Source organism: Telluria sp. Soil_C_11 (assembly GCF_057657395.1).
On sequence record NZ_JBDGIN010000014.1, the window covers coordinates 55,261 to 107,919 of the forward strand.

General features: G+C 66.2%; 50 protein-coding genes (1 of these 50 only partly in view). 25 read left to right on the top strand and 25 right to left on the bottom strand.

The annotated features are described in order from the left end of the window. A protein-coding gene (locus AC3A6M_RS19560) for a CARDB domain-containing protein (protein ID WP_487854395.1) crosses the window boundary here: on the bottom strand, window positions 1–1,041 show its 5' portion. Its footprint begins 1,038 nt before the window's first position; only the first 1,041 of its 2,079 coding nucleotides appear in the window; the start codon lies at window positions 1,039–1,041; the stop codon falls past the left edge of the window. 207 nt (window positions 1,042–1,248) lie between these two features. Between AC3A6M_RS19560 and AC3A6M_RS19565 the strand changes: the two genes are divergently transcribed. From AC3A6M_RS19565 to AC3A6M_RS19580, 4 genes are all read left to right on the top strand, one after another. Further along, entirely contained in the window at window positions 1,249–2,316 is a 1,068-nt protein-coding gene (locus tag AC3A6M_RS19565) for an aldose epimerase family protein (protein ID WP_487854396.1), read from the top strand. Between the two features lie 107 nt (window positions 2,317–2,423). After that, complete coding sequence (locus AC3A6M_RS19570; protein ID WP_487854397.1) at window positions 2,424–4,097, top strand: methyl-accepting chemotaxis protein; 1,674 nt, start codon at window positions 2,424–2,426, stop codon at window positions 4,095–4,097. A 170-nt stretch (window positions 4,098–4,267) separates the two neighbouring features. Beyond that, window positions 4,268–4,963 carry a fumarylacetoacetate hydrolase family protein gene (locus AC3A6M_RS19575; RefSeq protein ID WP_487854398.1) on the top strand — a complete coding sequence of 232 codons (696 nt, stop codon included), beginning with the start codon at window positions 4,268–4,270 and terminating at the stop codon, window positions 4,961–4,963. Beyond that, complete coding sequence (locus AC3A6M_RS19580; protein ID WP_487854399.1) at window positions 4,960–5,094, top strand: hypothetical protein; 135 nt, start codon at window positions 4,960–4,962, stop codon at window positions 5,092–5,094. Before AC3A6M_RS19575 ends, AC3A6M_RS19580 begins: the two co-directional genes overlap by 4 nt. Before the next feature lie 90 nt (window positions 5,095–5,184). Here the strand turns inward: AC3A6M_RS19580 and AC3A6M_RS19585 are convergent, their stop codons facing one another. The 4 genes from AC3A6M_RS19585 to AC3A6M_RS19600 are packed head-to-tail and all read right to left on the bottom strand — an operon-like array spanning window position 5,185 to window position 9,830. Continuing rightward, complete coding sequence (locus AC3A6M_RS19585) at window positions 5,185–6,342, bottom strand: EmrA/EmrK family multidrug efflux transporter periplasmic adaptor subunit (protein WP_487854400.1); 1,158 nt, start codon at window positions 6,340–6,342, stop codon at window positions 5,185–5,187. A 12-nt stretch (window positions 6,343–6,354) separates the two neighbouring features. After that, a complete protein-coding gene (locus AC3A6M_RS19590) occupies window positions 6,355–7,821 on the bottom strand; it encodes an efflux transporter outer membrane subunit (RefSeq protein WP_487854401.1) in 1,467 nt (488 codons plus the stop codon). 18 nt (window positions 7,822–7,839) lie between these two features. After that, window positions 7,840–9,339, bottom strand: coding sequence for an MDR family MFS transporter (locus tag AC3A6M_RS19595; RefSeq protein ID WP_487854444.1), 1,500 nt, complete (start codon window positions 9,337–9,339; stop codon window positions 7,840–7,842). 41 nt (window positions 9,340–9,380) lie between these two features. Continuing rightward, a complete protein-coding gene (locus tag AC3A6M_RS19600) occupies window positions 9,381–9,830 on the bottom strand; it encodes a MarR family winged helix-turn-helix transcriptional regulator (protein ID WP_487854402.1) in 450 nt (149 codons plus the stop codon). Between the two features lie 120 nt (window positions 9,831–9,950). On the opposite strand from AC3A6M_RS19600, the gene AC3A6M_RS19605 reads away from it, so the two are divergent. Together AC3A6M_RS19605 and fdhD are read left to right on the top strand one after the other, a co-directional pair. Further along, window positions 9,951–10,808, top strand: coding sequence for a hypothetical protein (locus AC3A6M_RS19605; protein ID WP_487854403.1), 858 nt, complete (start codon window positions 9,951–9,953; stop codon window positions 10,806–10,808). Window positions 10,809–10,982: 174 nt separating this feature from the next. Beyond that, entirely contained in the window at window positions 10,983–11,801 is an 819-nt protein-coding gene (gene fdhD, locus AC3A6M_RS19610) for a formate dehydrogenase accessory sulfurtransferase FdhD (RefSeq protein ID WP_487854445.1), read from the top strand. Window positions 11,802–11,809: 8 nt separating this feature from the next. Here fdhD and AC3A6M_RS19615 read toward each other — a convergent pair whose 3' ends face one another. Continuing rightward, window positions 11,810–12,868, bottom strand: coding sequence for an asparaginase (locus tag AC3A6M_RS19615; RefSeq protein ID WP_487854404.1), 1,059 nt, complete (start codon window positions 12,866–12,868; stop codon window positions 11,810–11,812). A gap of 275 nt (window positions 12,869–13,143) precedes the next feature. Here AC3A6M_RS19615 and AC3A6M_RS19620 point away from each other — a divergent pair, with 275 nt between their 5' ends. Next, the gene (locus AC3A6M_RS19620) at window positions 13,144–13,515 is read left to right on the top strand and encodes a hypothetical protein (RefSeq protein WP_487854405.1); all 372 of its coding nucleotides are present in this window, start codon (window positions 13,144–13,146) and stop codon (window positions 13,513–13,515) included. A 73-nt stretch (window positions 13,516–13,588) separates the two neighbouring features. Here the strand turns inward: AC3A6M_RS19620 and AC3A6M_RS19625 are convergent, their stop codons facing one another. Together AC3A6M_RS19625 and AC3A6M_RS19630 are read right to left on the bottom strand one after the other, a co-directional pair. Further along, complete coding sequence (locus tag AC3A6M_RS19625) at window positions 13,589–14,542, bottom strand: IS1595 family transposase (RefSeq protein ID WP_487854406.1); 954 nt, start codon at window positions 14,540–14,542, stop codon at window positions 13,589–13,591. A 90-nt stretch (window positions 14,543–14,632) separates the two neighbouring features. After that, window positions 14,633–15,490: a pirin family protein gene (locus AC3A6M_RS19630; protein ID WP_487854407.1), complete on the bottom strand. Its 858-nt coding sequence runs from the start codon at window positions 15,488–15,490 to the stop codon at window positions 14,633–14,635. A 121-nt stretch (window positions 15,491–15,611) separates the two neighbouring features. Here AC3A6M_RS19630 and AC3A6M_RS19635 point away from each other — a divergent pair, with 121 nt between their 5' ends. From AC3A6M_RS19635 to AC3A6M_RS19665, 7 genes are all read left to right on the top strand, one after another. Beyond that, window positions 15,612–16,421, top strand: coding sequence for a M20/M25/M40 family metallo-hydrolase (locus AC3A6M_RS19635; protein WP_487854408.1), 810 nt, complete (start codon window positions 15,612–15,614; stop codon window positions 16,419–16,421). 30 nt (window positions 16,422–16,451) lie between these two features. Continuing rightward, window positions 16,452–17,138 (top strand): peptidase dimerization domain-containing protein, encoded by a 687-nt coding sequence (locus AC3A6M_RS19640; protein WP_487854409.1) that lies wholly within the window; start codon window positions 16,452–16,454, stop codon window positions 17,136–17,138. A 381-nt stretch (window positions 17,139–17,519) separates the two neighbouring features. Next, window positions 17,520–18,614 carry a galactose-1-phosphate uridylyltransferase gene (gene galT, locus AC3A6M_RS19645; protein ID WP_487854410.1) on the top strand — a complete coding sequence of 365 codons (1,095 nt, stop codon included), beginning with the start codon at window positions 17,520–17,522 and terminating at the stop codon, window positions 18,612–18,614. Beyond that, on the top strand, window positions 18,611–19,714 hold the full coding sequence (locus AC3A6M_RS19650) for a M24 family metallopeptidase (protein ID WP_487854411.1): 1,104 nt from the start codon (window positions 18,611–18,613) through the stop codon (window positions 19,712–19,714). Before galT ends, AC3A6M_RS19650 begins: the two co-directional genes overlap by 4 nt. Further along, window positions 19,711–20,811: a galactokinase gene (gene galK, locus AC3A6M_RS19655; RefSeq protein WP_487854412.1), complete on the top strand. Its 1,101-nt coding sequence runs from the start codon at window positions 19,711–19,713 to the stop codon at window positions 20,809–20,811. Before AC3A6M_RS19650 ends, galK begins: the two co-directional genes overlap by 4 nt. After that, window positions 20,798–22,609, top strand: coding sequence for a glycoside hydrolase family 2 protein (locus AC3A6M_RS19660; protein WP_487854413.1), 1,812 nt, complete (start codon window positions 20,798–20,800; stop codon window positions 22,607–22,609). Before galK ends, AC3A6M_RS19660 begins: the two co-directional genes overlap by 14 nt. Window positions 22,610–22,729: 120 nt before the next feature. Then, window positions 22,730–25,342: an NAD(P)-binding protein gene (locus AC3A6M_RS19665; protein WP_487854414.1), complete on the top strand. Its 2,613-nt coding sequence runs from the start codon at window positions 22,730–22,732 to the stop codon at window positions 25,340–25,342. 95 nt (window positions 25,343–25,437) lie between these two features. On the opposite strand, the gene AC3A6M_RS19670 is transcribed toward AC3A6M_RS19665, so the two are convergent. From AC3A6M_RS19670 to AC3A6M_RS19700, 7 genes are all read right to left on the bottom strand, one after another. Further along, on the bottom strand, window positions 25,438–26,064 hold the full coding sequence (locus AC3A6M_RS19670; protein WP_487854415.1) for a hypothetical protein: 627 nt from the start codon (window positions 26,062–26,064) through the stop codon (window positions 25,438–25,440). Window positions 26,065–26,230: 166 nt separating this feature from the next. After that, window positions 26,231–26,632 carry a VanZ family protein gene (locus AC3A6M_RS19675; RefSeq protein ID WP_487854416.1) on the bottom strand — a complete coding sequence of 134 codons (402 nt, stop codon included), beginning with the start codon at window positions 26,630–26,632 and terminating at the stop codon, window positions 26,231–26,233. 160 nt (window positions 26,633–26,792) lie between these two features. Further along, window positions 26,793–27,113 (bottom strand): hypothetical protein, encoded by a 321-nt coding sequence (locus AC3A6M_RS19680; protein ID WP_487854417.1) that lies wholly within the window; start codon window positions 27,111–27,113, stop codon window positions 26,793–26,795. Window positions 27,114–27,629: 516 nt separating this feature from the next. Then, a complete protein-coding gene (locus AC3A6M_RS19685; RefSeq protein WP_487854418.1) occupies window positions 27,630–28,394 on the bottom strand; it encodes an SDR family NAD(P)-dependent oxidoreductase in 765 nt (254 codons plus the stop codon). 60 nt (window positions 28,395–28,454) lie between these two features. Then, window positions 28,455–28,958, bottom strand: coding sequence for a TPM domain-containing protein (locus AC3A6M_RS19690; protein WP_487854419.1), 504 nt, complete (start codon window positions 28,956–28,958; stop codon window positions 28,455–28,457). After that, window positions 28,958–29,830 (bottom strand): TPM domain-containing protein, encoded by an 873-nt coding sequence (locus AC3A6M_RS19695; protein WP_487854420.1) that lies wholly within the window; start codon window positions 29,828–29,830, stop codon window positions 28,958–28,960. Before AC3A6M_RS19695 ends, AC3A6M_RS19690 begins: the two co-directional genes overlap by 1 nt. 13 nt (window positions 29,831–29,843) lie before the next feature. Further along, entirely contained in the window at window positions 29,844–30,422 is a 579-nt protein-coding gene (locus tag AC3A6M_RS19700) for a LemA family protein (protein ID WP_487854446.1), read from the bottom strand. A 201-nt stretch (window positions 30,423–30,623) separates the two neighbouring features. Between AC3A6M_RS19700 and pyrF the strand changes: the two genes are divergently transcribed. Further along, the gene (pyrF, locus tag AC3A6M_RS19705) at window positions 30,624–31,445 is read left to right on the top strand and encodes an orotidine-5'-phosphate decarboxylase (protein ID WP_487854421.1); all 822 of its coding nucleotides are present in this window, start codon (window positions 30,624–30,626) and stop codon (window positions 31,443–31,445) included. Window positions 31,446–31,484: 39 nt separating this feature from the next. Here pyrF and sbcB read toward each other — a convergent pair whose 3' ends face one another. Further along, the gene (gene sbcB, locus AC3A6M_RS19710) at window positions 31,485–32,939 is read right to left on the bottom strand and encodes an exodeoxyribonuclease I (RefSeq protein WP_487854422.1); all 1,455 of its coding nucleotides are present in this window, start codon (window positions 32,937–32,939) and stop codon (window positions 31,485–31,487) included. 84 nt (window positions 32,940–33,023) lie between these two features. Continuing rightward, on the bottom strand, window positions 33,024–33,983 hold the full coding sequence (locus tag AC3A6M_RS19715) for a GGDEF domain-containing protein (protein ID WP_487854423.1): 960 nt from the start codon (window positions 33,981–33,983) through the stop codon (window positions 33,024–33,026). A gap of 97 nt (window positions 33,984–34,080) precedes the next feature. On the opposite strand from AC3A6M_RS19715, the gene AC3A6M_RS19720 reads away from it, so the two are divergent. Next, window positions 34,081–34,887: a helical backbone metal receptor gene (locus AC3A6M_RS19720; RefSeq protein ID WP_487854424.1), complete on the top strand. Its 807-nt coding sequence runs from the start codon at window positions 34,081–34,083 to the stop codon at window positions 34,885–34,887. On the opposite strand, the gene AC3A6M_RS19725 is transcribed toward AC3A6M_RS19720, so the two are convergent. The 5 genes from AC3A6M_RS19725 to AC3A6M_RS19745 all read right to left on the bottom strand — a co-directional run bounded on the left by AC3A6M_RS19725 (window position 34,881) and on the right by AC3A6M_RS19745 (window position 39,154). Next, complete coding sequence (locus tag AC3A6M_RS19725; protein WP_487854425.1) at window positions 34,881–35,264, bottom strand: HPF/RaiA family ribosome-associated protein; 384 nt, start codon at window positions 35,262–35,264, stop codon at window positions 34,881–34,883. The genes AC3A6M_RS19720 and AC3A6M_RS19725 overlap by 7 nt on opposite strands. A 78-nt stretch (window positions 35,265–35,342) precedes the next feature. Then, window positions 35,343–35,993 (bottom strand): DUF1345 domain-containing protein, encoded by a 651-nt coding sequence (locus AC3A6M_RS19730; protein WP_487854426.1) that lies wholly within the window; start codon window positions 35,991–35,993, stop codon window positions 35,343–35,345. Window positions 35,994–36,028: 35 nt separating this feature from the next. After that, complete coding sequence (locus AC3A6M_RS19735) at window positions 36,029–37,288, bottom strand: MFS transporter (RefSeq protein ID WP_487854427.1); 1,260 nt, start codon at window positions 37,286–37,288, stop codon at window positions 36,029–36,031. Between the two features lie 60 nt (window positions 37,289–37,348). Continuing rightward, window positions 37,349–38,086: a class I SAM-dependent methyltransferase gene (locus AC3A6M_RS19740; RefSeq protein ID WP_487854428.1), complete on the bottom strand. Its 738-nt coding sequence runs from the start codon at window positions 38,084–38,086 to the stop codon at window positions 37,349–37,351. Between the two features lie 39 nt (window positions 38,087–38,125). Next, window positions 38,126–39,154: a CDP-6-deoxy-delta-3,4-glucoseen reductase gene (locus AC3A6M_RS19745; protein ID WP_487854429.1), complete on the bottom strand. Its 1,029-nt coding sequence runs from the start codon at window positions 39,152–39,154 to the stop codon at window positions 38,126–38,128. 12 nt (window positions 39,155–39,166) lie between these two features. Here AC3A6M_RS19745 and AC3A6M_RS19750 point away from each other — a divergent pair, with 12 nt between their 5' ends. Beyond that, complete coding sequence (locus AC3A6M_RS19750; protein ID WP_487854430.1) at window positions 39,167–40,054, top strand: NAD-dependent epimerase/dehydratase family protein; 888 nt, start codon at window positions 39,167–39,169, stop codon at window positions 40,052–40,054. Window positions 40,055–40,212: 158 nt separating this feature from the next. Next, window positions 40,213–40,488, top strand: a complete 276-nt coding sequence (locus AC3A6M_RS19755) for a hypothetical protein (RefSeq protein ID WP_487854431.1) — start codon at window positions 40,213–40,215, stop codon at window positions 40,486–40,488. A 37-nt stretch (window positions 40,489–40,525) separates the two neighbouring features. Here the strand turns inward: AC3A6M_RS19755 and AC3A6M_RS19760 are convergent, their stop codons facing one another. From AC3A6M_RS19760 to AC3A6M_RS19770, 3 genes are all read right to left on the bottom strand, one after another. Next, window positions 40,526–41,305, bottom strand: coding sequence for a glycine-rich domain-containing protein (locus AC3A6M_RS19760; protein WP_487854432.1), 780 nt, complete (start codon window positions 41,303–41,305; stop codon window positions 40,526–40,528). Between the two features lie 379 nt (window positions 41,306–41,684). After that, window positions 41,685–43,520 carry a sensor histidine kinase gene (locus AC3A6M_RS19765; RefSeq protein ID WP_487854433.1) on the bottom strand — a complete coding sequence of 612 codons (1,836 nt, stop codon included), beginning with the start codon at window positions 43,518–43,520 and terminating at the stop codon, window positions 41,685–41,687. A 127-nt stretch (window positions 43,521–43,647) separates the two neighbouring features. Then, on the bottom strand, window positions 43,648–45,405 hold the full coding sequence (locus tag AC3A6M_RS19770) for a glutamine--tRNA ligase/YqeY domain fusion protein (RefSeq protein WP_487854434.1): 1,758 nt from the start codon (window positions 45,403–45,405) through the stop codon (window positions 43,648–43,650). Between the two features lie 187 nt (window positions 45,406–45,592). Between AC3A6M_RS19770 and AC3A6M_RS19775 the strand changes: the two genes are divergently transcribed. The 7 genes from AC3A6M_RS19775 to AC3A6M_RS19805 all read left to right on the top strand — a co-directional run bounded on the left by AC3A6M_RS19775 (window position 45,593) and on the right by AC3A6M_RS19805 (window position 52,432). Then, complete coding sequence (locus AC3A6M_RS19775; protein ID WP_487854435.1) at window positions 45,593–45,883, top strand: DnaJ domain-containing protein; 291 nt, start codon at window positions 45,593–45,595, stop codon at window positions 45,881–45,883. 30 nt (window positions 45,884–45,913) lie between these two features. Continuing rightward, on the top strand, window positions 45,914–46,441 hold the full coding sequence (locus tag AC3A6M_RS19780; RefSeq protein WP_487854436.1) for a hypothetical protein: 528 nt from the start codon (window positions 45,914–45,916) through the stop codon (window positions 46,439–46,441). Beyond that, the gene (locus AC3A6M_RS19785; RefSeq protein ID WP_487854437.1) at window positions 46,438–47,220 is read left to right on the top strand and encodes a hypothetical protein; all 783 of its coding nucleotides are present in this window, start codon (window positions 46,438–46,440) and stop codon (window positions 47,218–47,220) included. Before AC3A6M_RS19780 ends, AC3A6M_RS19785 begins: the two co-directional genes overlap by 4 nt. A gap of 17 nt (window positions 47,221–47,237) precedes the next feature. Beyond that, the gene (locus tag AC3A6M_RS19790; protein ID WP_487854438.1) at window positions 47,238–48,122 is read left to right on the top strand and encodes a hypothetical protein; all 885 of its coding nucleotides are present in this window, start codon (window positions 47,238–47,240) and stop codon (window positions 48,120–48,122) included. A gap of 1 nt (window position 48,123) precedes the next feature. Further along, window positions 48,124–49,326: an MFS transporter gene (locus AC3A6M_RS19795; RefSeq protein ID WP_487854439.1), complete on the top strand. Its 1,203-nt coding sequence runs from the start codon at window positions 48,124–48,126 to the stop codon at window positions 49,324–49,326. A gap of 2 nt (window positions 49,327–49,328) precedes the next feature. Next, a complete protein-coding gene (locus AC3A6M_RS19800; protein ID WP_487854440.1) occupies window positions 49,329–50,927 on the top strand; it encodes an RHS repeat-associated core domain-containing protein in 1,599 nt (532 codons plus the stop codon). Between the two features lie 1,112 nt (window positions 50,928–52,039). Next, a complete protein-coding gene (locus AC3A6M_RS19805) occupies window positions 52,040–52,432 on the top strand; it encodes an STY0301 family protein (RefSeq protein ID WP_487854441.1) in 393 nt (130 codons plus the stop codon). The last annotated feature ends 227 nt before the right edge of the window (window positions 52,433–52,659 follow it).

Consider the following 52,659-nt stretch of genomic DNA (forward strand, 5'->3'; position numbering starts at 1 on the left):
GGCGATGGTGTAGACCGGCATCGAGGGGCCGTAGGTCAGGCCGCCGTTGTCGCTGCGCGCGCAGGTGGCGGCGGCGAGCGACTGCGAGCAGTAGTACACCGCGTGCGGGTAGCTTCCCAGCAGCGGCGCGAGTGCCGCCACGTAGGGGCCGCCACCGATCGACTGGTGGTCGACGCCCTGGCCGACGCCGCCGCCCTGGGTCGGGGTCCAGCTGTCGCCGTCGTTATCGGTATAGCAGGACAGGCTGTTCACGACCGGGTTGGCGAGCAGCTGGGATTCGATGCTGTGCCCGAGTTTCGAATCGGTCCACAGGATCGGATCGAGGCCGGTGACCGCGGTACAGTTGGGCAGCCCCGCCGAGCGGGCCTGCCAGGTCGCGGTCGCGGGCTTGACGGTGTCGTTGAAGGCCACCTGCAGGGTCTGGGTATTCGACTGGAACAGCACCTTGCCGCTCTTCCAGTTGGCGCCGATCGAGGGCTCGCCGGCGGTGGTGCCGAGGCCGCTGCCGGCCGGCGGCTGGTAATTCACATAGCTGGGCGGGGTGCCGGTTCCGGGCGCGGCCGGCGCCGGCTTGGCGACCAGCTCGACGCTGGCGGAGATGCTTTCGCCGAGCGGCGCGTAGGGCACGACACGGACCGTGTAGGTGCCCGGCACCGCCGGCAGGATGGCGACCTCGGGATCGGCCTGCGAGGCGGCGGAACCGACCACGTTGCCGCCCTCGTCGAGGATGTACAGATCGAAGTCGGCGACGCCGTTCGGCCACTGCACGCGCACCGCCAGGTCATGGTCGGCGGCATAGGCGGCCGGCACGTCGACGGTCAGGGTGAAGTCGTCGCAGGGCAGGACCGTATTGCAGGTGACGGCGCCGGCCAGGCCGCTGGTGTTGGGCACCAGGAAGGGCCCGGCCGCATAGCTCAGCGTCGCGTTCCGGTCGCTGACCGTGCCGCTGGATGGCGTGGCGGCGCCAGCCAGTCCCGCGTGCAAGCCGGAGTACAGCACCGCCAGGGTCAGCGGCAAGGTAGACCATTTTTTTGTTCTCATTACGCGTTCTCCTTGGTCGCGCAGGTATGGTGGCAGAACCGTTCCGCTCGGTATCCATCCCGCGTTCTGAGGACAAAAATAGCAGAGCTCGTCAATACGAGTTGCACAGTAGAAAATACGGATTTTCCCCGGCAAAGGCGCGCAAGCTACGGTTTTGTCCATGCTAGGATCGGTTTTCGACGTTCCATTCTTCGGAGACGACATAACGTGCAAGCGCAAACCGGTATCACGCAGGCGCCGTTCGGGACCTTGCCCGACGGCGCGCCAGTCACCCAGTTCACCCTCGCCAACCGCCAGGGCATGCAGGTGCGGATCCTCGATTTCGGCGGCATCATCAGCGAGATCCACGTGCCGGACCGCGACGGCCGCCTGGCCGACGTCGCCCTCGGCTTCAGGGAACTCGAACCTTACCTGGACGCGAGCCCGTATTTCGGCGCCCTGATCGGCCGCTACGGCAACCGCATCGCCGGGGGCCGATTTGTGCTTGACGGTCACAAATACACGCTGGCCACCAACGACGGCAACAACCACCTCCACGGCGGCAGGCGCGGCTTCGACAAGGTGCTGTGGCAGGCCGCCGTCGAGGGCGAGGAATTGCGGCTGCGCTACCGCAGCACCGACGGCGAGGAGGGCTATCCGGGCAACCTGGATGCGCAGGTCGTCTACCGCCTGACGGACGATAACGAGATCGTGGTGCGCTTTTCCGCGACCACCGACCGGCCGACCCCCGTCAACCTGACCCAGCACAGCTACTTCAACCTGGCCGGCATCGAGGGCTGCGGCGACATCCTCGGCCACGAGCTGTTCATCGACGCCGCCGGCTTCGTGCCGATCGACGCCGGTTCGATCCCGCTGGGCGGGGTGCGACCGGTGGACGGCACGCCCTTCGATTTCCGCCAGCCGCGCACTATCGGCAGCCGCATCGGCGAGCACGACCAGCAGCTCGCCAACGGCCAGGGCTACGACCACTGCTTCGTGCTCGACAAGCCGGCCGGCAGCCGCGAGCTGGCGCTTGCGGTACGGGTGCGCGATCCGGGCTCGGGACGGGTGCTGGAGCTGTTCACCCAGGAGCCCGGCGTCCAGTTCTACAGTGGGAACTTCCTCGACGGCAGCCTGGCGGGCAAGGGCTGCGCTTACCCGCACCGGGGCGGCTTCTGCATCGAACCCGAGCATTTCCCGGATTCGCCCAACCGGCCGGACTTTCCGAACACCATCCTGCGTCCGGGCGAGACCTATGCGACCGAGTCGCGCTTCCGGTTTTCGGTGTTGTTTTAAGTCGTCGTCGTTTTCACATTTTTACTGCGAATTAATATTTGTCCATCGACTGGAGTCCGCTTTGCGCCGTACTCTATGTTGCTTTGGGTAAATTTTCGGAGAAAAAAATGAAGATCACGGATTGGAAGATCGGGACCCGGCTCGGGATCGGTTTCGGCCTCATCTGCCTGGCACTGGTATTCGCGATGGCGATGGGCGTGGCCAAACTGGCCACGGTGAACGAGGGCACCAACACCATCGTCACCAAGCGCATGCCGCGCGTGGACCTGAGCACCCGCCTGGGCGACGAGGTGGACGACATCGCGATCGCGCTGCGCAACACGATGCTGAGCGACGACCCGGCCGACCGCGCGAAGCAGCACGAGAGAGTGGCGTCGTCGCGCAAGAATTCGGAGGCCATCCTTGCCGAACTCGACAAGGTCCTGCAAAGCCAGCGCGGACGCGAGCTGTTGCGCCAGCAGCTGGAGCTGAACGCCAGATACGCGAAGGGCCAGCAGGAGCTGCTGCAGATGGTCGACGCGAACAACCTGGACGGCGCCAAGGCCTACCTGATGAAAGAACTGCGCCCGGTCCTCGAGGCGTACAAGAAGGCCATTACCGAGCAGGTCGCGGCGCAGAAGGAACTCGCCGAACAGGATGCCGCCGCCGCCGCGGCGACCTACGCGCATACCCGCAACCTGATGCTGGCGCTGGGCCTGGCGATCCTGGCTGGCGCCGCCGCGCTGGCCTGGTGGATCACGGCCTCGATCGTGGGCCCGATGCGGCGCGCGCTGGCGGTTGCCGACGCCGTCGCCGCCGGCGACTTGACGACGAAGGTCGAGGTCACCAGCAAGTGCGAAGTGGGCCAGCTGCTGGCCTCCCTGAAGCTCATGAACGACAACCTGGTGAAGACCGTGGCCGCGGTGCGCACCGGCACCGAGGCGATCGGCGCCGCGTCCAGCGAAGTCGCGGCCGGCAACCAGGACCTGTCGAGCCGCACCGAGCAGCAGGCCAGCTCGCTGGAAGAAACCGCATCGTCGATGGAAGAGCTGACCGCGACCGTCAAGCAGAACGCCGACAACGCGCGCCAGGCGAACACCCTGGCCGAAGCGGCATCCGGCGTCGCCGAGCGCGGCGGCCGGGTGATCCACGACGTGGTCAGCACCATGCAGCAGATCCACGATGCCTCCGCCAGGATCGTCGACATCATTTCGGTCATCGACGGCATCGCCTTCCAGACCAACATCCTCGCGCTGAACGCCGCGGTGGAAGCGGCGCGCGCCGGCGAGCAGGGCCGCGGCTTCGCGGTGGTGGCCGGCGAGGTGCGTTCGCTGGCCCAGCGCAGCGCCGCCGCCGCGAAAGAGATCAAGCACCTGATCGACGACTCCAGCGAGAAGGTCGGCACCGGCAGCCGCCTGGTGGAAGAAGCCGGCAGCACCATGGACGACATCGTCGACAGCGTGCGCCGCGTCACCGACATCCTCAACGAAATCACCACTGCCAGCCAGGAGCAGAGCGCCGGCATCGAACAGATCAACGAAGCCATCACCCAGATGGATGCGGTGACCCAGCAGAACGCGGCCCTGGTCGAACAGGCGGCGGCGGCCTCGCAGGCCATGCAGGACGAAGCGGCGCGCCTGTCGGCGGCGGTGGCGGTGTTCAGGCTCGACCAGGCGAGCGCGCCGGGCGCCGTTGCCGCGCCTTCGCGCGCGCCCGTGCGCGCAGCCGTGCGCGCGGCGCTGCCCGCGCGTAGCGCGCGTGCGGCGGCGGCTTCGGCGGCGAGCGATTGGGAAGAGTTTTAATGTAATGCCGTCGTTCCCGCGCAGGCTTTGGTACGTCATCCCCGCCTGCGCGGGGACGACGTTAAAGGGCTTCGCGGGGACGACGTGTTCTTCACGCCAGCCCTGGTTATGATAGGCTGTCCGACGCGCCTCCCGGGGCGCGCCCGGCAACCGTCTTTACAAGGATCAGCATGACTGGCTTCGTCATTACCCCGCCCACCGCCGCCTCCCTCGCGATCAGCGGCTCCGACCAGGTCTTCCCGCTGCGCCGCGTGTTCTGCGTCGGCCGCAATTACGCCGCCCATGCGCGCGAAATGGGCGCGGACCCGGACCGCGAGCCGCCATTCTTCTTTACCAAACCCGCCGACGCGGTGGTGCCGGCCAGCGGCACGCTGCCGTATCCGCCGGCCACGCGCGAGCTGCACCACGAGGTCGAACTGGTGGTGGCGCTGAAGGAGGGCGGCGCCGACATCGCGCCCGAGCGCGCGCTCGACCTGGTGTGGGGCTACGCGGTCGGCCTCGACCTGACCCGGCGCGACCTGCAGGCCATCGCCAAGAAGGACGGCCGCCCGTGGGACATGGCCAAGGGCTTCGACGCCTCCGCACCCTGCAGCCCGCTGCAGCCGGTGGCGTGGATCGACCATCCCCAGGAAGGCCGCATCTGGCTGGAAGTGAACGGCACGCTCAAACAGGAAGGCAACCTGAACGAGATGATCTGGCCGGTGGCCGACGTGATCAGCCACCTGTCGCGTTTCGTGACCCTGGCGCCGGGTGACCTGATCTTTACCGGCACCCCGTCCGGGGTCGGCGTCCTGAACCCGGGCGACCTGGTGCGCGGCGGGGTGGACGGCGTGGCCACCTTCGAACTGATCGTCGGCGGCCAATGACGGCGAAGGCGGGCGGGCTGCTGCAGATCGGCCGCTTCGAACCCGAGTTCCAGTCCCGGCTCGACGATCTCGAGCGCGCACCTGGCCGCGCCGGCGGCATCCGCGCGCTGGTCACGCGCAATCCGAAATAACGTCGTCCCCGCGCAGGCGGGGACCCAAGTTCTGCGTGCGTTTCGATAGCGCTTGCAAACTTGGGTCCCCGCCTTCGCGGGGACGACGGGTTAGTTGGCCATGTTCTTGGCCACGATCGCATCCGTCGCCGCCTGCGCCTGCTGCAACGGCTGGTTCAGCACATTGGTCGCATAGGTCGGCGCCGGGTTTGCCACGGCGCCCAGGGCGCCGCCGCCCTGCTGGCTGATGTCGACGTCGACGGTGGCCGACAGGCCCACGCGCAGCGGGTGCCGGGCCAGTTCCTTCGGATCGAGCGAGATCCGCACCGGCACCCGCTGCACCACCTTGATCCAGTTGCCGGTCGCGTTCTGCGCCGGCAGCAGCGAGAAGGCGCTGCCGGTGCCGGCGCCCAGGCCCACCACCTTGCCGTGGTAGACCACCTTGCTGCCGTAGATGTCGGCCTCGATCGTGGCCGGCTGGCCGACGCGGATGTCGCGCAGTTCCGATTCCTTGAAGTTGGCGTCGATCCACAGCTGGTCCAGCGGGACGATCGACAGCAGCGGCGCGCCCGGGGCGATGCGGCTGCCGACCTGCACGCTGCGCTTGGCCACGTAGCCGCTCACCGGCGCCACGATGGCGTTGCGGCGCGCCGCCAGCCAGGCCGACAGGTAATCGGCCTTCGCCGCCAGCACGGTCGGGTGCTCGGCCGGGGCCACGCCCGCCACCGCGACGCGCGCCGCCGCCGCCTGCTTCAGCGCCACGTCCAGCGCGGCCTTCGCATCCTGTACGGCGCGGCGCGCATGCGCCACGTCTTCGCCGGAAACGACATTGTCGGCGGCCAGCGGCAGGCGCCGCGCCAGGTCGTCCTCGGCCGCCTTCAGGGTCACGCGGCGCTGTTCGACCACGGCGTTCAGCTGCTCGACGTTGGAATAGCGCTCGCGCTGCTGGCGCACGGCGGTGCCCAGGCGCGCCTCGGCCTGCGCCAGGTTGACTTCGGCGTCGGACGGATCCAGGCGCACGATCTCTTCGCCGGCCTTCACCAGCTGGGTCTCGTCGGCGCGGATCTCGATCACGCTGCCGGTCACCTGCGAGGAGACGTTGACCAGGTTGCCGCCCACGTAGGCGTTGTCGGTTTCGACGCGCTTCGACGCAACCAGCGTGTAATAGGCGCCATAGGCCAGGCCGGCGGCGAGGAAGGCGACGGTGATGCCGGCCAGGACGAGGCGGCGCTTGCCTTTGTTCGGGGTTTGGATGGTGTCAGTGCTCATGGGGTGGATGCGTTATTTGGAGTTGTTCGATGCGGATGCGGAAGCGGCGGCCGGCGCGGCGTGGTAACCGCCGCCCAGCGCCTTGACCAGCGCCACCTGGGTCTGCAGGCGGGCGTCGAGCAGCTGCAGGCCGGTGTCCTGCTGGCGCAGGAGGGCCATCTTCGCCTGCAGCACGCCGGCGCGTTCCAGCAGGCCGCGCCGCATGCGCGCTTCGGCGCTGTCGACCAGCTTGCGGCTGGAGTCCAGCGCCAGCTGGTGCGCCCGGGCTTCCTGCTCGAGGCCCTGCAGGGTCGCGCCTTCCTGGGCGACGTCGCGCACGGCGGCGAGGACGGCTTCGTTGTACTCGGCCACCAGTTCGTCGCGGTTGCTGCGCGCCACGCCCAGCTGGGCCTTCAGGCGGCCGCTGTCGAACAGCGGCAGGTCGAGGGTGGCGCCGAGCAGCGGCGTACGGCTCGGCCAGCGCAGCAGCTTGCCGAGCGAGACCGCGTCGAGGCCGAGCGCGCCCACCAGGTTGATGTCGGGACGGAAGGCGGCTTCGCTGGCGGCCACGCGGCCGAGCTGGGCCTCGACCCGCCAGCGCGCGGCCTGCAGGTCGGGACGGCGCGCCAGCAGTTCCATGCCGAGTTCGTGCGGCAGGGCGTTGGCGGCGGCTTGCGGCGTGAAGCGCGCCAGGTCGGCCAGCAGGCCGGCGTCGCCGCCGACCAGGGCGCGCAGCACTTCGCGTTCGCGTCCGGCCTGGGTGGACAGGCGCATCGACTGTTCTTCCAGCACGCCGAGGTCGAGTTCCGCGCCGGCCAGCTGTTCGCTGGTGGCGAGGCCGTGGGCGATGCGGGCCTTGCGGCCTGCCACGATCTCGCGCTGCACGGCCGCCAGGGCCTGCACGTTGTCCTGGCGCGCCCACATCATCTGCAGGCGGAAGTAGCTCTGGGCAACGCTGGCGGCGATGGCTTGCGCGGCCTGGGCGGCTTCGGCCTGGCGCGCATTGGCTTCGCCCAGCGCGGCGGCGACCAGCGCGCGGTGCTTGCCCCACCAGTCGACGTCGTACGAGGCGCGCAGCTGGACGTTGGCGTCGTTGTACCAGGCGCCGCCGATCGGCGGCGGGAAGAAGCCGTTCGAGGAGTAGCGCTGGCGGTTCAGGCCAGTCGCCAGGCCGACCCGGGCGCCTTCGTCGGCGCGTTCGGCCGCGACCACGGCCTGGGCGCCGGCGATGCGCGCCTGCACCACGGCCAGGCCTGGATTGTCTTTCAGGGCGCGCTGGATCAGGGCGTTCAGTTGCGGATCGCCGTAGGTGGTCCACCATTGTTCGGCGGGCCAGGCGTCCGCCGGCAGGACGATGCCGGGCGCGTGCCGGGCGCGCGCCGCCAGGTCGATCGCGGCCGCGGGCCGGGTATCGGCAGGCACGCTGATGCAGCCGGCCAGCAGCGCCAGCGCGGCGCCGGCGGTGGCCGCGTTCTTGAGGAGGAGGGATGTGTGTCGCACTTGTTCTAGCTTTCCAAATTAATCGAGGTGCGCGTCGACCTGGACCGGGGCCGAGGATGCCTTCGGCGGACGGATCAGGATCAGCAGCGGGATCACGGCGGCGGTGAGCAGCATCATCAGCCAGTAGTCGTCGACGTAGGCGATCATCGAGGCCTGGCGCGTGATCTCGGCGTTGATCATTGCGGCGCCGAGCTGGCTGCCCATGTTGTAGACGCCGGACGGATCGGTCAGCGCCGGATTCCCGTTGGTGACGTGGGTCGTCAGCGAGGCGTGCGCGATCTGGGTGTTCCGCACCAGCAGGGCCTGCACCAGCGCGATGCCGATCGAGGAACCGATGTTGCGGATCAGGCTGTACAGCGCCGTGCCTTCCGCGCGCATCTGCGGCGACAGGGTGGCGAAGGTGGCGGCCGACAGCGGCACGAACACCAGGCCCAGGCCCACGCCCTGGATCACGCCCGGCCACACGATGTCGGAGGTCGACAGCACCAGCGTGTACTGGGTCATCTGCCACAGCGAGAAGGCGGTGATGGCGAAGCCGGTGCCCAGCAGCAGCCGGAAGTCGACCTTGCCGGTCAGCTTGCCGACCACCAGCATGGCCGCCATCGTGCCCAGGCCCGAAGGCGCCGTCACCAGGCCGGCCAGCGCCGCCGGATAGCCCATCAGGCCCTGCAGCATGGTCGGCATCAGCGCGCGGGTGGCGAACAGCACCATGCCGACGATGAAGATCAGCAGCAGGCCGGTGACGTAGTTACTGTTCTTCAGCAGGCGGAAGTCGACGAAGGACTGGCCGGCCGGGCGCGTCAGCGAGTGGCCGATGAAGTAGGCGAAGGACAGCGTCGTCAGGACCAGCTCGACCCAGGTTTCGGTCGACGCAAACCAGTCGTTCTGCTCGCCGCGGTCGAGCAGCATCTGCAGCGCGCCGATCGCGACCGACAGCGTGACGAAGCCGAACATGTCGAAGCGCACCCGGCGCGCGGCGGCGGTCGGGTGGATGTAGCGCCAGATGCCGTAGAAGGCCACCGCGCCGATCGGCAGGTTGATGAAGAACACCCAGCGCCAGCTGTAGCTGTCGGTCAGCCAGCCGCCCAGCGTGGGGCCGAGGATCGGGCCGATCATCACGCCCATGCCCCATACCGCCATCGCCGAGCCGTGCTTCTCTTTCGGATTGATGTCGAGCAGGACCGACTGCGACAGCGGCACCAGGGCCGCGCCGAACACGCCCTGCAGCATGCGCGAGACCACGATCTCGGTCAGGTTCATGGAGAGTCCGCACAGGGCCGAGGCGACCGTGAAGCCGGCCACCGACACCAGGAACACCTTCTTCAGGCCGAAGCGGTCGACCAGCCAGCCGTTCAGCGGCGTGGCGATCGCGGCGGCCACGATGAAGGAGGTCAGCACCCAGGTGATCTGGTCCGTTGATGCCGACAGCGCGCCCTGCATGTGCGGCAGGGCGACGTTGGCGATGGTGCCGTCCAGCGCCTGGATGATGGTCGCCAGCATGATCGAGATCGTGATCATGGTGCGGTTGAGCGGCTGATTCCGGGGCAAAGGCGCTGCGCTCACAGCTGCTCCTCGATGCGGGCGCGCAGCAGTTCCAGCAGCTCGGTGGCGGCGGCCAGCCGTTCGGGCGGAAGGTCGCCGAGCAGGGTGCTGCGCACGGCGTTCGCCTGTTCGCGCACCTGCTGGTACAGGGTGGTGCCGGCCTCGGTCAGGTGGACCAGCTTGACGCGGCGGTCGGTGGCGGAAGGCGCGCGCGTGACCAGGCCTTCGCGCTCGAGGCGGTCGAGCATCGACACCATCGACGGCCCTTCCACGCCGACCACGTCGGCCAGGGCGCGCTGCGACATCGGCTCGGCCGACTTGGCGATCATCGCGATCGTCATCCAGCCGGCCTGGCCGATGCCGAGGTGCTTGAGCCGTTTGTCGATCAGGAGGCGCCAGCCGCGCGCCGTGTTGTGCACGGCGGCGGAGAAGCGCTCCCCGATCGGGAATTCAGGTAGATCACTCATCGTTAGCAATCGAATCGATAGGAATCTATCGAGTTTAATTTATGCAAGTTGACTTGTAAAGAGCGGAGCGCCGCGGGCTGTCGTGTCAGAATTGTCTTAACGATGAGGAAGGAGCCGACGATGCAACAAGCCGCACTGCTGACTGTCCACGGAATGGGAGCGACCCCGCGCGACTACGCCGAGAAGCTGTTCGAGGCGGTGGCGGCGCGGCTGGGCGCCCTGACGGCGCGGGTCGGCTTCCGTTCCGTCTACTACCAGGACATCCTGAAACCGAACCAGGAAACCGTGTGGGCGAGGGTGAACGACAGCACGCGCCTGCACTATGCCGACCTGCGCCGCTTCCTGCTGTTCGGCTTCGGCGACGCCGCCGGCCTGGAGAACCGCAAGGAGATCGACGGTTCGGTGTACGAACTGGCGCAGCAGGCGATCGCCCTGCAGCTGCTGGGCGTGGCCCGGCACGATCCGGCCACCAGCGTGGTGTTCCTGGCGCAGTCGCTGGGCTGCCAGGTGCTGTCCAGCTACATCTACGACGCGCAGAAAGCCCTCGGCGGCGGGCAGGTCCATGCCGGCATCTGGAAAGACATCGACGCCTGGGCCCGGCGCGCGCTGGGCGGCCCGCTGTCCGACACCGAAAAGCGCTTCCTGGCCGGGGCCACCTGCACGGCGTTCGTGACCACCGGCTGCAACATCCCGATCTTCTGCGCCGCCCACAGGCAGATGGACATCAAGCCGATCGCGCGCCCGCTCCCGCGCTTCGAGTGGATCAACGTGTACGACCCGGACGACGCGCTGGGCTGGCCGCTGCAGCCGCTCTCGCCGGGCTATGCCGCCCTGGTCGACGACCGCCCGATCAATGCCGGGCAGGGCGCGGTGACCTGGATCCTGAAGAGCTGGAACCCGCTGTCCCACACCGCCTACTGGAGCGACGCCCAGGTGCTCGAGGCCGTGGCGCAGCGGCTGCGGCTCGAAGTCGCCTGACAAACATCAAACCGGGGTCAGACTCCCAATTTTGGCAATATTCCAAAGGATATTTCCAGATTCGGGAGTCTGACCCCGGTTTGATGCAATTCGGGTCTGGTGAACTGTATTCTTGTACTGCAGCGGCTTCTGTGTGCGCCGGGCCGGGCGCACGCACGCTACCATCGGGGCATGATGAATACGCTTGCACAAGACCAGCTCGCGCCGCAGGAAACGGCCGGCTTCCAGCTACGCCCGATCACGCGCCATCGCGGCGCCAGCCATGGCGCGGGGCAGGACAGCGTGGCGGAGGAAATGCCGCTGGCGCTGGTGGTGAACGGGATTTCGCATGTCGTCATGATGGTGACGCCGCGCGACCTGGAGGCGTTCGGGGTCGGCTTTGCGCTGACCGAGGGGCTGGTCGACAGCCGCGCGCAGGTCTACGACGTGGAGCTGCGCATGCATGCGCGCGCGGCCGAGGTCGAGCTGACCGTCGCCCAGGAAGCGTTCCAGCGCCTGAAGGGACAGCGCCGGGCGCTGGCCGGGCGCACTGGCTGCGGCGTATGCGGCATCGAGAGCCTGGCGCTGCTCGACCTCGCGCCGCAGAAGATGGCGCCGGCGGCGCTGCCCGCCGATCCGGGCGCGGCCATCGCGCGCGCCGCCGCGGAACTGCCCAGGCACCAGCGGCTGATGCGCGAGACCGGCGGCGTGCATGCCGCCGCCTGGTGCGAAGCCGACGGCACGATCGCCGCCGTGTTCGAGGACGTCGGGCGCCACAATGCGCTCGACAAGCTGGTCGGCCACCTTGCGTTCGCCGGCATCGACCTGCGCAGCGGCTTCGTCTTCATGTCCAGCCGCGCCAGCTACGAACTCGCGCGCAAGACCGCGCGCATGGGCATCCCGATGCTGGCGACGATCTCGGCGCCCAGTTCGCTGGCGATCGACATCGCCGCCCAGGCCGGGCTGAAGCTGGCCAGCTTCTGCCGGCAGGATGGGTTCGTCGAATACACCTGACCGCTCGCTCAGGCCGGCTGCAAGGTGAACACCGCATGCACCTCGCCGGCCAGGGCGCCGCGCGCGTTGCGGATCGCCGTGGCGCGCCAGGGTTCGAGCAGGGCGCGGCGGTGCGCGTCCAGCAGGCCGAGCTGCTCGAGCACGCTCCAGGTGGACGGATGCAGGGCGCGCACGGCGCCGTCCGCCACCTTGATCGCGATGCCGATGCCGGCCGAGCGGACGCCGATCGCCTGCACCGCATCGGCGCCGATCTTCGCCACCCAGTCGCCCTGGCCGGCCGTCATCCAGGCGAGGTCGGTGCGGGCTTCGCCGGACACCATGTCGGGCCGCTTCGTCATCGCGTCGTACAGGTCGCCCAGCGCGCTGCCCAGGCGCGCGTCCTTGCCGCCCTGGGCCAGGCGCGCATACAGGTGGGCCAGGCGCGCCAGCGGCATCGCGTAGTTCGGCGCCGAGCAGCCGTCGATCCCGGTCGGCAGGTTTTCCTCGTTCACCTGCACCGCATCGGCCAGCGTGGCGCGGATCGTCTGCTGCAGCGGGTGGTGCGGGTCGACGTAGCCGCGGGTCGGCGCGCCGTGCAGGCGGCACCAGGCCAGGAAGCCGCTGTGCTTGCCCGAGCAGTTGTGGTGCACGGTGCGCCAGCGCCGTTCGGCCGGGGCCGGCAGGCCGACCGCATCGTAGTACAGCGGGGTGGCGCAGCCGCACTCGAGGTGGCTCTCGTCGAGGCCGATCTTGCCGAGGATCGATTCGACCCCCGCCAGGTGCTTTTCCTCGCCCGAGTGGCTGGCGCACAGCAGGGCCAGTTCGTCGAGCGTGAGCTTGAAGCGCGCCGGGCCGTCGGCCAGCACGAAGGGCAGGGCCTGGAAGGGCTTCAGGGCCGAACGCGTGAAGACCATGGCGTCCGGGTCGCCGGCCGAGTACAGCAGGCGGCCGGCGGCATCGACCACGGCGATCGAACCGAAATGGATGTTCTCGACCGGATAGCCGGTCTCGGGATAGCCACGGGTGGTGGTGGCGAGGGGAACTGGATGCATGGCGGCGATGGCGGCGATGGTGGCCGATGGTGGCAATAGGTGAACTCTAGCGGATCGCGGCCGATTCCGGAGCACGCCACTTCTGTATGTATTGCCAACGATTCGACGCCACTTTTCGACGCTTCATCCCGTGTTTTCGACGCTCCAGCGGATAGCGCCTGACGCTTGTCCAGGGCGTGAATACACTTGCTTCACTCGCCGCACATTCCGAGATGCGGCGATACGAAAACACAGTGGACCCCCGGCGTTACCGGCGACTGTCCGGACGATGCACGGTCCGTTCTTCACTTCGAATCGTGAATGGAGCAATCATGCGTATCAAACAAGTACTGGCTTTCCTCGGCGCCGCCGCCGTCTCGTCCCTGGCCCTGGCCGACGCCGCGCTGCCGGTCGCCGTCAGCGCCGACGGCAACACCGTCATCGTGCAGGGCAATGCCCGCGCGCTGGTCTACCTGACCCCACATGAAGCCGAGGACGCGACCGGCTCGTTCCGGCTGGAGGATGGCCGCACGCTGAGGCTGACCAGCCTGCGCAACAAGGTGTTCATGGAAGTGGACGGCAGGCGCGAGGAATTGCTGCCGGTGTCGAAGACCCGCTTCGTGGCCCGCGGCAGCGGCGCCGAACTGGCGCTCGACGAACTGACGTTTCCGCAGAACGTGGCGCTGACCCAGTTCCGCCGCTGACAGGTCGCCAGCAGACAATGCGGCCGGCCTGGCCGCTGGGACCGGGCCGGCGTTTTATTTGGCGCTGTTCGCGTTAAGTGTTGAATCTGCCCAGCGCCGCTCTCAGGAAGGCATCCGGGCTGGCGATGCGCCGGCCATCCAGCGCCCAGCGCCAGCCAAAGTAATGGGACAGGTAGCGGCTGGCAATTCCGCGGAACGGCACCAGCCAGGCGCGCATGCGGCTGTGATAGGCGTTCACATTCTGGATGTGCAGAGGGCCGCGCTTGCGGATCCCCGCGCTCACGTTCACGGCTTCATGGGCGATCCCTGCTTCACGGGCGAATGCCGGATAAGCGGCGTGGCTGTCGGTCACCAGCAGCACGTCCGGCTCCAGGCGTGGCCGCAGGTGCTCGAGCAAATGCTGCTTGCGCAGCGCGCCCTTGCCGGTGACGGCATCGATGGTCTGCCCGCTGCGGTCGCGTGCGACCAAAATACACATCTGCTCGTTCGAGATGCCGCGCTTTGACGCTTTGCCGCCGCGCTTGCGTGGCGGGCGGTCGAGTTTCCTGGCGCCTTTGTGCGATTCGAGCACGTACATCTCGTCCGCCTCGGCAATCCCGCTCAACCGATCCGGCCGGTCGTCCTTGGTCACGCTGAGAAAGCGATGCCGCCAACGAAAGCTGGTGGCGCTGGCCACGCCCGTTTCCAGCGCCGCGCGGCGCACGCTGCGCGAGTCGAGCATGCCGTCGAGATAATCGATCCAGCGCGATTTGTGGCGCAGCCGGGCCAGCGGCGTGCCGCTCAGGGCGTTGAAGGTACGAAAGCAGATGCGGCAGCGATAACGCTGCAGGCCATTCGCATGGCCGTGGCGATAAGGACGATCGGCCTGGCAGCGCGGGCAGCAAGGTGTCTGCCCGGGTTGTTCGATGACGTCGAGAGCCCGGTCCAGCCCAGCCGCCGATTGCAGCAGCGCCAGCAGCCGGCCGCGCTGGCGCCGGGTGAGGCTCGGTAGACGCTGGAGAAATTGCTCGAACTGCCGGGCTTGCATGGCGCCTCCGTCAACGGTTCAGGTTGACATTGGACCGGGCGCTTGCCGAAAAGATTCCACACTTAATGCGAACAGCGCCTTTTATTTTCCTCAGATCGGCGCGCCGAAGCGCCCCGCCTGGTAATCCAGGATCGCCTGGTTGATCTCCTCGCGCGTGTTCATCACGAAGGGGCCGTGCGCGACCACCGGTTCGCGGATCGGGAAGGCATGCCCGAGCAGCAGCAGGGAGTCGTGGATGGCGCTCAGCGCGAGTTCGTCGCCCTGCGGTTCGAACTCGGCCAGGTGGAAGGCGCTGACCGTGTCCGGCTCGCCCTGGATCAGGCCGCGCACCACGTACAGGAAGATGTTGCGGTCGAGCAGGCCGTTCAGGTAAAAGTTCGCGCCGGCCTTCATTTCCACCAGGCTCATGGAAACGCCGGTCAGGGACTGGATCGGCCCGGCCGTGCCGCCATACTCTCCCGACACCAGGTGCACGCGCACCTTGCCGCCGTCGCTTTCCACCACCGGGATCCGGTCGCGCTGCAGGCCCACGTAGCGCGGTTCGGTCATCTTCAGGTGCGGGGGCAGGTTCACCCACAGCTGCAGGATCTCGAGCGGGCCGCCTTCCTGCATGAATTCGCGCGGCGAGACCTCGGCGTGCACGATGCCGCGCCCGGCCGTCATCCACTGCACGCCGCCGGGCCCGATCACGCTTTCGTGGCCGGCGCTGTCGCGGTGGGCCAGCAGGCCGTCGAGGATGAAGGTGACGGTCTCGAAGCCGCGGTGCGGATGCGGGCCGAAGGGCAGGCCGCGGTTGTGCTTCGGGTAGACCTGCGGACCATGGTGGTTGAGGAACAGGAAGGGGTCGACCTGCTCGATGTGCGGGCCCGGCAGCGGGCGCTGGGTGATCAGGTCGCCGATGTCGTCGCGCATGGCGGGGTGCACCCGCTGGATGGTCTTGTAGGTCATGCCGGTCCCTTTTCCTGTTGTTCGCCTTGCCCGCTACGATACCCGATTGTGCCGTCGCGCGGCGGTCGCCATCCCCGTGCTAGACTCCTTGCGCTTTTGCAACAAGGAGACGTGGTTTCACATGAAAACAAGACTTACCCTGGCCGGCCTGCTGCTGGCCTTCGCCGCCGCCGCCGGCGCCGCCCCGAACGCCCCGGCCGTGCCGGGCGAGGCCGCGGTGAAGGCCGCCAAGCATGCCGTCACCGCCTACCGCGACGACGTCGTCGACACCCTCGCCAGACTGGTGAGCTACAACACGGTGGCCGACAAGGAACTGCCCGCCGAACGCAATCCCCAGCACATCGGCTTCAAGAACTTCCTCGAGAGCGAGGCGGCGCGCCTCGGCCTCGACTTCGCCGACTACGGCCAGGTGGTCGTGATCGGCCTCGGTGCGGCGGATGCCCAGGAGCGGGTCGGCATGATCGCGCACGGCGACGTGCAGCCGGTCGACCCGTCCAAGTGGAAGAAGTCGCCCTTCGAACTGGACCGCAGCAGCGAGCCCGGCAAGCTGCTGGCGCGCGGCGCCGAGGACGACAAGGGGCCGATCGCCACCGCCCTGTATGCGATGAAGTCGCTGAAGGACCTGCAGCTGCCGCTGTCGAAGCGCATCGAGCTGTATGTCTACATGGCGGAAGAGTCGGACTGGGACGCGCTGGCCGCTTTCGTGAAGACCCATCCGCTGCCCCAGCTGAACATCACCCTCGACGCCGAGTACCCGGCGGTGACGGCGGAGAAGGGCTACGGCACGGTCGCCGTGACCTTCCCGCCGGCCGCCGCGGCGCCCCAGGGCGAGCCCTATGTCGCCGGTTTCGGCGGCGGCTTCTTCGGCAGCCAGATCCCCGAGGATGCGCAGGCGCTCGTCGCCAACGCCAGCCCGGCGCTCGAAGCCTAGCTGCGGCAGCGCGCGGGGAAGCAGGCCGGCATGCACTACACCTTCGAACGCAAGAACGGCGGCCTGGCGATTGCCGCGAAAGGCGTCTCGGCGCATTCGTCCAAGCCGGAGGACGGCCTGAACGCGATCAGCATGCTGGCCGACGTGCTGGCCGTGCGCACCTGGCCGGACACGCCGTCCGGCGCGCTGGTCAACTTCCTCAACGAGATGGTCGGCACCGGCTACTTCGGTGAGAAGTTCGGCAGCATCGCCTACCGCGACGCCTTCATGGGACCGATGACCTTCGCCCCGACCGTGATCCGCCAGAAAGGGGAGAGCCCGGAACTGTCGATCAACATCCGGCGCCCGCAGGGCAAGACCGCCCAGCAGCTGTCCAACGAGATCAATGCCGCGCTGGCGCAATGGCAGGGCGCGCATGCGTCGGTGCAGCTGGCGGACGTGAAAGTGCAGATCGGCGACCCCTGGATCCAGCACGACGCGCCGCAGCTGCCGGTGCTGATGAAGGTGTTCTCGTACTTTACCGGCGTGAAGGACCCGAAGCCGGTCGCGGTCGGCGGCGGCACCAATTCGCGCCTGTTCCCGCGCGCCGTCAGCTTCGGCCCGGCAATGCCGCACACGGTCTATACGGGCCATTCGGAGCATGAGTTCATCACCCTCAAGCAACTGCTCCTGAACCTGGAGATGGTCACGGCCGTGCTGGCCGAGCTCGCGCAGTAGAACAGTCCCTGCCGTATCGGGTCCCGAGCCAGCCGTCCGGGACCGTCCCGGCCCCGCCGCCCGCTTCGATCCCCTGTGTTGACGTGTAAGTCGAAGTCTCGCCAAAACCTGCGATTTTTTCTCAGGATTCTGTAGGTTTGCGCCTACAAAGCATCTTGCTTCATAGGGAAAAACTGCCCCCGCCTGGCGGGCTCCCTAGGAGAGCGGGCACCCGAGCCTGTCGGTACAGGAAGCCCTCCACATGAGCTTGTTGATGCCTGGAAAAGCTCGTGCTTACCCCTGGAAATAGTGGCGAAAACGCCATGTTAGGATCGGTCCCTGACCGCGAATGCGATACCGAAGTCGCCTTGCTTTTCCTGACATGCCCGACAAGAAAGCGCCATGCACATCCAAGAACTCGTAAAGCCCGACGGACGACAACTCACCCTCTACAGTAACCAGCCGATTCCGGCAGGACTTGTTGCACCGAGTCCCTTTCCCGACCCGCAGAATGCGAATCCGCACCTGCGCTGGCATCCGCTGCGCGGCGAATGGGTGACCTATGCGGCGTTTCGCCAGAACCGGACCTACCAGCCGCCGCCGCAGTACAACCCGCTGGCCCCGACCACCGACCCTGCGCACCAGACCGAGATGCCGGCCGGCGACTACGAGATCGCCGTGTTCGACAACCGTTTTCCTTCGCTGGCGCTGGATTCCCACGATCCGCCCACGCTGACGGTGCCGACCGCGCCCGCCAACGGCAAGTGCGAGGTGGTGGTGTTCACCCAGGATCCGCAGGCCGCGCTGAGCCGGCTGCCGCTGTCGCGCATCGAGCTGCTGCTGCAGGTGTGGGGCGACCGCACCACCCGGATCGGCGGCCAGCACCACATCCAGTACGTGCTGCCGTTCGAGAACCGCGGCGCGGAAGTGGGCGTGACCCTGCACCATCCGCACGGCCAGATCTACTGCTATCCCTTCGTGCCGAGCGTGCCGGCGCGCCAGCTGGCCCAGGAGCGCGAATACTATCTGCAGCACGGCTCGAGCCTGCTGTGCGACATGGCGCGCGACGAGGCCGCCGACGGCAAGCGCGTGCTGTACCAGGACGAGTACGCGATCGCCTTCGTGCCGGCCTGCGCGCGCTACCCCTACGAGGTGTGGGTGATGCCGACCGCGCCGTGCAAGGATTTCGCCGCGCTCACCCCGCCGCAGCGCGAGGGCCTGGCGCGCGCCCTGAAGACCGTGCTGCTCAAGTACGACCACCTGTGGGACCGTCCCTTCCCCTACCTGATGGCGTGGTACCAGGCGCCGACCGACGGCGCCGAGCATCCCGAAACGCAATTGCACTGCCAGTTCTACCCGCCGTACCGCACCCGCGACCGCCTCAAGTACCTGGCCGGCACCGAGCTGGCGGCCGGCATGTTCGCGATGGACGTGCTGCCCGAGACCACCGCCTACGAACTGCAGCAGGTCGAAGTCAACCTGGAGGATGGCGCATGAGTGTCACCGCCGATCCGCTGGCGCTGCGCGGCGCGGAGGCCGCGGCCAAGCTGGCGCTGCTGCGCGAGGCGCTGGCCCAGGCGGGCGCCGGCGCGATCCGCCTGCGCGGCGAGGACTGGTTCGCCTGGGCGACCGCGGGCGGCACGACGCCGGCGCCGAGCAGCTGCGAGACCGGCGGCGCAGGGCTGCTGGTGACGCCGGACGAAGCCTGCGTGCTCACCGACGAGACCGAGGCCGAGCGCCTGCGCCTGGAAGAGGTGCCGCCGGGTTTCACCTTCCACAGTGCGCCCTGGACCGATACCGAGCTGCACGAGACCTATGTGCTGGGCGCGGCCGGCGGGCGCGCCGTCCTGTCCGACCGCCCGGGCCCGAACGAGCAGCCGTTGCCCGCCAGCCTGAAGCTGCGCCGCATGGTGCTGAACGCCGACGAGCAGGAGCGCTACCGCGCGCTGGGCCGCGCAGCCGCCGAGGCGATCGACGAGGCGCTGCGCGCGGCGCGCCCGGACTGGACCGAATACCAGCTGGCCGGGGAGGGCGCGCGCGCCCTGCTGCGGCGCGGCCTCCAGCCTTCTCTGGTGCTGGCCGCCGGCGAGCGCCGCCTCGGGCGCTGGCGCCGGCCGACGCCCTCGCATGAGCCGCTCGGCGCCCGCGCCATGCTGTCGTGCTGCGCGCGCAGGCATGGCCTGGTCGCCAGGCTGTCGCGCTCGGTCAGCTTCGGGCCCGCGCCGGCCGCGCAGGACGAACTGCTGCGCCTGGAGTCGACCGGGCTGGACGCGGTGCGCGCCGGGCAGTCGCTGGCCGCCGTGTACCACGCCTTCGACGCCGCCTATCGCCACGCCAACCGGCCGGACGCGCTGCGCGAGCGGCCCCAGGGCGGCATCGCCGGCTACCTGGCCTGCGAACTGGCCGCCAGCCCGAGCACCGCGACCGGACTGGAGACCGGCATGGCGTTCGCGTTCAACCCCGGCTTCGACGGCATCGGGATCGAAGACACCTTCCTGCTCGGCGCGAACGGGCTGGAAAACATCACGCTGGACCCGCAGTGGCCGGCGGCGAACATCGGCGGCCGCCCGCGGCCGCTCTGGCTGGAGTTGACATGACAAGTGCAGAAACCTTCTTCGGCGGCGCCCCGGAGGCGTGCGCATGGGCTCCCGGGCGGGTCAACCTGCTGGGCGAACACACCGACTACAACGACGGCTTCATGCTGCCGGTGGCGACCCCGCAGCGCACCGGCGTGGCGCTGGCGCACAGCCATGACGACCAGCACCACCTGTACTCGGGCACGCTGGACGGCAACGTGACCTTCGCCGCGAAAGGCGGCAGCGCGCCGCAGGGCTTCGGCAGCTATATCGAGGGCTGCATCCGGCTGGTCGAGGCGCTGGGTGTCGAGATCCCGCCGCTGCGCGTGTTCGTCACCACCAACCTGCCGGTCGGCTCGGGCCTGTCGTCCTCGGCCGCGCTCGAGGTGGCGACCCTGCGCGCGCTGCGCCAGTTGCTCGGCTTCGCGCTCGACGACGTGAAGCTGGCCCAGATCGCCCAGCGCGCCGAGATCGAGTATGCGCGCGTCAACTGCGGGATCATGGACCAGATGGCGTCCAGCCTGTGCGACGAACGGAACATGCTGTTCATCGACGCCCGCACGCTCGAGCACCGCCTGGTGCAGATGCCGGAGGGGACCGAGCTGATCGTGATCGATTCCGGCGTGCCGCGCACCCTGGCCGCCAGCAAGTACAACGAGCGCCGCGCCGAGTGCGAGGAAGCCTCGCGCAAGCTGGGCGTCAAGGCCCTGCGCGACGTCACCGACCCCTCGGTGCTGGAACGGCTGCCCGAGCCGCTGCGCCGGCGCGCGCGCCACGTGGTGCTGGAGGACCTGCGCGTGCTGGAAGCGGCGAAGGGCGTGGGCGCCGAGCGCTTCGGCGAGCTGATGAACGCCTCGCACGACAGCCTGCGCGACGATTACGAAGTCTCGATTCCGGAGCTCGACCGGCTGGTGGATGCCTTGCGCGCCGCTCCCGGCGTGCTCGGCGCGCGCCTCACCGGCGCCGGATTCGGCGGGGCCTGCGTGGCATTGTGCCGCGCCGGCCAGGCAAGGGCGGCAGCAGAAACCGCACTCTCCAATTACAACAAAGACGGACGCCGGGGACGCATCCTGATCCCGGTTCCGACCCAAGGAAAGGAAAACAATGAGCCAGTTTGAGTACCCCCGCCCCCAGCTGGTACGCGACAATTGGATCAACCTGAACGGCAAGTGGCGCTTCCGTTTCGACGACGAGGTGTGCTGCAGGATGCCGGAAGGCGTGACCGGCTGGACCCATGAGATCAACGTTCCCTTCGCGCCGGAAACGGAAATGTCCGGCATCCAGGACACCGGCTTCCACCGCTTCTGCTGGTACGAACGCGACTTCGAGCTGAAGCCGTCCGAGCAGCGCGCGATCCTGCACTTCGGCGCGGTCGATTACGCCGCCCGGGTCTGGGTCAACGGCCAGCTGGTGGCCGAGCACGAGGGCGGCCATACGCCGTTCTCGGCCGACATCACCCAGGCCCTGAAGCCGGACGGCAGGCAGGTCGTGACCGTGTTCGTCGAGGACGATCCGGCCGACCTGGCCAAGCCGCGCGGCAAGCAGGACTGGCTGCTCGAGCCGCACTCGATCTGGTATCCGCGCACGACCGGCATCTGGCAGACGGTCTGGGTCGAGCAGGTCTCGCGCACCTTCATCCGCAGCCTGCGCTGGACCCCGATCTTCGAGACCTTCGAGATCGGCTGCGAGGTGTTCGCCGGCGGCGACATCCAGGAGAACATGTTCGTCGAGGTCAAGATCTGGCACGGCGACCAGCTGCTGGCGGACGACAACTACAAGCTGCTGCAGGGCGAGGCGAACCGCAAGATCGCGCTGTCCGACCCCGGCATCGACGATTCGCGCAACGAGCTGCTGTGGAGCCCCGAGCGTCCGACCCTGCTGGACGCCGAAGTGATCCTGCGCTGCGGCGACAGGGTGGTCGACCACGTCAAGTCGTACACCGCCCTGCGCGCCTTCCACATCAACCGCGACCGCCTGCTGCTGAACGGCCGCCCGTATCCGCTGCGCCTGGTGCTGGACCAGGGCTACTGGACCGAATCCTTCATGACCGCGCCGTCCGACGAGCACCTCAAGCGCGACGTCGAGCTGGCCAAGATGATGGGCTTCAACGGCGTGCGCAAGCACCAGAAGATCGAGGATCCGCGCTACCTGTACTGGGCCGACAAGCTGGGCCTGCTGGTCTGGGAAGAGATGCCCTCGGCCTACCGCTTCAGTCCGCACGCGATCAAGCGCATCGTCAAGGAATGGACCGAGGCCATCGAGCGCGACTACAGCCACCCCTGCATCATCGTGTGGGTGCCGTTCAACGAATCCTGGGGCGTGCCGAACCTGACGCTGACCCAGGCCCACCGCAACGCGGTCGAGGCGCTGTACCACCTGACGCGCACCCTCGACGCGACCCGCCCGGTGATCGGCAACGACGGCTGGGAAGCCTCGGCCACCGACATCCTGGGCATCCACGACTACGACAGCGATCCGGAAAAGATCAAGGCGCGCTACGAGGTCAGCGACCCCGTGCGCACGCTGTTCGATCAACGCCGTCCCGGCGGACGCATCCTGACGCTGGACGGCTTCCCGCACCGCGGCCAGCCCATCGTGCTGACCGAATTCGGCGGCATCGCCTTCGACCCGAACGCGAGCCCCGAGGACGGCACCTGGGGCTATACCCGTGCCCATACGGCCGAGAGTTATCACGCGCTGTACCAACGCCTGCTGAAGGTGGTCAACGAGACCTTCATGTTCAGCGGCTTCTGCTACACCCAGTTCGCCGACACTTTCCAGGAGGCCAACGGCCTGCTCAACGCGGACCGTACCCCCAAGCTGCCTTTCGAGGTGATCAGCGCGGCGACGCGCAACGTCACGCTCCAGGCCAGGGATGTCGAACCAGAGGGAGACCAGGGGGCAAGTACCGCCTGAGGCGCTTCCTCACAAAGTAACAGGGGCCTCGAAAACCGTCGCGAGCATCGCAGAGCTCGGCGCCCCCGCCGCCCCTGCAATGCGCAGCAGGTTTGCGAGGCTCCCACCAGAGGAGGCATCATGACCACGATCGTCGTTTTCAGCCATCTGCGCTGGGATTTCGTGTTCCAGCGGCCGCAGCACCTGCTGTCGCGCCTGGCGCAGCATTATCCGGTCCTGTTCGTCGAGGAGCCGGAGTACGATGACGGCGCCCCGTTCATGCAGCGGTCCCATCCCGCGCCGAACGTGACCGTGTGCCGCGCGCACACCCCGATCCATGCCGTCGGCTTCCACGACGACCAGCTCCGCCTGCTGCAGCCAATGATGGCCCAGCTGGCACCACCGGGCGAGCAGGTCATCGCCTGGTTCTATACGCCGATGGCTCTGCCCCTGCTGCAGTCGCTCCAGCCCGCGCTGGTGGTGTACGACTGCATGGACGAGCTGGCATCGTTCAAGAATCCGCCGAAACAGCTGCTGCAGCGCGAGAGTGCGCTGCTGAACATCGCCGACCTGGTCTTTGCCGGCGGCCCCAGCCTCTACGAAGCCAAGAAGAACCGCCACCCGAACGTGCACTGCTTTTCCAGCAGCGTCGACGTGGGGCACTTCGAGCAGGCCCTCGACCGCAGCCGCGTCCATCCGCAGCAGCGGGACATCCCGCATCCGCGCCTCGGCTTCTATGGCGTGCTGGACGAGCGCTTCGACCCCGAGCTGGTCGGCGCCGTCGCCGACGCCCATCCGGACTGGCAGATCGTGCTGGCCGGCCCGGTCGTGAAGATCGACCCGGAGCGGCTGCCGCGCCGCGCCAACATCCATTACCTGGGCCAGCAGCCGTATGCGGCCTTGCCCGACCTGCTGGCCGGCTGGGACGTCTGCCTGATGCCGTTCGCGATCAACGAAGCGACGAAATTCATCAGCCCGACCAAGGTGCTCGAATACATGGCGGCCCGGCTGCCGATCGTGAGCACGCCGATCGCCGACGTCGCCAACCCCTACGGCCACGTGGTCGCCATCGCCGGGGAAGCGCGCGCATTCGTCGCCGCCTGCGAAGCGGCGCTGGCCCAGACCCCGGCCGAGCGCGAACGCATGGCCGAGGCGATGAACGCCGTGGTCGCCGCGACGTCCTGGGACAACACGGCGGCGCACATGCGCGCGCTGCTGGAGTCGACGCCGCCGCGCACCTCGAGTTCGCATCCCGCTTCGCATACGGCCGCCCAGCCGGCGCCGCAGGCGGGCAACGCCGCGCAGAACGTCAATCCGCTGCGCAGCCAGGGCGCGCGCCACGTCGGCACCGTCATCGTCGGCGCCGGCCCGACCGGGCTGTCGGCCGCCTACCACCTGGGCGCGGACACCCTGCTGCTGGACCGCAACGAGACCGTCGGCGGCTGGTGCCGCTCGATCGAGGACCATGGCTTCACCTTCGACCACGCCGGCCACATCATGTTCTCGAACGACCCCTATGTGCTGAAGATGTACGAAGTGCTGCTGGGCGATAACGTGCACTGGCAGAACCGCGAAGCCTGGATCTACAGCAAGGGCGTGACCACCCGCTATCCCTTCCAGGGCGCGCTGTACGGCCTGCCGCCCAGGGTCATCACCGAGTGCGTGATGGGCGCCATCGAAGCCCGTTACGGCGGGCAGGGCGCCAACGATGCCCAGGCCGCGGAAGCGGAAGCCATCGACGACTGCTGCGCCGACGGCACCACCGACGTCTGCAACACCGACCGCGCCGTCAAGGGGCAGGTCAGGAATTTCGAGCAGTTCATCCACCAGGTCTGGGGCAAGGGCATCGCGAAGCATTTCGCCATTCCCTACAACCGCAAGCTCTGGACCGTGCCGCTGGCCGAGATGGAAACCTCCTGGCTGGGCGGCCGGGTGCCGCTGCCGAACCTGGAAGAGATCGTGCAGGGCGCCCTCGAACCGTCGCCCAGGCCGGTGGGGCCGAACGCCCGCTTCGGCTATCCGCTGAAGGGCGGCTTCCAGGCCCTGATGAACGGCTTCCTGCCGCACATCAAGGGCAAGATCGAGCTGGGCGCCGAGGTCGTGCAGGTGCTGCCGCGCGAACACATCGTGGCCCTGGCCGATGGCCGGCGCTTCAGGTATGACGACCTGATCTCGACCATGCCGCTGCCGGAGCTGGTCAAGGCGATCGGCGAGGAAGCGCCGCAAGAAGTGAGGACGGCGGCCAGGGGCCTGCGCCATGTGTCGATCCGCTGCGTCAACATCGGCATCGACCGGGTCGCCACCGACAAGCACTGGATCTACTATCCGGAAGACACGATCTTCCACCGCATCTTCGTGCAGGGCAACGCCTCGCGGGGATGCAACCCGCCGGGCGGCTTCGGCTTCACCTGCGAGATCTCGTATTCGCCGACCAAGCCGCTGCCGCTCGACGGCGACGAACTGGTCGCCCGCGCGATCGAGGATTGCCGCAAGGTCGGGATGATCCGGGAGGGCGACCGTATCCTGGCCGCGAACCAGGTCGACATGCCGTACGCCTACGTGCTGTACGACCACCAGCGCGCGCGCAACGTCGAAACCTGCAAGGCCTGGCTGAAAGGCTTCGACATCACCCTCGTCGGGCGCTACAGCGAATGGGAGTACTACAACTCCGACCACGCCTTGCTGGCCGGCAAACGCGGCGCCGAGACCGTGCTGGCCAAGCGCAGCCGCGCGCAGAAGGTCGGCGCCGAGTAAGCGACGAGGCGGTCCGCCTGGCGCCGCCGGGCGGATGGGCGCGAGTGGGCTGCCCCGGCTGCGGCACAGCGGGGCCGCGTGGCCAAACGGCTCGATCAGTGGTGGATCATGCCGCCGGCCAGGTTGACCCGGTCGCCGCTGCGGAAGTCCGGCGTGGTTTCCTGGGTGACTACCTGGGTGCTCCCGTCATCCATGCGCAGGGTAATACGGTAGACGCGGTCCGATGCGGTCGAGCTGCCGGTGCTGCCGGCGGTGCCGCTGCTGCCCATCGCCGCGGCGCCGGCCGAACCTGCGCCGGACGAGCTGCCGGCCTGGCGGGGAACGACTTCGACCGCCATGACCGTGGCGTTCGGGCTGGAGCTGGCCGCGGTGGACTGCCCCATGCTGGAACCGCCATAGGCGCCCTGGCCGGTGGTGGCGCTGGCGTTCTCGCCGGTGGTGGTGGTGCCGGTACCGGTGGCGGAAGTGCCGCTGGACGTGCCGCTGCCGGAGGTGCCCGACATACCGGAAGTGCCGGACTGGTCGTAAGCCGAGCTGCCGGTGCTGCCGGAAGTGCCGGAACTGCCGGAACTGCCCGAGCTGCTGGTGCCGCCGCTGCTGGTGGAAGTGCCGCTCTCCATGCCGGTACCGCTACTGCCGCCGCGCATGGAGCTGCATGCGGACAAGCCGAAAGCCAGCGTCAGCAAGCCTGCCAGGAGTACGCTCTGGTGTCTTAGCTTCATGATCAACTCCTCGTGATGGGATGGATGTGCCTGGTATATGCGTGACGGTGCCGCATGCCACAAGGGTAAGAGGCAGGTTTCAGTGCGACGTTCCAGCTGACTCGGGTTGAGCATGAGCCACGTCAAGGACGCGGCGGGAGCGGGGAATCCAGGAAGCGGCCGGGGCTCAGCGCCGGGTTTCCAGGGCCGCTTTCGGCAGCACGAGGCAGAGCAGCAGGCTCACCAGGATGGCCGAACCGCAATCGACGGCCCAGTCGCGCACGTCGGCGCCGCGGTAGGGGAAAAAGCTCTGGATGAACTCGTCGCCCGCCCCCATCAGGGCGACCGCCAGCACGGCCTTGACGGCGCGCGCCCCGGGGCCGCCGGTGCTGCCCAGGAAGCACAGGCAGGCCAGCACGGCATAGGCCGAGGAGTGCAGCACCACGCCGGGCGCATACTGGCCGATGTCGGCGCGTGCCCCGGGAATATTGCCGGTGACGACGATAGCCAGGTAGATGAGCGCGGCGCAGGCAAGGCAGGCAAAGCGAAGGCGTGGGTGCGTCAGCAACTGGAACAGCATGTCGTTCATGGAACAGCGGGCGGGAGTGCGAAAACCGCACCTTACCATGACGAATGCCTGAGCGTCCGCACGGCCGTCGAGCCGTGCCAGGCTCAAGGGTCAACCAGGAAGTGTTGCCCCTGGTGCCGGCGCACCGTCTTGCGGAACGTCGGCCAAGGGCGGGCGCGCGTCAGATCGTGAGCGCGGGCGTCCCGTTGGGGTAGTGGGCGTCGAAGCAGCTTTCGCATTCGGCGCAGAAAAGATGGGCGATGCGTACGGTTTGCTGCCGCAGCACGAGTTTGAGTTGGTGGGTCCGGCATTTCGGGCAGATCTCGCGGACGCTGCCGAAGGTCAGTACGTGAAGAGGCAGCTCTTCATCGTCGAGGTGGTCGATCACCGCGCGCGGATTCAGTTCGCTGAGGACCAGGTAGTCGTCGGCGGCATGCTGTCGTCGGCGCGATGGCGGGGAAGTGTGCTGCTGGGATGGCGTCATTGCTTCAGGTAAATTCATTGGACTGGCTCCATGAAAAAAACGCAAGCGCGAAATTCATCATAGCGAAATCCAGCAACGGATCAAGCTCTGCGGTGATTGATTTTCTTTATCGGCGATCCCCAGGGCGGGTATCCGCACGGAATAAAAAAATGCCCGCCAACGGAGGACGGGCACAACCCAAGATCGGGCCAAGAGACTCGGAATCCGGTGCGGCGCACCGCTTCCGGCACGCCTTTCTGCGATCACGCATATCGGTTGCGTGTATCCAGATGAACCCAGTATAGGAAGGGAATGTGACCCAGACATGACACGTCTCAAACAAACGCCCCGTTCGCCGAGAACAAATTCGGCTGAGACTGGTCTGTTGCCGATAGCGGCAAAAAAAAAGCCCGCTGTGTGAGCGGGCTTCAAACTATTTTCTTGGAGGAGAATAGTGGAGACAGGTGAGATTATGTTGCGCCGCGATATATATGTCCAATTTTGATTTCAGATAGCAGACATTCGCCAGGCTGATAACCGCTGAGCTCGCCCTTTTCACTCCTTGACCGGCACCGTGTAGTTCAGCGCCATCCGTCCGCCGTCCGCATACAGCGTCTGGCCGGTGACGTAGGAGGCGTCGTCGCTGGCCAGGAAGGCCGCGATGCCGGCGATCTCTTCCGGCTCGCCGCAGCGCCCGAGCGGCGTGCGCGACAGGATCGTGTGGCGCGCTTCCGGGCTGCCCATCACCGCATTCTTCGCCAGCTCGGTGAGGATGGTGCCGGGGCCGATGGCGTTGACGCGGATTCCGTGCTGGGCCAGGGCGATCGCCGCCACCTTGGTCAGCTGGTTGACGCCGCCTTTCGACACCACGTAGGGAATCTGGTTCGGAATGGTCAGCTCGGCGTTCACGCTCGACATGTTGATGATGCAGCCGCTGCCGCGCTTGACCATCTCGCGCGCCACCGCCTGGCTGCACAGGAACATCGACTTGAGGTTGATGCGCAGCACGCGGTCGAAGTCTTCCTCGGCCAGGTCGAGGAAGTCGGCGGCGTGGGTGACCCCGGCATTGTTGACCAGGATGTCGACATGGCCGAAGGCGGACAGGGTGGCGGCCAGCATGGCGTCGACGTCGGATTTCTGGCTGACGTCTGCGCAGAAGAAGCGGGCATTGTCGCCCAGCGCCTCGGCCGCGGCCGCGCCTTCCTGGCGCACGTCGACCAGCATCACGCGCGCACCTTCGCGCACCAGGCGCTCGGCGCAGGCATACCCGATTCCCCGGCTGGCTCCGGTAACGATGGCGACTTTCTGGGCAAGTTTCATGGCAGGCTTTCCTGGATGGCTAAACTGCCATTGTAACCAAGCGCCTGCGCGCCGCGGAGGTCAGAGCATCAGCGGCTTGTCCGGCAACTCGTTCGGCCGCGAGCCGTTCGACGGGAAGTGCTGGCGCAGCAGCGCGTTGACCTGGCCCACCGCGTCCAGCGCGGCGTCGTGGAAGCGGCCCTGGGCAAAGCCCGCCGTCATCGTGTTGCAGATCGCCTGCCAGGTCGCGCTGTCGATCCTGCGGTTGATGCCGCGGTCGGCCACGATGTCGACCTTGTGGTCGGCCAGGTTGACGTAGATGAGCACGCCGCAGTTGTCCTCGGTGTCCCAGATGCCGTAGTCGGCGAACAGCGAGATCGCGCGCTGGCGGTTGGTCACGCCTTCCCACACCGCCGACAGGGGCAGCGATTTTTCGACCACCAGGCGGACCTCGCCGCGGTGGCTCTGCTCCCCCAGCGTGATCGCTTCCGCGATGGCGGCCAGGGTCGCGGGCGGGAAGGCGCGCTCGGCCTCGTTCCTGGTGCTGAGCAGGTGGCGCAGCGCGCGCCGGAGCTTGCTGTCCATTACCAGTCTCCCGAGGCGCCGCCGCCGTCGAAACTGCCGCCGCCGCCCGAAAAGCCTCCGCCGCCGGAAAAGCCGCCCCCTCCCGAGAAGCCGCCGCCACCGCCGCCGTAGCGGTTGTTGTTCATGTTGCTGAGGATGCTGCCGAGGATGAAGCCGGTGGTGGCATTGTTCCAGCCGCTGCCCTGGCGGCCGCCGATGCGCGGCTGGGCCAGCCTGGCGCGGCGCGGACGGAACAGCGAGCGCAGCACCATGAAGCCGACCACGATGAAGAAGATGCTGGTGATGATGCCGGGGCCGCCGTCATCGTCCTGGGCCTGTCCCTGCTGTTGCGCCTGTCCCTGCCCGGCCTGGGGAGCAGGGAATTTTTCCTGGTCGAGGAGGGCGGAGATCGCGCCCACGCCGGCGACCAAGCCGCCGTAGTAATCGTTCTGGCGGAAATGGGGCGCGATGGTGTCCTGCAGGATGCGCTTGGACTGGGCGTCGGTGAGCACGCCCTGGACCCCGCGCCCCGCTTCGATGCGCAGGCGCCGCAGCGAGGATGGATTGTCGCGCGCGACCAGCAGCAGCACGCCATTGTCGACGCCCTTGCGGCCCAGCTTCCAGGCGTCGGCCACGCGGATACTGTACTGCTCGATGACTTCCGGCTCGGTCGACTTCACCAGCAGCACCGCGATCTGGCTGCCGGTCCGGGTTTCGTAGTCGGCCAGCACCTGCTCCAGGTTGCGGCGCTGTTCCGGCGTCAGCATGCCGGCTTCGTCGGTGACGCGCGCCGTCAGTGCGGGCACGGGCTTGAGCTGCGCCTGGGCCGGTCCGGCCAGGAGCAGGGCAAGGGCGATGGCCAGGCCCTGGAACAGGCGCAGCAGCGGATTCATCGCGACGTCCCGCTTACTTGCCGAAGTCGACCTTCGGCGCGGTCGAGATCGAGCGCTCGTTCTCGACCGTGAACGAAGGCTTGGGCTGGTAGCCGAACATCTTCGCCGTCAGGTTGGTCGGGAAACTGCGCGCCAGCACGTTGTATTCCTGTACCGAGGCGATGTAGCGCTGGCGCGCCACGGTGATGCGGTTCTCGGTGCCTTCCAGCTGCGATTGCAGGTCGCGGAACTGGGTATCGGCCTTCAGGTTCGGGTAGTTTTCCGACACGGCCATCAGGCGCGACAGCGCGCTGCTCAGCTCGCCCTGCACCTGCTGGAACTTCTGGAAGGCTTCCGGGTTGTTCAGCACTTCCGGCGTGATCTGGAAACTGGTGGCGGCGGCGCGCGCACGGGTCACGGCTTCCAGCGTCTCTCGTTCGTGGGTAGCATAGCCCTTGACGACATTGACCAGGTTCGGGATCAGGTCGGCGCGGCGCTGGTACTGGTTGACGACTTCGCTCCAGGCCGCCTTGGTCGCCTCGTCCTTGGCCTGGAATTCGTTATAGCCGCAACCCGACAGCAGCGATCCGGCCAGCACCGCCGTCAGCAACATGGCCGCCAGGCGCGTGAACAGGGAAGGCGTCGAAGAGGTCTGCTTCATAGGATATCCATCGCTAGTTGTCGAATGACTAAAAATATACCGCAATTGTCTGTACTGCGGCGCTCTACCCATGCGAAGAGGCGGCGGAAACGGGGGCAAGCGGGGCGCAGCGCGGTACAATAATGGGTTTGCAACAAGAGACAAGGGCCTGCCATGAACTTCATCGACAAGCTGAATGCCGCCTGGCGCAGCAACGATTCCCTGCTGTGCGTCGGACTCGATCCGGACGTCGAGCGCCTGCCCGCGCACCTGCGCGCGCACCCGGAGGGCATCGCCGAATTCTGCAAGGCCATCATCGACGCGACCGCCGACCTGGCCTGCGCCTTCAAGCCGCAGATCGCCTATTTCGCCGCGCTGGGCGCGGAAAGCCAGCTGGAGACGGTCTGCCGCTACCTGAAACAGCGTTATCCGCACATTCCCCTGATCCTCGACGCCAAGCGCGGCGACATCGGCGCCACCGCGCACCAGTACGCGCGCGAAGCCTACGACCGCTACGGCGCGGATGCCGTCACGGTGAGCCCCTACATGGGCTTCGACTCGGTGGAACCGTACATGGCGTGGCCGGACCGCGGCGTGATCGTGCTGTGCCGCACCTCGAACGCGGGCGGTTCGGACCTGCAGTTCCTCGACGTCGGCGGACGCCCGCTGTACCAGCATGTGGCGCAGCTGGTGGCCGAGAAGTGGAACCGGAACGGCCAGTGCGCGCTGGTGGTGGGCGCCACTTTCCCGCAGGAGCTGGCCCAGGTGCGCGCCCTGGTGGGCGACATGCCGCTGCTGGTGCCGGGCGTCGGCGCCCAGGGCGGCGACATCGAAGCGACCGTGAAGTCCGGCCGCACGGCGAATGGCGCCGGCATGATGATCAATTCCTCGCGCGCCATCATCTACGCGCAGCCGCAGGGCGATGAAGACTTCGCGGCCGCCGCGCGCCGCGTGGCGATGGAGACGCGCGACGCGATCAACCAATATCGCGGGTAATCCGAACGTCCGCGTGGGCACCACGTGCCCACGTCACGATCAATACCGGCTGGGCGCGATCGACTCCGCGTAATCGTACAGCGCCCCCAGGATCTCCTCGGTGCGCTCGTCCGCCGTCTCCGACAGCGCATCGATCTCGGCGAACAGCTGCTCGATGGTGCGGGCGCCCCCTGCGCCGTCGAACAGGCGCGCCGCGCGGTGCGCTTCCCAGGTTTCCAGCTCGTGCTCGTGCAGGGTGTGGGGGAAGTTGCGGCAGCGGTAGCGGAACAGGATCTCCCCCAGCCGCCCGTCGTCGAAGCTCGGCTGGCGGTCCGCCAGGCGGGCCGGGTGCTCGCCACGCAGCGCTTCGAGCTGGCGCCGGTCGCCCTGCGACACGAAGCCGTTGTACAGGTCCTCGTCGACGTCCACTCCGGCGCCGGCCCCGCCGCCATCGCGCTGGAACACCTTCTGCCACACGGCGCCCATGTCCGGCCCGCCGGCCGCGATGCGCGCGTGCGCGAGGCACTGCTCGATGTCCAGTTCCCACTTCGCCGCCAGCGCCGGGTCCAGGGTCCGCAGGTTCCCGACCAGCATCGGCGACTTGTTCAGGTGCACGCTCTTGATCGGCAGGCGGGTCATCCCTTCCGGCATCTCGGCGGCGCGCGTGAACAGGCGCGTGCGGATCGTGTCCACGTTCAGTCCGAACAGCTCGGACGGGTCGTGGCGGCAGTCCCAGACCAGCACCTCGTTCTTGTTGGTGGGGTGGGAGGCCAGCGGCCACACCAGGCCCAGGCAGCCTCGCTCGGCCGGGAACATGCCGGACACGTGCAGGACCGGCCGGCGCTGGCTGCGCTCCAGATGCAGGCCCATCTCGCTGGCCACCTTGTCCTTGCGGCGCAGCTCCAGGCAGAAGTCGAACAGCTTCGGCTGCTTCGAGCGGATCAGGCGCGCCATCGCGATGGTGGCGCGCACGTCGGACAGCGCATCGTGCGCCGCCTCGTGCACCAGGCCGTTGGCGCGGGTCAGGTCTTCCAGCCGGAAGCTGGGCTTGCCGTCTTCCTTCATCGGCCAGCTGATGCCGTCCGGGCGCAGGGCATAGGTCATGCGCACCACGTCCAGCAAATCCCAGCGGCCGCAGCCGTTCTGCCATTCGCGCGCATACGGGTCGATCATGTTGCGCCAGAACAGGAAGCGCGTGACCTCGTCGTCGAAGCGGATGGTGTTGTAGCCGACCCCGACCGTGCCCGGCTCGCTGAAGGCTTCGCAGATGCGCCTGGCGAATTCGTGTTCCGGCACGCCATGCTCCAGGCAGTGCTGGGGCGTGATGCCGGTGATCAGGCAGGCCTGCGGATCCGGCAGGTAGTCGGGCGCCGGCTGGCAGTAGATCATGACCGGCTCGCCGATCTCGTTCAGCTCGGCATCCGTGCGGATCGCCGCGAACTGGGCCGGGCGGTCGCGCCGCGGCACCGCGCCGAAGGTTTCGTAGTCGTGCCAGAGAAAGGTGTGGGTGCTCATTGGGAGCTCATGAATAATGACGCGCCATTCTAACTTGCCAGGCTGCCCATCTCCAGCCCGGCCGCAAGAGGCTGTACGGAACCTTCAGACGCTGATGCGGTCGCGTCCGGCCTCCTTGGCGCGGTACAGGGCCGCGTCGGCGGCTTCGACCAGGCTGCGCTCGTCCTGGCTGCGGCCCAGGGTGGCGACGCCGAACGAGGCCGTGATGTGGGGCAGGGCGATGCGCATGTCGTCGAACACGATGGTTTCGCGCATGCGCCGGCACAGGCGCTCGGCGACCATCTCGGCCAGCAGCCGGTTGGTGTTCGGCAGGATCGCCATCAGTTCCTCGCCGCCGAAGCGCACCGCGAAGTCGGACGGCCGCAGCGCGCTGCGGATCACGGCGGCGGCGCTGGCCAGTGCCGTGTCGCCGGCCGTGTGGCCGAAGGTGTCGTTGAAGCGCTTGAAGTGGTCGAGGTCGATCATCACCAGCGACAGCGGGGTGCCGTCCTCGCGGCTGCGTGCGACCAGCGTCGGCAGCATGTCGTTCAGCCAGGCGCGGTTGAACAGCCCGGTCAGGCCGTCGTTCATCGACAGCTGGCGGTAGAACTCGCCCAGCTTCTGGCGCCGCCGCAGCAGGGCGTTGGCGGCGCGAATGCGGAAGGACAGCAGGCGCAGCAGGTTGCGCGCGACGCCGTTGGCCTCGTCGATCAGGCGCCACAGCAGGGCCGGCTCGATCACCAGCAGTTCGCTGGTTTCCAGCGCGGTGATGGCGTCGAGGTTGGCGGCATCGTCCAGCACCGACTGCTCGCCCACGCTCTCGCCGGGCAGGATGCGCTGGATCTCGCCGGCGCCGGCCGCCGTCGCCGGCTGCACGCCGAGCGAGCCGGACAGCACGATGTAGAGGCGGGCCCGCAGGCCGTCTTCGACCGGCTCGTCCTTCGCCACCCGGATCACCGGACAGTCGGCCAGCAGCGCCGCCACGGCCGGGGTGTCGGCGTCGCGGAACAGCTGCAGGTCGCGGACCGCATAGCGGGAAGCGCCGAAGGCGGCGATGATGTTCAAGGGCTGGATGTGCTAATGGTTGAGCTCGAAATCATAACTCATTGCAACTTCTCCGCGAGGCTTGTCGCCGGATAAACAACAGTGTTTCAATACGGGGATGAACCCATCCTCTCCCCTCATCGACGCGTTCGGGCAGCGCCACGCCCCGGACCCGGACGCCCGCATCGTCTGCCTGGTGCCCTCGATTACCGAGCTGCTGTGCGAACTGGGCCTGGCTGGCAGGCTGGTCGGGCGCACCGGCTTCTGCATCCATCCGCGCGACACGGTCGCCGCCATCCCCAAGGTGGGCGGCACCAAGGACGTCAACGTCGAGAAGATCCGCAAGCTGGCGCCGACCCATGTGGTGGTCAACATCGACGAGAACGAGAAGCCGACCGTGGAGCGCCTGGCCGAATTCGTTCCGCACGTGGTGGTGACGCACCCGAACACGCCGCGCGACAACCTGCGCCTGGCGCGGCTGATGGGCGGGATCTTCGGGGCCGAACAGGCGGCCGAGCGCTGGTGCGCCGCCTTCGAAGAGGAATACGCGGCCCTGCACGGGCTGGCTCCCGGGCCGCGCCGCACGGTTTTGTACTGCATCTGGCAGGACCCGTGGATGACGGTCTCGAACGAGACCTATATCGCCGGCATGCTGGCCGAACTGGGGTGGAAGGTGCCTTCGCTGGGAGAGGGAGAACGCTATCCGCGCTTCGAATGGTCGCAGGGGCTGGTGGACGGGCTCGATGCGGTGCTGCTGTCGACCGAGCCCTACCGCTTCACGGAGGAACACGCCGATGCGCTGGAAAAGCAGGTCGGCATTCCCGTGTTCCTGGTCGACGGCGAGATGATGTCGTGGTACGGCAGCCGCGCCCTCGAAGGCCTGCGCTACCTGCGCAGGCTGAGGGCACTAATGGAAGGTTATTGATTATCCGTCAGTCCCTTGTAGGACTCGGCGGGGACGTCGGCGTCCAGCGGCAGGGGTTCGCGCATCTTCTTGTCGTTCAGGCGGCCCAGGGCGCTGTCCAGTGCGCGCTTGAGCTTGCCGGCTGCGCCCGAGATCGACAGGTGCAGGTCGGCGGCGTGGGCATGCACGACCACCGGCTCGTAGCCGGACACGCGCGCTTCCATCATGCAGTAGTTGTCGCCATCTTCGTGCTTCTGGCCGTTCTGGTTGCTCAGGTGGACATCGACGCGGCGGACCTGCTCGAAACGGCCGACGCTCGATTCGACCACCTCGCGCACGCGCTCGTCGAGGCCCTGGTGGCGGTCGATCGTGTTGTCGGTATTAACATTGATTTCCATACATCGCTCTCCAATAGTTGACACTGTTGAAACGATGTTACACCTTTCGCGCGATCCGCTGCGCCCAGGTGGCGATGCTCAGGAGTTCACCACCCCGGCCGCGATGTTCACCGACAGCCCGAGGATCAGCAGGTTGAAGAAGAACGCCAGCACCGAATGGCCCAGCACCAGCTTGCGCATGGTGCGCGAGGCCACCGTCACGTCCGAGGTCTGGACCGCGACCGCGATCGTGAACGAGAAGTACAGGAAGTCCCAGTAATCCGGCTCCAGGCCTTCCTCAGGGAAGCGCAGCGGCGGCTGGCCGGCGGGCGCGCGGTAGTACACATGGGCGTAGTGGAAGCAGAACAGCACCCCGACCAGCAGCCAGGAGCCGACCAGGGTGAGGGCGGTGAAGGCATAGCGCAGCGCGACCTGGTCGGGCGGCATGTGGTCCATGCGGCTCAGCTCGGACACGATGGCGTACAGGCTCAGCACGGCGCCCACCACCAGGGTGCACAGCACCACGCCGGCGCTTTCGTCCTCGCGGCCGGCGATCGCGCGCACGCGGCCGGGGTCGGCCCGCAGCATCAGCCAGGCCATGCCGGGCAGGTAGGTCCAGACGCCGACGTTCCAGCCGACCAGCGCGCGCCGCAGCCAGGGACTGGACTCCGGCCACAGCAGGGCGACCAGCACTCCCAGCGCGATCGCCAGCGACAGGTGCGGACGGTGGCGGATGAAGCGATGCAGCATCCGCTTGTCCTTGTGGCTTCCGGTTCCCTTGCCCATCATCCGGCCTTGCGCGCGGCTTCTTCCGCGTCGTGGTGCGGGAACCGGTCCATGCGCGACAGCACCGGGAACAGTTTCATCCAGGTGCCGGTGACCACCAGGGTCGCGGCGCCGCCGATGACGATCGCGCGCACCAGGCCGAACCAGCTGGCAGTCAGACCCGATTCGAACTCGCCCAGTTCATTCGAGGCGCCGATGAAGACGGAATTGACGGCGCTGACCCGGCCGCGGATCTCGTCCGGGGTCTCGTACTGCACCAGCAGGTGGCGTACGTAGACGCTGACCATGTCGCCGGCGCCCAGCAGGAACAGGGCCGCCAGCGCGACGGCGAATGTACTCGTCAAGCCCATCGTCACGGTGGCGGCGCCGAACAGGGCGACCCCGCCGAACATCCAGGCGCCGACCTTGCGCCGGATCGGAAAGAAAGCCAGCAGGATCGAGCACAGCGCCGCGCCGGCGCCGGGGGCGGTGCGCAGCAGGCCCAGGCCGGTCGGGCCGGCGCCCAGCACGTCGTGGGCATAGGCGGGCAGCAGGGCGGTGGCGCCGCCGAACAGCACCGCGAACAGGTCGAGCGAGATCGCACCCAGCACGATCGGGCGCGACCACACGAAGCGCAAGCCTTCGAGCAGGGTATGCCAGCTGACCGGTGCCCGGGTTCTGGCCTGCGGCGCGCTGCGGGTGGCCGCCATCAGCAGCACCGACAGGGCCAGCAGCACGCTCGACACCGTGTACACCACGTTCGGCCCGAACACGTACAGCAGGCCGCCCAGCACCGGGCCGGCGATCACGGCCACGTGGAAGGTCGAGGAGCTGAGCGCCACCGCCTGCGAGAACGCTTCGTTCGGCACCAGGTTGCGCAGCACCGCCTGGGAAGCCGGCATCATGAAGGCGCGCGCGCTGCCGTACAGGACCAGGACCGCGAACACCGGCCAGACGACATGGCTGCCGGACAGGGTAAAGGCCACCAGCAGCAGGCTGCACAGCAGCTGGGTGCACATGCACAGCAGGATGATGGTGCGGCGGTTGTGGGTGTCGGCCACGTGGCCGGCCCACAGGATCAGGGCCAGGAAGGGCGCGAACTGGGCCAGGCCGATCAGGCCGAGGGCGAACAGGCTCCGGGTGATCTGGTAGACCTGCCAGCCGACCGCCACGCTCTGCATCTGGACGGCCAGGGTGCCCAGGAAGCGGGCGGAAAGATAGAAGGAGAGGTTTCGGTTGCGCAGGACGCCCAGGCCGCCCGTGGGGGAAATCAGTGACATAAGGTGGTAAGTGGGGCCTTGGATACGTCGTCCCCGCCTGCGCGGGGACGACGTTGCGAATCATTTTTTGAATCGGAGGGCAAACTTGTCGTCCGGCTTGTCCATCTTGAAGAAGGGCTGCTCGCGCGGATCCGACGCCACATGCAGGTAGTCGCTGCGGCCGTCGAGCTTGAAGCCGGCCCTGGTGACCTCTTCGACCACCGTGTCCTCGTCGATGCGGTGCAGGGTCTTGGTGGCGGACAGGCCGCTGCCCTTCCTGGCCGCGTTGTCGACGATGACCAGCGTCCCGCCCGGCTTCAGCGCCTCGTACAGGCGCTTGTTCATCGCCGCGCGGTCGGCCGGGGTGTTGGCGATGTCGTGGTAGGACATGTTGATGGTGATGAGGTCGAGCGGCGGCGTGCCTTTCGGGACCGGATCGTTGAAGTCGGCCACCACGGCGTGCAGGTTGGGCAGGGTGGACGTGCCCACGCGCTCCTGCAGCTTCGGATTCGGCTTCGCGTTCTGCGCCCACACTTCGCCCTTGCTGCCGACCGCCGCCGTCAGCAGGGCCGCCGTGTTGCCGCCGCCCGAGGCGATGTCGAAGGCCTTCATGCCGGGACGGACCTGGGCGAAGGCCAGGAACTCGGCCGGCTTGCGCTTGGCGTCTTCCTTGCGGTCTTCGGCGCTGCGGATCGGGCTGGCGACCGCGGACTGGTAGCCGGCGTCGGCCTGCTGGCCGGCGGCGTAAGCGGAGGCGCCGCCCAGCAGGGCGGCGGACATGGCGGAACAGGCGAGGGCAAAGCGAAGCGGCGTACGCATGATCGGACCCTTCATCAAGTTAAGGAATCAAGGAAAACATCAGGACTGCGCCAGGTCGGCCTCCGTCGTGAATGCGTCGGCGTAGAACTCGTCGGCCGGCAGGCCGCATTGCGCCACGTAGTCGCGGCGCGCCGAATCGACCATGATGGGCGCACCGCAAGCATACACCTGATAGCCCGACAGGTCGGGAAGATCCTGCATCACGGCGGCGTGCACGTAGCCGCTGCGCCCGAGCCAATTGTCTTCCGGGAGGGCGTCCGAGATCACCGGCACGTAGCGGAAGTGCGGCAGCTCGCGCGCCCACTGTTCGCACAGTGCGTGCATGTACAGGTCCTGCGGGCGGCGGCCGCCCCAGTACAGGTGGACCGGGCGCTCCGACTTCAGGTGGATCATGTGTTCGACCAGGGCCTTGACCGGCGCGAAGCCGGTGCCCGAGGCCAGCAGCACGATCGGCTTGTCGGACTCTTCGCGCAGGAAGAAGGTCCCGAGCGGACCCTCGAAGCGCAGGATGTCGCGCTCCTTCATGGTCGAGAACACGTGGTCGGTGAACAGGCCGCCCGGCAGGTGCCGGATGTGCAGCTCCAGCGGGCCGTTGAACGATGGCGCGGTGGCGATGCTGTAGGCGCGGCGCTTGCCGTCCTTCAGCATGAATTCGACGTACTGGCCGGCGCGGTAGGCCAGCGCCTCGTTGGCCGGCAGCTGCAGGGTCAGGATCGCCACGTCCGGCGCGGCGCGGCGGATCGCGGTCACGCGGGTCGGCATCTTGCGCACCGGGTAGTCGGTGCTGCCGCCCACTTCGCGCGCTTCGATCGTCAGGTCGCCCTCCGGCACGACGCAGCACATCAGCGCATGACCCTGCAGCTTTTCCTGCTCGGACAGGGCGCGCGGCTGGTGCGGCTTGTGGTGGAAGCTGCCGTCGACGACCTTGCCCTTGCAGGAGCCGCAGGCGCCGTTCTTGCAGCCATAGGGCAGTCCGATGCCGGAGCGGATCGCCGCCGCGAGCACGGTTTCGTCCTGCTCGCAATCGTAGTGGTGGCCGCTGGGCTGGACAGTGATCTGGAACGTCATACAATCCTCGGAATGAATACTCAAAATAAAGTCAGGTTCAACAAACCGCGCCTCCTGATCGTGGGCTGCGGCGATGTCGGCATGCGCCTGCTGCCGCAGGTGGCAAAGCGCTTTCGCGTGTTCGCGCTCACCAGCCAGCCGGCGCGCTGCGCGGAGCTGCGGGCCGCCGGCGCGATTCCGGTCGTGGCCGACCTCGACCGGCCGGAAACCCTGAAGCGCCTGGGACGGCTCGCGCCGTGGGTGGTGCACCTGGCGCCTCCGCCAAAGCAGGGCGCGCTGGATTTGCGCACGCGCAATTTGACCGCCATTCTACCCGAGGGGACGCGCGTGGTTTATATCAGCACCACGGGCGTCTACGGCGACAGGCAGGGTGCGCCGATCGACGAGACCGCCCCGCGCGCGCCGCGCAACGCCCGCGCGCAGCGGCGCGTCGACGCCGAGCAGGTGCTGCGCGCCTGGGCCGTCGGCACGGGCGGACGGGTGGCGATCCTGCGCGCACCCGGCATCTACGCGGCGCAGCGCCTGCCGCTCGAGCGCCTGCGCCAGGGCACGCCCGCGCTGGCGGCGCAGGACGACGTCTACACCAACCACATCCACGCCGACGACCTGGCCCGCCTGGCGCTGCTGGCCCTGTTCCGGGCACGGCCGGGCCGCGCCTACAACGCCAGCGACGATACGCACATGAAGATGGGCGACTATTTCGACCTGGTGGCCGACGCCTTCGGCCTGCCGCGTCCGCCGCGCCTGCCGCGCGCCGAGTTGGAGCGCGTCGTCTCGCCGGTCCAGTTGTCCTTCATGTCGGAATCGCGCCGGCTCGGCAACCGCCGCATCAAGGACGAGCTGCGGGCGCGCCTGCGCTATCCGCGGGTCGAGGAGACGGTGAGGGCGCTGGCGGAATAAGGTGGGCTTAAGCAAAAGATAACTGGTCCGTGTAGAATTTTGGGTAACTGCTCAGCAGCCATATAAATACAAGCAATACACCAAAACTAGCTTATTTTTCACGACCTCACGAGGGAAGTAAAGAATAAGCCACGGATCGTTATTTTCGAAGGAAGACCATGCCCATCAGAAGGATACCGGAGGGTGGCGTCTATGACCCCAACCGGGTTCTCGACGCCATCATCAACAAACTCAAGCTGAAGAACGACGCGGCCCTGTCGCGCGTGCTCGAAGTCGCGCCGCCGGTGATCAGCAAGATCCGCCACAACACGCTGCCGATCGGCGCCACCATCCTGCTGCGCATGCATGAAGTGTCCGATTTCAGCATCCGCGAACTGCGGACGCTGATGGTGCGGGCAGACGCGCCGGGCGATTCCGGCGCACTGTCGGCCTGAGCGCCGCGGCAGGCCGCCGGCGCCAGGTCGAGCATGCTTAGTGCAGGGCCGGGCGCTGGAGGGATTCCGCGGCGCGGCCGGCAGCCTTGTCGCCCGGCGGCATGGGACCGGCGCAATAAGCCACCGACGGCGGCATCGGGCCGGCGCAGTAGGCGGTAGCGGCAGCGGCCTGCGGACGGGCCGAAGCGCTCACGCCAGGCACCGTGCTGGCGCCATAAGTCACGGACGGCGGCATCGGACCGGCGCAGTAAGCCACCGACGGCGGCATCGGACCGGCGCAGTAGGCGGTGGCGGCGTCCTGCGGACGGGACGAGGCCTTGGCGGCCATGCCTGCACGAATGGACGGGGCCAGGCCGCTCAGGTCGATGTGGCGGGTGCCGGGCTTGCCCGGGACCGGTACGGTGCGCACGGCCGTCGCCTGCGCCAGCTCCGCGGCCCGCTCGGTGAAGGAGTCGCCGAAGGTGGCTTCGTACAGGGTGCGCATGCGTTCGCCGCTGTCGAGGCGGAACTGCTCGTCCTGTTCGCCGCGCATGCCGATGTACGGGAAGTGATGCAGGAAGTAGCCGAAGACCTGCTCGCAGTCCCTGGCGTATTTCATCGTGTCGAGGATGTGGTAATGCCAGAAGGTATCCACGTCGACCAGCGGGGCGATGCTCTCGTTCGGGTACATCTTCATCAGCCACAGGAAGCGCCGATACTCCTTTTCCACTGCGTTGGCCCTGGTCTGGCTCCAGCTTTCTCCGGACTCCACGTGCATCAGCTTCACCTTGATGGGGTCAAGGTCGAGTTCCATTACTACTTTAAACAGGTCGTTCATGTTCATGGTAGTCCTCTCAATATAGTAGTTTTGAACTGCTTCCCTAGTAGTGGCGCTGCAGACATCTGGTGAATCGTGTACCGACATCAGTTACATGCACAGGAAAAAATGTTTCTAATATTTAACTAAATCCCCTTTTTTCAACCCACGAAATCGAAATCCGTCATTGACGCGTGTTACATGTCGTCAATGTAATTTGTTTAAATCCTATAGTAGTTGCGTTTAATCAAAGGCTGAAGCAGATGACAAAAATGCCACAAAATCCGCCCATCGCGATTCTTGGCAAAGTGGTAAGAAAAATTGTGGAAATGTAAACGTGCGGGAAGGGGCCGGCAGCGCGCAGCCGGCGAGGGAAAAGCGAAGAGGGTAAGCGGAGAGCTTACATCACGGCCGGGCCGGATTCGTGTTCCCGCCGTGACTCTGCGGCCAGGTGCGCCGGTTCGATCATCGGGACCGACACCGTCACCGTGGTCCCGCCGTCCGGGCCACTGAACACCTGGCAAGTGCCGCCGAGGATGACGACACGTTCCTCGATCCCGACCAGACCGAAGGAACCTTGCTTGTTGCGTCCTCCAGGGGCGAGTCCGCAACCGTTATCCCTGACGGTCATCGACAGCCAGTTTCCGTCCAGCCGCAATTCGACCACGACTCTGCTGGCATTCGCATGGCGCTGGATGTTGGTGAGCGATTCCTGCAGGATGCGGAAAATCGCCGTCGCGCACGTGTCGGACGGCGAGATCTCGCCATGCAGATCGCGCACTTCGCACGCGATGCCGGTGCGGCGCTCGAACTCGTGCAACTGCCATTCGACGGCCGCGGACAGGCCGAGGTCGAGGACGGTCGGCCGCAAGTCGTTGATGATCTGGCGTACGCTCTTGATGGTCGCGTCGATCTGCAGCAGGGTCGTCCGTACGCGCTGGTGCAGGTTGGGGTGCCGGTTCCTGGTGCGCGAGGACAGCATCTCGGCATCGATGCGCAGCGCCAGCAGGTTCTGGCCGAGCTCGTCGTGGATCTCGCGCGCGATGCGCTTGCGTTCCAGTTCCTTGATCTGGTAGGCATGGTCGGCCAGCCGGCGCAGCTTCTGGTGCGACAGCTGCAGTTTCCGCTGGCTCTCGCGCAGCTCGCTGGTCATCTCCTGCGCGAGCGCGAGCGCGGCGCGGCGCGACGAGGTCAGCATGCGCAGCAGCGCGTACAGCAGCATCGAACCGACGAAGCCGAACGCCGCCATCACCTTCGCGTAGTAGATGTCGAAGTCGGTGTACAGCGCGGACTTCGGCACGCTGTAGACGATCTTCCAGGGGCGGGCATTGAATTCCATCCGCAGCTCGGCGCGGAAGATCCCGCTGCCGCGGTCGAGCGGCGGCCTCGGGTCGGCGCTGGTGCCCCGGCTGTCGTACAGCGTGGATGAGCGGTCCATCCGTTCCCGCCCCTCGGGGTCGATGTACGGGCCGGTGTCATACACGGTCATGCGCAGGCCGGGGATGGGGACGTGATCGACCACGCCGTGCAGCAGCCTGGGCACGCTGAACGCCAGCCCGATCGAACCCATGTAGGCGGCGCGGCGTTCCTCGACCGTGCTGCGCGGAAGGCCGTTGCGATAGACCGCCATGCGGATGCCCAAGTGGGACTCGTTCGGTTTGGACAGCATGGGAATCGGGCTGCCCGAGGCCTGCACGGTGCCCAGGTCGCGCTCCAGCGCCAGGCGCCGGCCGAAATAACGGTTGGACAGCAGGTCGACGCCAAAGTGGCCGGGGCCGGGAGGGTCCGGCTCGATGTGGGAAACGACCAGGTAAGCGGGCCGGATGCCGGGCGGGGTAATGCTCAGGGGCGCCTGCATTTCCGCGCGGAGCGGGGCCAGCACGGCGTCGCGCTGGTCATTGGTCAGATAGATGGCGTAGTTGATGCTGTCGATGGCCGGGAAATGCGTCGGCAGGTCCAGCCCGCGCACATATTCGTGGAACTGGTGGTGGGTGAGGCGGTCCGCGCTTTCGATCAGGCTGGCGCCGCCCCGCAACACGTTGGTGAGCGCCTTGACGCGCATGTCGATCATGCCCTGCGCGTACTGCACATGATTGTTGAAGCGCTCATGGGCATCGCTTTCGATCGAGCGCGACAGCGAGACATAGAGCACGCCGCCCACCGTCGACGAGAGCAGCAGGCCGGTCCAGAACGAGAGCCGGGTGACCGGAAACGCATCCTTCAGTACCGACGACATAACAAACCCTCACATAGTCATGCATTGGAAAGTACTGATTTGAATGTACTTACGGACCTATCATTTCAGGGAGTTGCAAATAAAAAAGCCCGGCGAACCGGGCTTTCGGGGTGGCGATGACTGCGGCTTATTTGGCCCAGCTGTCCTTCAAGGTCGTGACGCGGTTGAACACCGGCTTGCCCGGCCGGGAATCGACGCGGTCGGCCACGAAGTAGCCGTGGCGCTCGAACTGGAAGCGCTGGTCGGCCTCGGCCGATGCCAGGCCCGGTTCCAGGTAGGCGGTGACGGTTTCCAGCGCGTTCGGGTTCAGCAGCTCCTTGAAGTCGCGGCCGCCGGCGTCCGGGTTCGGGTCGCTGAACAGGCGGTCGTACAGGCGCACTTCGGCGGCCAAGCAGTGCGAGGCGCTGACCCAGGTGATGTTGCCCTTGACCTTGTAGTTGTCCGCGCCCGGGGTGCCCGACTTCGAGTCCGGGAAGTAGTTCACGTGGACCGCGGTGACGTTGCCGTTTTCATCCTTGTCGTAGCCGGTGCACTCGACCACGAAGCCATACTTCAGGCGCACGCGCGCGCCCGGCTTGTCGTCGCTAGGGGGGGTGAAGCGGTGGTAGCCCTTGGTCGGGGTTTCCATGAAGTCTTCCTGCTCGATCCACAGTTCTTTCGTGAACGGGAAGCTGCGCTGGCCCATCTCCGGATGGTGCGGGTGGACGGGCGCGCTGCACTCGACCGTCTCGCCTTCCGGGAAGTTGTCGACGATCAGCTTCAGCGGACGCAGCACGGCGATCGCGCGCGGCGCCTTCGGATCCAGGTCGTCGCGCAGCGCGCCTTCCAGCGTGCTCATGTCGATCCAGCCGTCGGCCTTGGATACGCCGATGCGTTCGCAGAACAGCTGGATCGATTCCGGCGTGTAGCCGCGGCGGCGCAGGCCGACGATGGTGGGCATGCGCGGGTCGTCCCAGCCGCTGACGATGTTTTCGTCGACCAGCTGGCGCAGCTTGCGCTTGGACATCACCACATAGGTCAGGTTCAGGCGCGAGAATTCATACTGGCGCGGCACCGGGCGCTCGAAGAAGCCGCCTTCGGCCAGGGTCTCGACCAGCCAGTCGTAGAACGGGCGGTGGTCCTGGAATTCCAGCGTGCACAGCGAATGGGTGATGTTTTCCAGCGCATCCGAGATCGGGTGCGTGTAGTCGTACATCGGGTAGATGCACCACTTGTCGCCGGTACGGTGGTGATGCGCGTGACGGATGCGGTACAGGGCCGGGTCGCGGTTGGTCATGATCGGCGAGGACATCGCATCTTCGCTCATCTTCGCGCGCAGGATGTGTTCGCCGTCCTTGTACTTGCCGGCCTTCATGTCGCGGAAGATCTGCAGCGATTCCTCGCTAGGGCGGTTGCGGAACGGCGAGTTGGTGCCCGGCGTACCGAAGTTGCCGCGGTTGCGCGACATGTCCTCGGCGCTCTGGCTGTCGACGTAGGCCTTGCCTTCCCTGATCAGGTACTCGGCCATCTCGTACAGCTTGTCGAAGTAGTCGCTGGCGTAGTGCAGGTATTCCTGGCCGCCTTGCTCCCACGAGAACCCCAGCCACTTCACGCTGTCCATGATGGTGTCGACGTATTCCTGGTCTTCCTTTTCCGGGTTCGTGTCGTCGAAGCGCAGGTGGCAGCGGCCCTGGTAGTCGCGCGCCAGGCCGAAGTTCAGGCAGATCGACTTGGCATGGCCGACGTGCAGGTAGCCGTTCGGCTCCGGCGGGAAGCGGGTGATCACCGAAGGCATGCCTTCGCGCGCATGGGTGCCTGCCGCCAGGTCGGATTCGACGATCGCGCGCACAAAATTCGACGACGGCGCCGCCGCCGCGCCGGCCGCGGAGTTCTTTTCGTTGCTCATGAAAATGTGTTCTAGATGGGTAAGATTGCAGGCATTTTACCGTAGCTATGTGGTCAAGCGCACGGTTTGACGCGGACAGCCCTGGGCATACTAAGCCAGCAAGCGCATGGGCTGCCTGTCAAGATGGCGTTTTCTATAGGATAATCTCGGTTTGCATTTTTTCGGGCACCAGCCGGAGAGTTCCAAAGTGGAAAATTTATACGCGATCCTCGGCGTCGCGCCGAACGCGACCGACGACGAAATCAAGAAAGTCTACCGCTCGCTCGCGATGCGCTACCACCCGGACCGCAACCAGGCGCCGGGTGCCGAAGCACGTTTCAAGGCCGTCACCAAGGCCTACGAGGTCCTGTCCGACCCGGCCAGGCGCGCCGAATACAACCAGAGCGTCAACCACCGCATCGTGCTCGATGCCGAAGGCGAGGCCTTCGAATTGTGGCGTTCGGTGTTCTCGCTGAATGGCGTGAACCTTCCGCACTGACCGCGACATTAACGAAAGATTGAAGCAACCATGAAAAAAGTACATCCGGAATTCGCTTTCCAGTCGCGCGAACTGGAAGGGCAGATCGAAGGCACGCTGGGCGATCCGCCGAACCGCAAGAACTACGACATGATGGTGCAGGCGCTGGTGTCGGAGTACACCAGCGGCGACGGCCTGGACGACGTCAACATGATGGCCTTCGCGCTGGTCGACCGCATCCGCTTCAGCGACCCGAAGGGCCTGATCCGCGAAGCCATGGACTACGAGAGCGACGATCCGGCCAAGGTCCATGCCATGGCGAACTGCGACGGCGCCGATGGTAACGATGAGGAAGGCAAGGCGATGTACGCCGCGATCTGCGAGAACCATCCGGAACTGGCGCGCCAGGCCATCATCACCGCCTTCCTGTTCAAGAACCAGGCGCGCTGGGAAGACGACGACCAGTCGCTCGACCAGCTGGCCCGCGACGACGAGGGCGACGACGACGAGCTGGACGAAACCGCGGCCGGCGACGATTTCATGCAGATCTTCGACTCGGACGGAGGTGATCGCGAATGAGCATTGATGACAAATCGAACCTGCCCGCGCTGACCCGGCAGGTCAATGAACTGGTGCTGGCGGGCTCGCTGCAGCACGCCGAGGAAGCCCTGTCGAAAGCCGCCGACGAGCATGGCGACTATGCCGTGGCCGAGGTGCTGTCGACCCTGCCGCCGCAGGTGACGGCCCTGCACCTGGCCGGCTTCGACGGCGCCAAGACCTCGGTCGCGACCCTGCTGGTGCCGCCCAAGGCCTGGGCCGAGAGCCTGGCCTACCTGGCCGCCACCTGGCCGGACGACATGATCGAGGACGATCCCGAGCGCATCGCCGAGAACCTGTTCAACCACATCCACGGCGTGGTCTACGCCACCGACGACGAAGACCGCCGCCACGAGCTGCTGAGCGAAGCCTCGTCCTCCGACTGGGGCGCGACCGCGTTCGCCATCGTGTGGTCGCTGGCGCCGAAGGAAATCCTCGAAGTGGCGGGCGAGATCGCCAGCCGCGGCCGCTACGTGACCGGCCAGACCACCTCCGACAGCGACATCGTGCCGCTGGCGATCGACCTGGCCAAGGCCAGCGAGGACGGCTGGGAGCGTTCGCTGCTGGAACTGTTCCCGGAATACCGCAACAGCGCCGACCTGGCCGACGTCGAGCTGCCGGAAGACGAGGACGACGAGTCCGCGTTCCCGCACCGCACCACCCGCGAACTGCTGTACCGCCTGCGCAAGCAGGTGCCGTCGGTGCGCGGCACGCCCAAGCGCAGCACCCGCCGCAGCATGGGCACGGACATCTTCTCGTGAGCGAGGGCGCCGTTTCCATGCTGCCAGCGATCGTCATCGAGAAGCTGCCGCGCCTGATCCGCGCGATCCGCCACCTGCCCGACAGCGCGACCCCGGAGGAGGCCGTGGGCCTGGCCGACGAGCTGGCCGGCATCACCGCGATGGTGGCCGAGAAGTTCACCAACGACCGCACCGCCGAAGGCATCCAGCGCGCCCTGCTCTTGAGCGTCGGCGGCGTGTCGCTGGGCCTGGAATACCTGCTCGAGGATGAAACCGACGACGAAGTCGGCGACAAGGCCGCGGCCGGGATCCTGGTCTCGGAAGGGCCGGAACTCGTGTTCCAGCAGGGCTTCCGTTTGATCCGCGAACTGGCCGCGCTGCCGGAAGACAGCCTGGTGGGCGAATACGACACCGACCCGGTCTACGCCCAGCGCCGCCTGAAGGAACTGTTCGTCGACATCTGCACCGCCGACCCGGGCGAGACCTGGTCGGGCTACGAGCGCTACCTGGCGCAGCTCAAGCAGCGCCAGGGCGTGCAGGCGATCGTGCGCGCGGCCCAATGGCTGCGCCGCCATCACTTCGAGGGGCCGGTCAAGGATCCGGACCTGAACGCCGAGGGCGTGATCGCGCTGGCGATCGTGTTCGCGATCGAAGGAGGAGGGCGGATCGTGGCGCGCACCGGCCAGAAGGAGTTCGAACGCTTCGTCAAGGCGGTGCGCAAGACCAGGCCGGACTACGATACCGGCTGGGCCCAGCTGCTGGAGAACATCCCGGCGCCGCACCACGCCATCATCGCCGAGCGCATCGCCACCTACCGCAACAGCATCCTGCTGGAGCATATCGGCGGGAGCATGCCGCTCAAGCAGCTGTTCGTCGAGCTGGAGAATTTTGCCGGTTCGGAGATCGACGCAGAGTATCCGTAGGGTGGCCCCCATCTCCGCCGGCAGTCCCGAATTCAGGCGCATCAACCGCGCCATGGTCTTCGGCGGTTTTTCCACCTTCGCCCTCCTGTACTGCGTGCAGCCGCTGATGCCGCTGCTGGCGCGCGACTTCAGGCTGACGCCGGCGCAGAGCAGCCTGGCGCTGTCGCTCGCCACCGGCACGCTGGCCGTGTCGCTGCTGGCGTCGAGCGTGGTGTCGGAGCGCTACGGCCGCAAGCCGCTGATGGCCGGCTCGATGTTCTGCGGCGCCGTGCTGACCCTGCTGGCGGCCTTCACCCAGGGCTACGGCCAGCTGCTCCTGCTGCGCGCGCTGACCGGGCTGCTGATGGGCGGGATGCCGGCGCTGGCCATGGCCTACCTGAGCGAAGAAATCGCCGGCCCCTCGCTGGGCCACTCGATGGGCCTGTACATCGGCGGCAGCGCCTTCGGCGGCATGACGGGACGGGTACTGGCCTCGGTGATCAGCGACTTCTACGACTGGCGCATCGCGGTCGGCGTGATGGGCACGGCGGGGCTGTACGCGGCCTGGGAATTCAACCGCAGCCTGCCGCCATCGACCAATTTCCGCGGTGGCCAAGGCGGCTGGCGCGCGCTGTTCACCGGCACGGCGAAACACATGCGGGACGCCGGGCTACCCTGGCTGTTCTCGCTGGCCTTCCTGCTGATGGGGGCTTTCATCAGCATGTACAACTACATCGGCTACCGCCTGCTGGCGCCGCCCTACGCCATGCGCCAGAGCGCGGTGGGGGCGCTGTCGGTGCTGTACCTGCTGGGCATCTTCAGTTCGGTCTGGGCCGGCAAGCTGGCCGACCGCCTGGGCCGCCGCAACGTCCTGTGGCTGGTGATGATGGTGATGCTGGGCGGGCTGCTGCTGACCCTGGCGGGCCAGGTGTTCCTGATCGTGGCCGGCATGGGCCTGTTCACCTTCGGCTTCTTCGCCTCCCACTCGGTGTGCAGCAGCTGGGTAGGCCGGCGCGCCCGGCCGCCGCAGGCGCTGGCCTCGGCGATCTACCTGTTCTTCTATTACCTCGGCTCGAGCGTGGTGGGCTGGTTCTCCGGCGTGGTGTGGGCGCATGCGGGCTGGCCGGGATTCGTGAGCATGCTGGGGGCGATCCTGCTGGTGGCGATGGGGGTGGCGTTGAGGTTGCGGGGGTTGGCCCCGTTGGAGGGGGGGCGGGTGGGGTAGGCTTGAACCAGCCCAGTCCCGCCTACCTGCCGCCGCCGGACGATCCGGATCCGCCGGCGCAGTACGACGACGCCGCGGTAGTGAGCATCTCGGCGCCGGCAACGATGGCAACCGGCAGTACCGCCTACGTCACGGTCACGATGCGCAATAGCGGCACCACGACCTGGTACCCTGCGCTGGCGACGTATCCGTACCGGCTCGGCTCGCAGAATCCGGCAAACAACAGCACCTGGGGCGTCGGCCGCGTTGAACTCGGCAGCACGGTGGCGCCGGGCGGCCAGGTCGTGTTCGGCTTCACGATCACCGCGCCCACGACCGCGGGCACGTACAGCTTCAGCTGGGGCATGTTGAGGGAAAACCTGGCCTGGTTCGGCGCCATCGCCTCCTCGACGATCACGGTGAGTGCGCCCGCGCCGGTGTACGACGCCCAGCTCGTCTCGGCCGGCGTGCCGGCCCAGATGGCGGTGGGCGGCAATTACAACGTCTCGCTCACGTTCAAGAACACCGGCAACGTGACCTGGACGCAGTCCGACTACCGCATCGGTTCGAGCAGCCCGGCCGACAATACCACCTGGGGTTTTGCGCGGGTGGACATGGGCGTGGCCAGCGTTGCGCCAGGGCAGAGCGCGACCTTCAATTTCCAGGTGCATGCGCCCGCGACGGCGGGAACCTATCTGTTCGACTGGGGCATGCTGTACGAGTTGCACTGGCGCTTCGGCCAGACCACCGGAATCAGTGTGACGGTAGGCGGGACCAACAGTTCGGTGACCTATATTCATACGGATGGGCTCGGCAGCCCGGTGGCGCGGACCGATGGCGCGGGTAACGTCATCAGCCGCACGCGCTATGAACCCTACGGCTATGTGGCCTCGGGCGTGCAGCCGACGATCGGGTTCACCGGCCACGTGAACGATGTGGATACCGGGCTGACGTACATGCAGCAACGGTATTATGATCCGGTGGCGGGGCGGTTCTTGAGCATTGATCCGGTGGTGACAGATGTAAATAATGGCGGAAGTTTCAATCGGTATGCCTATGTCAATAACAATCCCTATAAATACGTAGACCCTGACGGCCGAGCAGTAGAGTCCTTCACAGTGGATCGCAATAATAACGTACATATTGTTATGGCAATCGTATATAAAGGTGCCAAGCTGCCCGGTGGTGAGGCGACGCTTAACGCATTTATCTCAAAAAACTTTAACCGAAGAATCGGTAAATATGCCGTTAACTTGACGTTGATCCCTGGAGGTCAAGCGAAATTCCCGAATTTTGTAAATGTTGTAGACGGGTTTGGAAGATCCATGACAACTGGAAATGGGGCTCGAGAGGTAACCTTATATACTCACGAGTCGAACGGAGCTAGTATAGAACAAGCGATGCTGCATGAAATGACTCACCTGATCGGAAATTTGTGGCCATTTGATCATTACGATGGAACCGGGTCGGCTCAACAAGGATGGGAAACGAATATATCAGGAAACGTAAAGGATGGGAAAATAGAGGAAATAAATATCCAGGAAATGTTAAAAAATCAGGTCGATCGTAAATCGCTAGAATGCGGCATCTCTTGTCCTGTTAAAGAACATACATGGCCGTGAGGAGGCGATACGAAGGTGGAAGTGTAATAATCCCAAATTGTCTTAATGATGATATTGTTAATTTATATTTTTGGATTTCTATATTTTAATGAACAATCGAATTGTATTGGTATTTTTTGCAATAATAATCGCGATAAATGCTTTCCTTGTCAACGATGTTGTTAAAATTAAGAACCAGGTGGGCAGCGTGGCTGATAAGGTGGCGCACATAGAGGGGACTGTGTCAAGAAGAGAATCTGCTGATCCACTCACCCCTAGTGAGTGTAGTATTGAACCCGGCCTCGGAGATTCAAAAATACATCCATGTCGCACAACGTTTGAGCGGTTATTGTTAGTGCCTCAAAAATTTCATGGTCGGTGGATAATCGTTTCTGGAATATATAGCGGTGGGTTCGAATCGAGTGCACTTTACCCGTTATCGTTCCATGAAAGAGATGCAGAGCCCGTCATCACGCTACATCATTCTGCAATATGGGTGGAGCCATCTTTTCAGCATTCTGGTGAATCATTTGTCAAGGTTGCAATTATTGGGAAGTTCTATAACGGCCCCTCGGGTCATCTAAGTGCGTATTTTGGGAAAATTATTAACGCCGAACAAGTATCAGATAACGGGTAGGCCAGCGAATTTTGCATCTGAAATTATTTTTTTTGGTGCTGGTTTTTCTCGCGCTTTATTTTTTTGCAATATTTTATATAAGATATGTATTAATAAAAAGCCGAATTAAAAAATTTCGAATTCGAAGTCTTCGATAACTTGGTGCGCGGGTTACCCAATTGCGAAAGATGCCGCGGTTGGTACAGTTGTCGGGAATTTCAAAAAAACGGGATGTTCGAGGGCAAGGAAACGGGTAGCATGCCGTTCTGACGACCCGACTCGAAAAGACGGCGGTATCAAAGTTGTTGATCAATGGAAAAAAATGCAAGACAAAGGCGAAAAGGTCCATGAGCGAACTATCCAGAACGAGAGTCGCACCAGTCTAACGCCGAGTAATAACGTCAAGAATTTCCGTGTGATTCTTTTTGAGAAAGCCAACTAAGAGCCAAAGATATTATGAAAAAGTTTTATTGGTCGGCAACCTTAATCCTTGTGCTGATGAGCACCTCAATGGTCCATGGCCAGGTTTGTCCGGCTGAAGTTGAAGTTGCAGAGACGGTGCCTGTCGCATTTTAAGGATGGCAGGTTTCACGAGAGCTCTTTAGCTAGCAAACTTAATGGCTTAGAGATTGTTGAGGGAACAATCCATCTGAAGGCATCAGACAACGCCATACTTAAAGCCATTGTTGCCCCAACCGGAGAGTATGTTTGGCAGTTCCGCGAGCAGATCGGTAAAGCTGAAATTTGGATGCAGTGCGTTTATAAAGGTACGCAAGTACGATTATTCAGGCGTGTTGACCCGAGCGTGAAAGTTTGCCGAGAAAAAAGAATACAAGGTAAAAGGCGTGATGGAAATTCGGTAGTCCAAAGCGGAGTGCCGTTGAGAGCGCAAACGATCAAGGGAGGATGATGCAAGAGTATCCAGAACAAATGGATTGTGCATGGCTAGCCGTTGATTCCATTGACCACATAGGCGTTTCATCACAGCCGGTGTCGGACCAGTCCCCGAGACGGTCCTCAAGAGCGAATTGCCAATCGTTGAGGTCGAATCGGCATTGTTTGGTAATCCCCCCACAAAAAGAGCGCGTTTAGAAGTAGAATTTTCTACTTAAGAAAGAAAGCTCTACATGAAGACGT

Bases quoted from the DNA above. Each gene is read 5' to 3' on its own strand.
- AC3A6M_RS19585 (WP_487854400.1), bottom strand. From the start codon at position 6,342: ATGAGCACTGACACCATCCAAACCCCGAACAAAGGCAAGCGCCGCCTC.
- AC3A6M_RS19745 (WP_487854429.1), bottom strand. From the start codon at position 39,154: ATGACGTTCCAGATCACTGTCCAGCCCAGCGGCCACCACTACGATTGC.
- AC3A6M_RS19725 (WP_487854425.1), bottom strand. From the start codon at position 35,264: ATGGAAATCAATGTTAATACCGACAACACGATCGACCGCCACCAGGGC.
- AC3A6M_RS19720 (WP_487854424.1), top strand. From the start codon at position 34,081: ATGAACCCATCCTCTCCCCTCATCGACGCGTTCGGGCAGCGCCACGCC.
- pyrF (WP_487854421.1), top strand. From the start codon at position 30,624: ATGAACTTCATCGACAAGCTGAATGCCGCCTGGCGCAGCAACGATTCC.
- AC3A6M_RS19580 (WP_487854399.1), top strand. From the start codon at position 4,960: ATGACGGCGAAGGCGGGCGGGCTGCTGCAGATCGGCCGCTTCGAACCC.
- AC3A6M_RS19575 (WP_487854398.1), top strand. From the start codon at position 4,268: ATGACTGGCTTCGTCATTACCCCGCCCACCGCCGCCTCCCTCGCGATC.
- AC3A6M_RS19740 (WP_487854428.1), bottom strand. From the start codon at position 38,086: ATGCGTACGCCGCTTCGCTTTGCCCTCGCCTGTTCCGCCATGTCCGCC.
- AC3A6M_RS19695 (WP_487854420.1), bottom strand. From the start codon at position 29,830: ATGAATCCGCTGCTGCGCCTGTTCCAGGGCCTGGCCATCGCCCTTGCC.
- AC3A6M_RS19730 (WP_487854426.1), bottom strand. From the start codon at position 35,993: ATGCTGCATCGCTTCATCCGCCACCGTCCGCACCTGTCGCTGGCGATC.
- AC3A6M_RS19750 (WP_487854430.1), top strand. From the start codon at position 39,167: ATGAATACTCAAAATAAAGTCAGGTTCAACAAACCGCGCCTCCTGATC.
- AC3A6M_RS19685 (WP_487854418.1), bottom strand. From the start codon at position 28,394: ATGAAACTTGCCCAGAAAGTCGCCATCGTTACCGGAGCCAGCCGGGGA.
- AC3A6M_RS19605 (WP_487854403.1), top strand. From the start codon at position 9,951: ATGCAACAAGCCGCACTGCTGACTGTCCACGGAATGGGAGCGACCCCG.
- AC3A6M_RS19805 (WP_487854441.1), top strand. From the start codon at position 52,040: ATGGCCAGGTTTGTCCGGCTGAAGTTGAAGTTGCAGAGACGGTGCCTG.
- AC3A6M_RS19760 (WP_487854432.1), bottom strand. From the start codon at position 41,305: ATGAACGACCTGTTTAAAGTAGTAATGGAACTCGACCTTGACCCCATC.
- AC3A6M_RS19765 (WP_487854433.1), bottom strand. From the start codon at position 43,520: ATGTCGTCGGTACTGAAGGATGCGTTTCCGGTCACCCGGCTCTCGTTC.
- AC3A6M_RS19755 (WP_487854431.1), top strand. From the start codon at position 40,213: ATGCCCATCAGAAGGATACCGGAGGGTGGCGTCTATGACCCCAACCGG.
- AC3A6M_RS19635 (WP_487854408.1), top strand. From the start codon at position 15,612: ATGAAAACAAGACTTACCCTGGCCGGCCTGCTGCTGGCCTTCGCCGCC.
- AC3A6M_RS19790 (WP_487854438.1), top strand. From the start codon at position 47,238: ATGCTGCCAGCGATCGTCATCGAGAAGCTGCCGCGCCTGATCCGCGCG.
- AC3A6M_RS19600 (WP_487854402.1), bottom strand. From the start codon at position 9,830: ATGAGTGATCTACCTGAATTCCCGATCGGGGAGCGCTTCTCCGCCGCC.
- AC3A6M_RS19660 (WP_487854413.1), top strand. From the start codon at position 20,798: ATGAGCCAGTTTGAGTACCCCCGCCCCCAGCTGGTACGCGACAATTGG.
- galT (WP_487854410.1), top strand. From the start codon at position 17,520: ATGCACATCCAAGAACTCGTAAAGCCCGACGGACGACAACTCACCCTC.
- AC3A6M_RS19595 (WP_487854444.1), bottom strand. From the start codon at position 9,339: ATGATCACGATCTCGATCATGCTGGCGACCATCATCCAGGCGCTGGAC.
- AC3A6M_RS19700 (WP_487854446.1), bottom strand. From the start codon at position 30,422: ATGTTGCTGACGGCGGTGCTGGCCGGATCGCTGCTGTCGGGTTGCGGC.
- AC3A6M_RS19620 (WP_487854405.1), top strand. From the start codon at position 13,144: ATGCGTATCAAACAAGTACTGGCTTTCCTCGGCGCCGCCGCCGTCTCG.
- AC3A6M_RS19675 (WP_487854416.1), bottom strand. From the start codon at position 26,632: ATGAACGACATGCTGTTCCAGTTGCTGACGCACCCACGCCTTCGCTTT.
- AC3A6M_RS19670 (WP_487854415.1), bottom strand. From the start codon at position 26,064: ATGAAGCTAAGACACCAGAGCGTACTCCTGGCAGGCTTGCTGACGCTG.
- AC3A6M_RS19630 (WP_487854407.1), bottom strand. From the start codon at position 15,490: ATGACCTACAAGACCATCCAGCGGGTGCACCCCGCCATGCGCGACGAC.
- AC3A6M_RS19625 (WP_487854406.1), bottom strand. From the start codon at position 14,542: ATGCAAGCCCGGCAGTTCGAGCAATTTCTCCAGCGTCTACCGAGCCTC.
- AC3A6M_RS19665 (WP_487854414.1), top strand. From the start codon at position 22,730: ATGACCACGATCGTCGTTTTCAGCCATCTGCGCTGGGATTTCGTGTTC.
- sbcB (WP_487854422.1), bottom strand. From the start codon at position 32,939: ATGAGCACCCACACCTTTCTCTGGCACGACTACGAAACCTTCGGCGCG.
- AC3A6M_RS19780 (WP_487854436.1), top strand. From the start codon at position 45,914: ATGAAAAAAGTACATCCGGAATTCGCTTTCCAGTCGCGCGAACTGGAA.
- AC3A6M_RS19570 (WP_487854397.1), top strand. From the start codon at position 2,424: ATGAAGATCACGGATTGGAAGATCGGGACCCGGCTCGGGATCGGTTTC.
- fdhD (WP_487854445.1), top strand. From the start codon at position 10,983: ATGAATACGCTTGCACAAGACCAGCTCGCGCCGCAGGAAACGGCCGGC.
- AC3A6M_RS19680 (WP_487854417.1), bottom strand. From the start codon at position 27,113: ATGAATTTACCTGAAGCAATGACGCCATCCCAGCAGCACACTTCCCCG.
- AC3A6M_RS19650 (WP_487854411.1), top strand. From the start codon at position 18,611: ATGAGTGTCACCGCCGATCCGCTGGCGCTGCGCGGCGCGGAGGCCGCG.
- AC3A6M_RS19690 (WP_487854419.1), bottom strand. From the start codon at position 28,958: ATGGACAGCAAGCTCCGGCGCGCGCTGCGCCACCTGCTCAGCACCAGG.
- AC3A6M_RS19640 (WP_487854409.1), top strand. From the start codon at position 16,452: ATGCACTACACCTTCGAACGCAAGAACGGCGGCCTGGCGATTGCCGCG.
- AC3A6M_RS19785 (WP_487854437.1), top strand. From the start codon at position 46,438: ATGAGCATTGATGACAAATCGAACCTGCCCGCGCTGACCCGGCAGGTC.
- galK (WP_487854412.1), top strand. From the start codon at position 19,711: ATGACAAGTGCAGAAACCTTCTTCGGCGGCGCCCCGGAGGCGTGCGCA.
- AC3A6M_RS19770 (WP_487854434.1), bottom strand. From the start codon at position 45,405: ATGAGCAACGAAAAGAACTCCGCGGCCGGCGCGGCGGCGGCGCCGTCG.
- AC3A6M_RS19735 (WP_487854427.1), bottom strand. From the start codon at position 37,288: ATGTCACTGATTTCCCCCACGGGCGGCCTGGGCGTCCTGCGCAACCGA.